The organism is Vibrio sp. CJQ_6, from assembly GCF_043106745.1.
Classification (GTDB): domain Bacteria; phylum Pseudomonadota; class Gammaproteobacteria; order Enterobacterales; family Vibrionaceae; genus Vibrio; species Vibrio furnissii.
Genome location: NZ_JBICMV010000035.1, coordinates 1 through 56751, shown reverse-complemented (window position 1 = coordinate 56751; position 56751 = coordinate 1). Strand labels below are relative to the sequence as shown.

The window sequence follows — 56751 nt, the reverse complement described above, 5'->3', positions numbered from 1 at the left end:
GTAAATGTCGCGCGGGTTGGCGCTCCAATCACTCAGGACTCTGACCAAACTGCCATCTGCGATGAATTCACGCAGCATCACATCCGGCATCAGCGTAATGCCTAAACCTTCCGAACAAGCACTTCGAACCACGTTCAGCGCATTGGCTTGAAAACGGCCTTTGTCACCGTTGATGACTGTTTCCCCTTTGGAATTGCTCAATTGCCATTTCAGCAATGGATAGCCCTTTAACAGGGAATGTTTACTCAGTTCTTCAGCGTGCGTTGGGGCTGGGTGTTTGGTGAGGTAGTCAGGGCTTGCGACAAGGATGTCTTTGACTTCACTGATTTTTCTCGCAATCAGACTGGAATCGCGTTGTGGGCCGACGCGAAAAATGACATCCCATTCGGTTGGGTCCAGTTGATCCGCGTGGTTGCTGGTGGTGAGTTCAATGTTGATTTCTGGGTATTGCTTCATAAACTCATTGAACATCGGCATCATCATGCGCTTCGTCAAATTATACGGTGACGAGATTTTGATTTTGCCAGATGCACCGCGACATTCGTCGGTAATTTCTTCGGCCATTGAAGCCAGACGTTGCAATAACGGTGAACAGTCACTAAAAAAACGTTCTCCGGCTTCAGTCAGTGATAGCTTGCGAGCGTGGCGATTCAAAAGTCGTAGATTCAGTGAATCTTCAAGCGCTTGAATGCGTCGGGTGATGGTCGCTACAGGAATCATCGTCTTGCGGGAAGTGGCGGTGTAGCTTCCATTTTCGACAACCAGTCGAAAGAGGTTTAGGTCATCTAATTTCATTGTTCCTGACACATTATTTTACGAATTTGAGTAATTTATACGGATATCAGCTGTCAAAGATTGAGTCACGTCAACTTGTTGGCCGATTCGTGATATTCCATACATATAGTATGCAACTGCGGTGCAAAGTGGAATATTTGTATAAATCTTATTTCATGACTACTTTTTAAGTAACGTATGAAACCATCTTATAACAATAAAATAGATTGTGAACAGGAAGAGCATAGTGAGGTAGAAGCTATGTATAAAACTCACATCAGGGCTAAAGAATTCTCGGCTCCAGAATCCCTGCCTGAAAAGCTGATTATGTTGGTGGATGATGATCCGATCTTCAGGCGGATCACCAGCGGCTACTTGTCAGCGCAAGGCTACAAGGTGATGGAGGCGGAAGACGGTCTGGATGGGCTGAGAAAGTTGAGACACGCAGCGCCCGATTTGGTGTTGTGCGATCTGTCGATGCCGGTGCTCGATGGCATTGAATTCGTAGAAGAAGTGAGTTTGGAGTACCCCTCTTTACCCATGATTGTGGTGTCTGGCACCGACGAAATGTCGGATGTCGCCAAGGCGCTGCGCTACGGCATCAAAGATTTTCTCGCCAAACCGATTGGAAATCACGAACACTTAGGTTGCGCAATTGAAAGCACGTTGGAAGATGCTTCGCATCACATCACGGATCAGCGTGACTTCTCAAGCCAATGGTTCCGAGTCGACGGGGGGGGAGACATTCCCGAAGAGCAGGAGCTGCATTGGCACTTAGAATATCTGCGGGATAATCCTAGCGCGGCGCGAGATTTGCTGCACGCATTGTTGCCGGAGAAAGACACGACACAGGGCGCGTGGAAATGCAGCTACCGTTTGCTGCAATCGACCGATGTCATGCCCTTGGTGTTTGATTATGCGTGGCTCATGAATGGGCAATTTGCATTCTACATTGTTGATTCTGCCAGTGACGACGACAAAGGCGTCGCGAGCACTCTGTTGGTGCGCGCACTGTTTCACGATTACCTGCGCAACTTGCGCAGCTTCAACGCTGATTTAAAAGATCTGGCGGAGATCGTTGAACGGGCGATTGAGTGTTCCGATTGCGCGGAGCCGGTAGCTGCGGTGTTTGGCCTCGCTAATTTGAGTGACGGGACGTTGTCGATTTTGCCGGCAGGGCTCGATAGCCAATGGTCGAATGGTTACATGACGCAGCACATCGCCGCAGGCGTAAAACTGGGTGAGAACTGCATGAAAAACTTCATCACCAAAGACTTGCTGATTCACAATGCTTGCCAGTTGTCGGTTAGCTGTTTGGGAGCAAGTAGCTTTATCCTCGATATCTATCAAGGTGCTTCCACGTAGCGCCGTATCGCTCACACTTGCCTACAGAGTGTGAGCGGTTTAACTCCCCTCGAATAACCTCATTCTTTGTCCGTATTTGTGGCAAATTGTTTAAGGTATCATCAGCGCCTCAAAACAATAATGAATCCGCGTCTCTGTATTCAGAGCCGGACTGAAAGTAAGCCTCACCTACACGAGAGAAGCGAATCATGGCAGACAAAGAGTTTAAAGAACCTTACAATGCGCTGTACTTTTTAGGTTTTATTGCAGCCCTGTTGATCCCAACCCTTCCAGCGACCCTAACGTGGATTCGCGTTGTGAATGGTTACGCAGGTTTTTAATCAAGTCACAAACCCAAGTGTCGACACGTATGCGACGTTGGGTTTGGCTTAAGTGAGGTTCACCATCAATATTCGTCACCTGTTGTTAAATATTGTTGGTGGTCTCAGTGTTGGCTTAGGCATTCTAGGCATCGTCCTTCCTCTTCTTCCCACCACCCCATTTCTGTTATTGGCCAGTGCGTGCTTTATGCGCAGCAGCCCTAAATTTCATCGTTGGCTGCATCAGCATCGCGTGTTTGGGCCCATATTAACCAACTGGCAGCAACACAAAGCCGTCTCCAAACGGGTGAAGCAACGTGGTTGCATCGTGATTTTGTTCAGTTTCGCATTTTCCATTAGTGTGGTTCCTCATTTGTGGTTGAAAGCTCTGCTGTTTGTCGGCCTTGTGGTGTTGATCACCTGCTTTCTGCGACTTCCAACTCACGAGCTGGTTGCTAACCAACAAGAAAATCACTAGCATTATGTGGAAGTGTGCCCGCTCTTCGAGTGGGCGTTTGTTTTTTCTGCAGGGTAAAAATTGACCGGCGGAACCCTTAATACCGGATTCGGTCTTAGACCGCATCGGGCCAATCGAAGTTAAATTAGTATGACAACCGAAACTCTTTCACTGATCAAATCAAGCATCAAAAGCATTCAAGACTATCCAAAACCAGGCATCCTGTTCCGTGACGTGACCAGTCTGCTTGAAGATGCCAAAGCCTATCAGGCGACGATTCAACTCTTTTTGGATCGTTACAAAGAGATGGGTTTCACGAAAGTTGTGGGGACCGAAGCTCGTGGTTTCCTATTTGGTGCACCACTGGCGCTGGAAATGGGTGTGGGTTTTGTCCCTGTGCGTAAGCCAGGCAAACTGCCACGTAAAACTATTGCGCAAACCTACGACCTAGAATACGGCACGGATACGCTAGAAATTCACGTTGATGCTATTCAACCGGGCGACAAAGTTCTCGTGGTTGATGATCTGCTGGCAACGGGTGGCACGATTGAAGCCACAACTAAACTGATCCGTCAGTTGGGCGGTGAAGTGGAGCACGCGGCATTTGTGATTAACCTGCCAGAAATTGGTGGTGACAAGCGTCTTGAAGGGTTAGGCTTGAACGTTTACAGCATCTGTGAATTTGAAGGTCACTAAGCACCCATATCGGAAGGTTTCATGAGTTATCTTGCCTTAGCGCGAAAATGGCGACCCACCAAATTTAATGAAGTGGTGGGTCAGGCACATGTATTAACGGCTTTAGAAAATGCTCTGGCGCAAAACCGATTGCACCATGCGTACCTGTTTAGCGGGACGCGCGGTGTCGGTAAAACGACCATTGGTCGCTTGTTTGCCAAAGGGCTGAACTGTGAGACCGGCATCACCGCCACACCGTGTGGTGAATGTGCGACGTGTAAAGAGATCGATCAGGGACGCTTTGTCGACCTGCTGGAGATCGATGCGGCCTCACGAACCAAAGTTGAAGATACGCGTGAACTGCTGGATAACGTTCAGTACAAACCGGCACGCGGCCGCTTCAAGGTTTATCTGATAGATGAAGTGCACATGCTGTCTCGTCACAGCTTCAATGCGCTGCTCAAAACCTTGGAAGAGCCACCGGAGTACGTGAAATTCCTGCTGGCAACGACGGATCCACAGAAACTGCCTGTGACGATTTTGTCGCGCTGTCTGCAATTCCATCTCAAACCGATTAGTGTTGAAAACATTCAGCATCAATTGGCACACATTCTGGCTGTCGAACAGGTCAACAGCGATAACAAAGCACTGGCGATGATTGCGCATGCGGCCGACGGCAGTATGCGAGATGCGCTGAGCTTAACCGACCAAGCGATTGCGCTGGGGAATGGTCAAGTGCAGCCGGATGTGGTGTCTCACATGTTGGGGACACTCGACACCGATCAGGCGCTGCACCTGCTGAAAGCGATGAGCAATAAGCAACCGCAAGCGGTGATGGATTGCATCGAAGCCTTGGCGCAAAACGGAGTGGAATGGGATGGATTGCTACAGCAATTGGCCACTCAGTTGCACCGCATTGCTATGTATCAAGCATTGCCCTCGAGCATTGATAAAGCGCAGCCTGATGCCGAAACCATTGAGTGGTTGGCCAAGGCGTTGACGCCGCAAGATGTTCAGCTTTACTACCAAATCGCATTGAAAGGGCGCGATGATCTGTCGTTGTCGCCAACGCCGCGCATCGGGATCGAAATGATTACCTTGCGAATGATGGCGTTTCGACCGTCTCAAGCATCGATCACGCATGTGATTTCGACTCAGTCGGCAGCAGTGGCACCAAGCCAGCCTCAAGTGAGTCAGCCCGTGGCGACGCCTGCTGCGCAAGCATCGCAACCCATGCCAAGCAAACCACAGCCTTCGGCGCCGGTTCATCCTGCCGCGAGTGCGCCAGAGCCGATGCAGCAGCCTGCGTCAATGCAACAGCCAGAGCCGCAGTCGCAACCAGTCAGAGCAGCGTCACACGCTGATACTCCCATGCAACCGACGCCGCAAGCAACGTCACAACCAACGCCGCAACAAACGGCGGAGCGTGACAATAAGCCATCACCGATGGTGGGATTGCGTCATCAACTGCGCTCTCAACGTCAAGGCTTGGCTCAGAAAGGTACGGATCCAAAAAAGCCTGAAGCGGCATCTGCTAAACCGGTTTCGGTTCTTGAGCGTGTAGCCCAGCGTGGTCAACATGCCGCGCAGATGTCGCCTTATTCTGCGCCGTCTGTTGACGACACACCGGATGATGAAGCGTATCAGTGGCGACCAACGCAAAACTTGCCGACTCCCACGCAGGAAAAAAGCGAGTTAACCCCAACGCAGATCAAACGCGCGTTAGAACACGAAAAAACGCCGGAAATGACCGCGAAACTGATTCATGAAGCGATTGAATTGGATGAGTGGGCGAACATTGTCCAGCGTTTGCATACGGCGAAGCTGGTGGAACAGCTCGCATTGAACTCAACGTATAAGAAGAGTGGCGCGTCGATTGAGCTGACATTGCGCCCATCGCACGCGCACCTCAATACGGATAAAGCGCAGAGTGAACTTCTGCAAGCGTTGAATGACCAATTACAAGAGGATTGCCATTTGTCCGTCACGATTGGTGACGACGGTGAAACGCCTCTTGAGCTGCGAGAGCGCCTGTACCAAGGCAAACTCTCACAAGCCATCGACCATTTGGTGGCTGATCCTACGGTACAATTTATTGAGCGACGTTTTAGCGCTGAACTTGATAAAGACAGCGTTAGACCGATTTAACGGCAACGGTGGGCTTGAGATTTACACCAATCAACCCCACAGTATGTAAAACAATCAAGACAAACCAGAGAGACAAAGATGTTTGGTAAAGGCGGTATGGGCAACCTAATGAAGCAAGCCCAACAAATGCAAGAACGCATGCAAAAGCTTCAAGAAGAAATCGCAAACATGGAAATCACCGGTGAATCTGGTGCTGGTCTGGTCAAAGTGACAATCACTGGTAGCCACAGCGTACGCCGTGTTGACATCGACGAGAGTCTGATGGAAGACGACAAAGAGATGCTGGAAGACCTGATTGCTGCTGCGTTTAACGACGCTGCGCGCCGTGTTGAAGAAGCTCAGAAAGAAAAAATGGCGGGCGTGACTGGCGGTATGCAACTACCACCAGGCATGAAAATGCCGTTCTAACGACGAGTTAATTTAATGCGTACCAGTCATATGCTGGAGCATTTGATGGAGGCCTTACGTTGTCTGCCGGGGGTAGGTCCCAAGTCAGCGCAGCGTATGGCCTTTCATTTGTTGCAACGAGACCGCAAAGGTGGCTTGCAACTGGCAGATGCTCTGAGTCAGGCGATGGTGGAAATCGGCCATTGCAGCGAATGTCGCACCTTCACTGAAGAAGAGGTGTGTCACATCTGTCAAAACCCGAAACGTCAGGAAAACGGCCAACTTTGTGTGGTGGAAAGCCCAGCGGATATCGCTGCGGTGGAAGCGACCGGCCAGTACTCCGGACGTTACTTTGTGTTGATGGGGCACCTGTCACCACTGGATGGGATTGGACCGAGTGACATTGGCTTGGATGTGCTGGATTTTCGTCTTCAACGCGGCGGAATTTCCGAAGTGATTCTGGCCACAAACCCGACGGTGGAAGGCGAAGCAACCGCACATTACATTGCAGAGTTGTGCCGCGAACATGACGTGTCAGCCAGCCGAATCGCTCACGGCGTCCCGGTTGGCGGCGAGCTGGAATTGGTGGATGGCACCACGCTGTCCCACTCATTACTCGGCCGACAAAAGTTGTAAAAAAACCGCGCTTTCAAGCGCGGTTTTTTATAAAGCAGAGTGTCATTCAATCACTTAAGCAGTGACTTTTTCTGCCAGCAGTGAACGATAAATCAATGCACCCAGAGCACCACCAACAATTGGTGCCAACCAGAATAGCCACAATTGAGAAATCGCCCAGTCACCCACAAACAATGCAACCGCAGTACTACGCGCTGGGTTCACAGATGTGTTGGTTACAGGAATGCTGATGAGGTGGATCAGTGTCAAGCACAGGCCGATTGCGATAGGCGCAAAACCTTGTGGTGCACGGCGGTCGGTAGCGCCCATGATGACCAACAGGAACATGGCTGTCATGACGACTTCACAAACCCAAGCGGCGGTCAAAGAGTAACCGCCAGGTGAGTGTTCACCAAAACCATTCGCAGCAAAACCTGACGCAGCGACATCAAAACCAGCTTGACCTGATGCAATGACATATAGAATCGCTGCCGCAATCACACCACCAATCACTTGGAATACGATGTAAGGGATCACGTCTTTTGTTGAGAAACGGCCGCCAACCCACAGGCCAACAGTCACGGCTGGGTTGAGGTGACAACCTGAGATGTGACCAATAGCGAATGCCATTGTCAAAACGGTTAAACCAAATGCGAGTGCCACACCGAGCAAGCCAATGCCGACATCCGGAAATCCTGCAGCCAATACAGCGCTACCACAACCACCGAGAACCAACCAAAAGGTGCCGAACATTTCGGCAATATACTTATTCATGAGTTTTAACCTTACAAAGTGTATGGGAAGTCCCAAAATTCGGTAGGAAAATACTGCGAATTGAATAAGCCAAAGTCAGGATATTGCAAATACTAAGGTCGTTTAGCAAAAACAAAGATTGTGAAACTGGTTGTTTATGTCAGTTGTTCCAATTCCGTGAGATTAGCCAATGCTTCTTGGTTGGTTTTGCCGCAAACCACTGGGCAGGGTTTGAAATGGTGGCACACAGCGGGGCGCTCTGGTTTGCCGAATAACTGACACAGATTATTCTCGTTGAGCTGAATACAACGTGTTCCGGCCGGTTTGCCATTGGGCATGCCCGGGATCGGGGAAGAGATGCTTGGAGCAATGCAGCAGGCGCCGCAACCTAATCGACAATCCATCATGACCTCGTATTTGTGTATCCGCTCGATAAGGCCGCCGATCCTAACAGAAATATCGGATCATCACAGCGAAATCGCAGAATATTTATCCTTGAACTTTGTGGGGGAGGAAGGTATAAATCGTCCCCCTGAAACAAGACAGGAAAACAGAAGTGATGAGTACTCCATTTTGGCAAAGTAAAACGCTGGATCAGATGACAGAAGCAGAGTGGGAATCTCTGTGTGACGGCTGTGGCAAATGCTGCCTGCACAAGCTAATGGATGAAGACTCCGACGAGGTGTATTACACCAACGTTGCCTGTAGCTGGCTGAACAGCGAAACCTGCGCTTGTAAAGATTACCCAAATCGTTTCACTTCTGGTGAAGAGTGCCTGAAACTGACTCGCGATAAAATTGATGAGTTCAACTGGTTGCCGGATACTTGCGCCTACCGCTTGTTGGCGGCAGGCGATACGTTGCCACCATGGCACCCGTTGATCACCGGTTCAAAAGAAGCGATGCACGCAGCTCAAGAAAGCGTGCGTAATAAAGTGGTGTATGAAATTGATGTTATCGACTGGGAAGACCACATTTTGAACCATCCCGGACGAGATAGCCTGTAAGCTGCTCGGATCAAAAAAGCCAACCGTCTGATGCGATACGCATGCCCGGTTGGCTTTTTGCTATGTGAGCCACGGAAAGACCATCAACGGTTAAAGCAGTAACAAAATACTGCCGACGGTTGCCGCAGCGGAAAGATATTGCCCCGCCGAATACGACGAATCATCTTCTTTCTTCACATCATCTGGATGGCCCATGCCCAAGGCGCCATAGGTAAAGGCTTCGACCTTATCCCCTAAGCTTTTATCTTGAATATTGGGGGTTTTTCCCTCTTCAATTTCCTTGAGTGCGGCCAGCAATGCTTTGCCTTCTTCAGAGAGGGTGACCTTATTTTGCTCAACCTTGAGTGGCGCCGATTCTGACTTGGCGTCATTGTTTGCCGTCGCCTGAGATCTCACCGTTTGGGGGGAATACAGCTGTGCTGATCCTACGCCTACTGGGTTCATACATCTCTCCTAAATTGTCTCTCAGTCACTATATCGACAGGGGGGTGAAAAACTTGTGCGATTTTTACACATTTTGTGTGCTAATTCGTCAAGCAAACATTGTGCCTGTTTTTAGATTTTCTGAGAGATAACCTCATTCCTGATGTGCGGTGGTGTCGCAGGTGAGATCGGCGTTGCGATGTTTCAATTGGCGAAACGCTGCCATCTGGTGCTCAGGTTGCACGTAGCGAACCGGTGGCGGCAGGACACGCAGTTGGTAATCTTGGCTTTGGGATTGCCACTCTGCCATTGGGGTGACGACCACAACGTTAAGCGCTGGGTTACGGCGCAAAATGGCGGCGGCCGTCCCGAGCCCATTTTGCGTATGGAACAAACCTGCAATGTGCATCACGCGTGCCTCAGGGTGCTTTGTGAGGTAGTTGACGATGCTTTCAGCCATGGTTTCATCCCAAGTCACTTGTGCGGCAAATTGGTTTTCCGTTTGCTCTGGTGTGCCGTGATGCATGGAGGCCATAAACTGTTGTTTGTATGGAGAGTCGTTGGTGTTGATCTGTTGGGCGACGAACGAACGGTTGGCTGCATCCAACTGAGAAAGATAACTGAGTCCTTGTCGGCCAATACAGCGCACAATCGGTTTGGGTGCGTTGGCGGCAATCACATCCAGTTGTTGTTGCTTTGCCAATTCCACCAAGGGGCGGTAGTCACTCTCGTAATTTGGCCATGCGTTTGCTTGCTGAATCAGGTACTGTTCGCCAATCGTGCCCTGTAGATAGTCATTGAGCAACGCTTGCTTGTCGCGAGAAAACTGCTCCATAGAGAGTGCAACCGGGCGCTCTTCTTGGCTGAGCGTTTGCAATAAATCGGTTTGAAAGCGATGAATACCAGTGTGAGTGTGCCATTCCCCAACCAGAATGACATCAGCATGGCGAATCGCATGACGAAATTGCGTAAGTGAGCGCACTTCGCCCGTCGGCGTCGCGAGTTGATAGTCGTAATAGGTCGAGACTGGGGGTGTTGCAGCGCAGCCCATAAGGGCAGCGGAAAGCAGTAGGGGTAGGGCAAATCGCATAAAGGCCTCCATTGAAAACCGGCTCATGGTAATGGAGTGCCTTTTGAGTTGCAAATAAAATGAGAATTATTATCGTTTATTCGTTGGCACTCAGCTTGCGATAAACACGCAACATAAAGTCAGCTTCACATTCAAACTGTTCGGATGCGCGAATCTGCGCTTTAAATGCGTCGCTGGCTCGCCATGCGAACGGAGTCATTTGTAACAGATCAAAGGCCACTTCACCGGGTAATGTCATCATATAGTTGATTTTTTGCTCGGTTTCCAGCGCAAAGCCCTCAATGTGTTCAGGCTGCTCTTCGTGCAGACGAACGTCTTGATAAATGCCTTGTTTAAACTGATAGAGGTGGCGTGCCGCAGGCGTGACCGTGATCACCACGCCATGGTCACGAACACACCGTTGCAGCTCTTCTGCTTTGCATGGTGCGTAAATCCGTAAAATGCCATCTAACGCGTGATCAGCAAACGGCAGACGATGACTTGAGGCCACAGTGAATTCGCAATTGGTGTAGCGTTTGGCCGCGTAGCGCACGGCAACCTTTGAGATGTCTAAACCGTACGTTTGGGCCTGGGTGTGTTGCGCTTGCAGTGCTTTCGCCACATAAGTGGTGTAGTAGCCTTCGCCGCAGCCAATGTCGAGTAGCTGATGTTCTGTGCCTTCTAGCGCCTCGGCGCACAGAGTGGCTACTTGATCGCGCATGGGGTCATAGTGCCCGCCTTCGAGAAAACGGCGACGCGCCTGCATCATCTCTTTATTGTCACCGGGATCTTTGGAGCGCTTGTGATGCGCAGGCATCAGGTTGACGTAGCCTTCTTTGGCGACATCAAACTGATGACGGTTTTCGCAGGCGTAAGTCTGACCGGTTAACGTTAAGGGATGCTGACATAAAGGGCACTGATAAGACATGGTGATCTCGCGTAAAAAATTAAGGCGTCAGTTTAGCGGCAAGCTCACAAAATAAAAAGGACAGCCGAAGCTGTCCTGCGCATTATTTCACGGACAAGGTGGTCGCCAGAACATGCTGTTCGCCGGGTTGTAGCGTTTTACCCGCGGCTAGACATGGGGCATGCAGGGTGGATTCCACACACAGCATGGTTTTGTAACCCTCGTCAGTCATGTCACTCAAGGATGCGGCACCTTGCGCCCAAGGGTTCCACAATACCGCAGCGTTATGGCCGCTGTTTTCAACGATGAGCGTACGTTGTAGCACGGGATCTTGCACGTGCACTTGTGCTTCGGGTTGTGTGTAAACGCGATCAATGGTGTCGGTCAGTACCAACGTCTCGCCACCGTGGCAGACTTTGGCGTCTTGCAAGCTGTCGATGTATTCGGAGCCCATCCCGGTGGTGGTCACTTGGGTGATGTCGGCCACGTTGAGGTAGGTGTGTAAGGCGCCTGAGAAGACCCAAGCTTTCTCATCGGTATTGGTGATTTCCAACGAAACGGTCAATTGCTCGGAAACCTCAACATGCAAACGCACAGAGAAGTGATAAGGCCAGATCGCCATCGTTGCATCGTTGTGCATTAAACCGAGTGTCACGATGACGCCATGCTCGTTTTCACGATGTTCAATCAATTGCCATTCGCTGGTGCGGGCAAAGCCATGCCCTGGATTGGCCAAGCGTCCGAACCAAGGCCAGCACACGGGAATACCGCCGCGTAGTGCTGCTTTGCCGTCAAACACTGCAGCGTCGCTCATCCAGATCAGGTCGGGTTGACCTGCAGGTTGAAACGACACCACATGACCGCCGTGCAGCGCGATACCCGCTGTGGCTTTGTCATGTATCACGCGAACAATTTTGACTTGGTCGTGTTCAACGACGGTCACGCAATCTGACAATACAGTCAGTGCAGGAAGAGAGTGTAAATCCATATCTAACGCTCCTGAGTAATGCGCTCCGGACCAGCATACCGAGTGGCTACCGTCTCCAAGACCTTGTCGGGCATGCCTTTCAAGGCTTCGTCCAGTCAGTGGACGAGTGGCTCAACCTATTCGCCGTGGGTAAGCGGGGAACGCTTGGGTCAATCGACGGTATCGAATCCGCCGATCAAAATTCAGATACTAAAAAGGCGACTCGAGAGCCGCCTTTTTCATTCTGCGCTTTATCTAAATGATAAGCTTCGCTGAATGCTTACATTATTTAGAGATGTGAGCGATCAGGTCTAGAACTTTGTTTGAGTAACCGATTTCGTTGTCGTACCAAGATACAACTTTAACGAATTTGTCAGTCAGTGCGATACCTGCTGCAGCATCAAAGATTGAAGTGCGAGTGTCGCCGTTGAAGTCAGTAGATACTACTGCATCTTCAGTGTAGCCTAGTACGCCAGCAAGTTCGCCTTCAGAAGCTGCTTTCATTGCTGCTTTGATGTCATCGTAAGATGCTGCTTTTTCTAGGTTAACAGTTAGGTCAACTACAGATACGTTTGCAGTTGGTACGCGGAAAGCCATACCAGTCAGTTTGCCGTTTAGTTCTGGAAGAACAACGCCTACTGCTTTAGCTGCACCAGTTGAAGATGGGATGATGTTTTGAGAAGCACCACGACCACCGCGCCAGTCTTTCGCAGAAGGACCGTCAACAGTTTTTTGAGTTGCAGTAGTTGCGTGAACTGTAGTCATCAGACCAGACTCGATGCCGAAGTTGTCGTTAAGAACTTTAGCGATAGGAGCCAGACAGTTAGTAGTACAAGAAGCGTTAGAAACGATGTCTTGACCTGCGTAAGTAGTGTGGTTAACACCCATTACGAACATTGGAGTTTTGTCTTTTGAAGGACCAGTCAGAACAACTTTTTTCGCGCCAGCTTCGATGTGTTTACGAGCAGTTTCGTCAGTCAGGAATAGACCAGTTGCTTCTGCTACAACGTCAACACCGATTTCGTTCCATTTCAGGTCCGCTGGGTTGCGTTCTGCAGTTACACGTACAGTTTTGCCGTTAACGATCAGGTTACCGCCTTCAACTTCAACAGTACCGTTGAAACGGCCGTGAGTTGAGTCGTATTTCAGCATGTATGCCATGTAATCTACGTCGATCAGGTCGTTGATACCTACAACTTCGATGTCATTGCGCTCTTGCGCTGCACGGAATACGAAACGACCGATACGGCCAAAACCGTTAATACCTACTTTGATAGTCATTATAGTTGCTCCACAACTTAATTTCTGATTAAAGATAACTGGTAGTAAAATTACAGATTCCAGTAAAAGTCTGCAACAGATAATCGGACTTAACTTGTTTAAAGTCAAAAAAAAGCGTCGCTTTTTTTAACATTCAGTTGCAAACGGTTAGTTTTTAAACTCGAGCCTGCTTATTATCTCTACCAATTGACGTAAAATACCCGAGTTATCTTAGGTAAATTAGAAAGCGAAAGTCCACCGCATCATGGTGAGAAAGTATGTGCTACAAAGCGCAAAACGCGCAAGTTTTTATACAAAAAAAGCGCATCAATACGCTGTAAAAAAGGAAATGAAGTACCGTGGTTCAGAAAGTAGATAAAGTAACGAAGCCTGATGAATACTGGCGTGGGCGACTCAGTGATGAAGCATTTCGTGTGTGTCGCGAGCAAGGTACAGAGGCACCATTCAGTGGCAAACTGCTGCACAACAAAGCGGACGGGATTTACTACTGCACTTGCTGTGAAGCGCCCCTTTTCCGTTCAGAAAACAAGTATGATTCGGGCTGTGGTTGGCCAAGTTTTGATGCCCCTGTGAGCCCAGAGGCGATTCGCTATTTAGATGATCGCAGTCACGGAATGGTGCGTACGGAGATTCGCTGCGCGGCGTGTGATTGCCACTTAGGGCACGTTTTTCCCGATGGTCCTGTGACAACCGGGGAACGCTATTGTGTCAATTCAGTGTCGTTAATTTTCAACAAAAATAACAATAAGCGCTGAAATTTTCATCGCTTATTGTTTAATCTTTACATCATTCGATAACGGTAGGCACTAAACGGCGGGAATACTGCCCTGATTTGATCGCTTTGGTGACGTCATCGGCCAAGGATTGTAAACGAGCGAACTTTTCTTGGCTGAAGCCGTAAAGGCGTTCCAGTTCGGCAGGTGTGGCTAAGGGCACGCCAAACGCTTTGCCGACCATGGCCCATACATAGGCATGTTCTTTGTCGTTGAGGACTTGATACGTACTCGCCAGCGATTTGAAAATCTCGATATTGACCGATTGAGCGTCACTCAGCTCTAACGCACGGTTCAGCAACTGAATGGTTTTTTCACGGTTGCGCGAGGTATAAAAGGTGGCGAGTGCGAATTGCATCTCGGCGGTGTCCAGTTCTGGTGTCCCTTCCATCTGCAAAAATTCACGTCGTGCTTGGTTATCGCCGGTTTGGCTCCACAGGAAATAGAGCGATTGCGGCGTGCGCATCTGATGCAGCTCTTTCACCAATCGTTCTTGTTCTTTGCCTGAGTTGATCAGCGCATCAAAGCGTTTTTGTTTGAGCGCCGTTTGATCAATCGGTTGAATTTGCGAAGCCAATTCAAGGCATTTTCGGTAGGCACTCACCAAGGTGTATTCTTGAATCTTGTTATCGACCGTCGGATTTTTGAGTACCGCATAGCGGTGCCAGATCAGATCGGTGCGTGGAATACGGCATTGGCCGTCGTCCATATTGAGCTGCTCACAGCGCAAATTTGGATTGTCTGCGCACAGCTTCTCCGTATTCTTGCGATTCTCAAAACAGCCACTGAGCAGCAGTGGCAGAGACAAAATTAGTAAAGTTTTTACGCTGTTCATCATGTTAGCTTGTGATCCGATACACTTATTTATTTAGCTGGTCTTGACTCGAAATGCCAGCCAGTTAAGGTGACGCGAACTGTTTTTATAAGCGTTTATTAGGAAACAATCATGGATGCAAATCAATTAATCGATGCTATTACACCGGAAGCGTATGATCGTTTGGTGTTCGCGGTAGAAACGGGTAAGTGGCCTGAGGGTACACTACTTTCTCAGGAGCAGCGAGATTACTGTATGCAAGCTGTGATGTTGTATCAATCCAAGCACAATCTGAACGCTGACCACATGACGGTGGGCGTTGGGGGCGATGTGGTGTTTAAGTCGAAAGCGGAGCTGAAAAAGCGTTTTCAGGCAGGGCAAGACGACATCATGCGAGTGAATCCGAACCAAGAGTAAGTGGTCGGTTTATCCTGGTCTCACATGGCATAAAAAACCCCGCATCGGCGGGGTTTTGTGTGTCTACAGAATGCGTTACAGGCTCATTTCGCCACGCAGTACTTGCTGCATGCGCACTTTCACTTCTTCGTAAGACAAATTCTGGCTCAGTAAATAGTGCAATTTTGCTAGCGCCGCTTCCGGCGTCATGTCGTAACCACTGATCACGCCAGCATCCGCCAGCGCGCAGCCTGTGGCGTAGCCACCCATGTTCACTTTACCGGCCAAACATTGCGTCAGGTTCATCACGATCACGCCACGTTCAGAGGCATCATGCAATTGGGCCAACAGTTCTGGGTTTTGCGGTGCATTGCCGACACCGAAGGTCAGCAAAATCATAGCGTTGACGGGCTGCAATAAGGTGTTACGAATTACTTCGTGTGAAATGCCCGGGTACATGGTGATCACCCCGATTGGCTGCGGTGTGATGTTTTGAACGCGGAATTCGCCTTCCGGTTGTACACCAAGCTTGACGTTGCCACTCACTTGAATGTTGATGCCCGCTTCCAGCAGAGGAGGCAGGTTGGGGGAGGTGAACGCGTTAAAGCCGTCCGCATGTGATTTGGTACTGCGGTTGCCGCGCATCAACTGATTGTTGAAGAACAAAGTCACTTCGTTGATCGGGTAATTGGCCGCAATGTGCAGGGCGTTTAACAGGTTCGCCTGACCGTCTGAACGCAGTTCAGCCAGTGGAATTTGTGAACCGGTCACAATCACAGGTTTGCCGAGATTTTCCAGCATGAAAGACAACGCCGAGGCGGTGTAGGCCATGGTGTCAGTACCATGCAGGATCACAAAGCCATCGTATTTGTCGTAATTATCGCGAATGTCATCGGCAATCTTCTGCCAATCTTCAGGCGTCATGTCTGACGAGTCGATCAGCGGCTCGTATTCGTGAATGGTGAACTGTGGCATTTCTGCACGGTGGAATTCCGGCATACTGGCCAACTGCTTTTCCATAAAGCCTTCGACAGGTACATAACCATGATCGGATTTTTTCATACCGATGGTGCCGCCGGTGTAGGCGATATAGATATGCTTTCTTGTCATGGGATAAATCACTTATTGTAGGGGAACAGAACGCGGATTATAGCGAAAACCACTGCAATAAAAAGAGGCGCTTCTAACAAAGCGCCGCTTAGGAACCTGCTGGTAAGAGCAGTGGTGATAAGGCTTGCCGCTGTTATTCCACCTGACAGGTGAGACAAAACGCGTAATACCCTTTCGGATCGTTGAAGCTGCTCAACAGGTTGGCATCAGAAACCAGCTGCTTTGTCGCCGGTTTAAGTGCGTCTGGCATCAAGCTGGAGACATCAAGTCCAAGTCCCACGCGCACCTGACCAAACAGATCTTGCAAGAATTGCTGCGCTGGGCTCAAGGGTTCCTCTACCCAATACAGGTTGTATGTGTCCAGTTTCGCGAGGCTGGCTGCCAGTGCGACGGCATCATCGAAGTCGCCGAGCTTATCGACCAACCCCAATTTTTGCGCATCTTGCGCGGTCCACACACGGCCTTGCGCCACTTTATCGACCTCTTGTTCTGACATGTGACGGTGTTCCGCCACCAGAGAAATGAAGCGGTGGTAGCCGTGTTCAATGCCCATTTGCAGCGCATCTTTGATGCCATCGCTCAGGCCGGTGGTGACCCCCACGCCGGAGAACGGTGACGTGCCCACGCCGTCGGTGTAGATCCCCAGTTTATTCAACCCTTTTTCAAACGTGGTAATGACGCTGAAGATGCCAATGGAGCCAGTCAGCGTGGTGGGCTGCGCAACGATTTGATCGCCGCTCATCGAGATCCAGTACCCGCCAGAGGCGGCTAAGCTCGACATAGAAATCACCACCGGTTTACCGGCCGCTTTGATCGCCTCGATTTCATTACGAATCACTTCAGAGGCAAACGCGCTGCCCCCTGGGCTGTCGACACGCAGCACGACGGCTTTCACTTTGTCATCGTTTCGCGCCTGACGCAGCAAGGACGCCAATGTATCGCCGCCTACGGTACCTCGAGGTTGAACTCCGTCCATGATGGCGCCGCTGGCAACCACCACCGCGATGTCGTCTGCGGCCATGTCAAAGATTGGTGACACGGTCGCGCGGTAATCGTAATAGCTCATGGCGTTGTAGCTGTCGTCGCCGTCACTGCCAAACACGTCGGTCAGCTCGGCACGCACTTGTTGTCGTGTGGCGAGTTCATCGACTAAACCGGCTTTGAGTGACAAATCCGCCAGGTTGCCTGATGACTGTTTCAGCAGTGCCAAAAATTCATCCATACTCGGTGTGAGCGTTTTCGCATCGATCTGACGGTTGGTTGCCACGTCATCCACATACGCTCCCCACAGTTGGGTCAACCAGCGAGACGCGGATTCGCGCGCGGCATCGGACATGTCGTCACGGATGAACGGCTCAATGGCTGATTTGTAAGTGCCGACACGGAACACGTGCGTGTTGACGTCAAGTTTTTCCAACAGCGTTTTGTAATACAGATTGTAGGCACTGTAGCCGCGTAGCATCACCGCACCATCAGGCGAAAGAAAAATTTTGTCGGCGTAGCTGGCAAGGTAATACTGACTTTGATTGTAGAAATCACCCACCGCATAGACCGGTTTCCCGGACGCTTTAAACTCGTTGATCGCTTTGGCGATATAACGCAGTTTGGTCAAATTGGTTTCAGGCAGATCGCGCAGCGCCAACACCAACCCCGTCACTTGCTGATCATCTTTGGCATAACGCAGCGTATCGACGATATCAAACAAGACGTTTTCTTTAGGTAAATCCTGCCCCAGGACCGAGCTGGCAAACGAGTCCATGGGGTTCACGTAGGTTCGTTGTTCGACAATCGGACCAGATAAATTCAGCACCAATGCCGAGGCTTTATCGACGGTGGGGGTAGGCGACTCAGCATGAATATAGATGAAGTAAATGATGGCGATGCTGAGCAGGAATATCAGGTTGGTGAGGGCAAGACGAATAAAAGTAATGACCTTCCAAATACCTTTAAAAATCAGCCCAATAAATCGGAATAGTTGTTTCATTGTGTCTCCAATGCAACAAGTGAGTGACTTGTTGAGGATAGCTCGGATAAGTTCCCGAGAGATATGAATGAGTTACATCCTACGTTATTCATTATACCCAAACAACTGCAAGATTGATCGGTGTTACAAAAATGTAAACGCTTGTTTGATTTTTCGTTGGGCTGAGAATATTCTGGTCAGACCAATAAGGATAACGATAAAAGTGATGTCGCCATGTACCCACATCTGCTAAAGCCTTTAGACTTAGGATTCACTCAACTGCGCAACCGCGTCTTGATGGGATCGATGCATACCGGTCTTGAAGAACACAAGGAAGGACTCCACAAACTCGCTGCCTTTTACGAAGAGCGCGCCAAAGGTGGCGTTGGGCTTATCGTGACCGGTGGTTTCTCGCCCAATTTGCGTGGGCGTCTGCACCCATTCAGTGCCGAATTTAGTAAAACCAAACATGCCAAAGCGCATAAGGTGGTGACGGAAGCGGTTCATCGTCACGGCGGTAAAATTGCGCTGCAATTGCTGCATGCAGGGCGTTACGCCATGCACCCATTTTCTCAAAGTGCGTCGTCCATCAAAGCGCCGATCGCCAAGTTTGCACCAAGTGAAATGAGCCCACGTCAGATTCGTAAAACCATCGACGCGTTTGCCAACAGCGCGGAACTGGCCCAATTGGCGGGCTACGATGGGGTCGAAGTGATGGGCTCGGAAGGGTATTTGCTCAACCAATTTATCTGTAAGCGCACCAACATGCGCTACGACGACTGGGGCGGTAGCTACGAAAACCGCATTCGATTCCCCCTCGAAGTGGTGCGCGCGATTCGCGAAGCCGTCGGCAAAGAATTCATCATTATCTTCCGCTTGTCGATGCTCGATTTGGTCGAAGAAGGCAGTACGTTTGAAGAAGTACTGATGCTGGCGAAAGCGCTGGAAGCGGCTGGCGTCACCATCATCAACACGGGCATTGGCTGGCATGAAGCGCGCATTCCGACCATCGCGACGCAAGTGCCGCGCGCCGCATTCACGTGGGTGACGGAGAAAATCAAACCGCACCTGAACGTGCCCGTCGTGACGTGTAACCGCATCAATACGCCGGAAGAAGCAGAGAAAATTGTCGCCAGCGGGCAGGCGGATCTGGTGTCGATGGCGCGTCCGTTCTTGGCAGACCCAGAATTTGTTGCGAAAGCGGAGCAGGGCAAATCGGCGCTGATCAACACGTGTATTGGCTGTAACCAAGCGTGTCTCGACAACATTTTCCGTGGTAAACGGGCAAGCTGCATGGTCAACCCGCGTGCCTGTTATGAAACTGAAATTGTGGTGCAACCGGCGAGCGTGAAGAAGAAAGTTGCGGTGATTGGCGCCGGCCCTGCCGGTCTTGCCAGTGCAACGACGCTTGCAGAGCGGGGGCATGAGGTTGATTTGTTTGAGCGCAATGACCGCATTGGCGGCCAATTCCGCTTGGCGATGCAGATCCCGGGCAAGGAAGAATTTCGTGAAACCATTCGCTATTTCGCCAACCGTTTGGATGAAACGGGTGTGCGTTTGCACCTCGACACCGAAGTGACGTATGACATGCTGGCGGGGTACGACGAGGTCGTGATGGCGTCTGGCGTGGCGCCGCGCAAAGTGAATATTGAGGGCGTGGATAACCCCGAGAAAGTGGTCGATTATCAAACGCTGATTCGCGAAAAAACACCGGTTGGCGAAAAAGTCGCTATCGTTGGTGCTGGTGGCATTGGCGTGGATGTGGCGACCATGATCACCGAACCTCAAGGGCACCATCTAGACGACTGGTTGCATGAATGGGGCATTGATACCGACATTGCGCACCCCGGCGGTTTGTATCCTCATCCGGATTCGGTCAGCGACAAAGAAGTGTGGCTGCTGCAACGCCGCAAAGGTCGCGTGGGTCGTGGCCCGGGCAAAACCACCGGTTGGATTCACAAACGGACGTTGGAAAAACGCGGCGTGCATTTAGTCGGTGGCGTGCGTTATGACAAGATTGACCCGCACGGGTTGCACATAACCATTGATGAGCAGCAACGCTTATTGGAAGTCGATACCGTGGTGATCTGTGCCGGTCAAGAGTCGGTTCGTCCATTTGAAGACCAATGGGCGCAACTGGGCGATAAACTGCATGTGATTGGGGGGGCCGAGCATGCCGGTGAGTTGGATGCGGTGCGTGCGATTCGCCAAGGGGTGACGTTAGCCATCAAACTGTAAGCTGACGAGCATAGAGCACGACTGAGCATGACAAAAAGGCGCCTTGAGCGCCTTTTTTACACCTCAACCTTGTAGTTACAGGATGACGGTCTTGTTGCCGTAGACAATCACATGGTCGTTGAGCACTTTGCCCAGCGCTTTGCTCAGTACGCTCTTTTCTACATCGCGGCCTGCTTGCGCCATGTCTTGTGCACTGAACGTGTGATCGACGGGAATCACATCTTGTTTGATGATCGGCCCTTCATCGAGATCGTTGGTCACGAAGTGGGCTGTCGCGCCGATGATCTTCACGCCGCGTTCATACGCTTGTTGGTATGGTTTCGCCCCAATAAATGCCGGCAGGAAGCTGTGGTGAATGTTGATGATTTTGTGGTGGTATTTTTCCACAAAGCCCGGCGTTAACACGCGCATGTACTTCGCCAGCACCACGTAATCCGGTTGGTACTGGTCAATCACTTCCAGCATGTTTTGCTCATGCTCTTGGCGGTTGAGCCCTTCGTGAGACACGCAGTGATACGGAATATCAAACTTCTCCGTCAGCCCTTGCAGGGTGTCGTAGTTCCCCGCGACCGCGGCGATGTCCACATCTAGACTGCCGTCAAAGTTCTTCATCAGAATGTCGCCTAGGCAATGTGCTTCTTTGGTCACCAGAATCACGATACGTTTGCGGCTAGAGTCGATAAGTTTACGCTTCGCACCTTGCGGCAGCGCTTGGTCTAAATCGGCCAGCAGCGTTTCATCGTTGAAGTAACCTTCCAGCTCAGTGCGCATGAAAAAATGGCCGCTGGTGTTATCCACATACTCGCTGTTGTGAATGATGTTGAGTTGGTGCTTGTAACAAATATTGGTGATTTTTGCGATCAAACCTGGGGCATCTGTACAATGCGTGAGGAGCGTTTTCTTTTCCATTAATACAACTTCCGTGCATTTCTTTTATTCTGAAATCCCTCGTCAACCGGACACGCTACTTCTCGTGCACTTGGGTTGGTGCGCTGAGCGCAGTAACCCCAAGTTGTCGGCGTTTATTTGTCCAGTGCGCTGGGATGCATAACAAGATGGGCGACTCAGAACGGTCGGGCAGCCCAAAATATAGCGTCTATAATTAATCTATTCTCACATCGGTTTCAACAACTATCAGGGGTGCTGCGGGTTGACGGTGGTTTAACCCCCGGCTTTTTGTGTGCTTTCAAGGTGGTGTTTATGGATAAAGAACTGCTTGCGCGTAAGTTGTATGTTGAACGCGTTTCTGAACTGATGGGCGACCAACCCATCAATCAAGCGTTGCTCGATACGTTATGGGACAACAAGGCCTCGCCCGCGGAAGCGGCACGCGTGATGTCAGAGATGGGCACCGGCTACGATGCCCCGCCGTGGATGGCGCGTTATCTGAACCGGCGTTAACTTGTCTTTGTGAACCTAGCTTTGTGAACCTAGCTCTTCATGAACCTAGCTTCGTGAATCTGGCTTCATTAACCGGGTGACGTTATCTTGGCTTCGTTCACTAGATTGGTTTTTCTTCGATGTATTCCTGCATATCGGCGCGTGCGTAATCCGATTCGCGCCTTGTGCAGAAACCTGCCATAATCGCGTCATTCTATTCTTCGTCAGCTCTTTCGATGATCGCAAAAACGTTCTCTCAGCAAGGTGCGCTTGGTAAAGCCATACCGGGCTTTCAAGCTCGTCAGGCACAAATTGACATGGCCGAAGCCGTCGCCAACGCCATCAAGCAAAGCTCTCAACTGGTGGTGGAAGCCGGAACCGGAACGGGTAAAACCTTTGCCTATCTGGTGCCTGCGCTGTTGAGCGGTAAAAAAGTGATCATCAGTACGGGTTCCAAGAACCTGCAAGAGCAGCTATTTCATCGCGATTTACCCTTGATGGTTGGTGCGCTGGGGTTTCATGGCAACGTGGCCCTACTCAAAGGGCGAGCCAACTACTTGTGCTTGGATCGCCTCAGTCGCCAAATGGTGGAAAGCCATACCAACGAAGCGGACCCGACGCTGTTGACGCAATTGGTCAAAGTGCGCAGTTGGGCGTCGGAAACCAAAACCGGCGATTTGGGTGAATGCGATGACTTGCCCGAAGACAGCTTGGTCATTCCGACCATTACCTCAACCAACGACAACTGCTTGGGCAAAGAGTGTCCGAGTTATCAGGATTGTTTCGTCTCGAAAGCGCGCCGCAAAGCGATGGATGCTGACGTCGTGGTGGTCAACCATCACCTGTTTTTGGCCGATTTAGCCATCAAAGAAACCGGTTTTGGCGAGTTAATTCCGGAAGCGGATGTGTTCATTTTCGATGAAGCGCACCAGTTGCCGGATATTGCCAGCCAATATTTTGGCCAGTCGGTGTCCAGCCGCCAGATCCAAGAACTGGCGAAAGACATCGAGATTGGTTACCGCACCGAAGCCAAAGACATGCGCCAATTGCAGAAAGTCGGCGACAAACTGGTGCAGTCGGCCATGGATCTGCGTATTGTGCTGGGGGAGCCGGGGTATCGCGGAAACTGGCGCGAAGCGCTGCAATCGCCCTCGATTTCACGCGAGATTGAACGCGTGCTGGATAGCCTCAATTTTGCCATCGAGGTGCTCAAGCTGGCGCTGGGGCGCAGCCAACTGCTCGACACTGCGTTTGAACGAGCCAATCTTATTAAAGGGCGCATCGAGCGCGTGTGCGATGTGTCGATCACCGGTTATTCCTACTGGTATGACACCACGCCGCGACATTTCAGCTTGCACATCACGCCGCTCACCGTGGCGGATAAATTCCATGAACAGATGGAAATGAAGCAGGGGGCGTGGATCTTCACCTCGGCCACGTTGGCGGTGAATGATGACTTTGGTCACTTTACCCATCGCTTGGGGCTCAAGCCCGTCGCGCAGTTTTCTCTGCCGAGCCCGTTCGATTATGAGCAGCAGGCCAAATTGTGTGTGCCGCGGTATCTTCCAGAGCCCAATAGCCCGGGGTTGGCGGACAAACTGGTGCGTATGCTGGCGCCGGTGATTGAACAAAACCAAGGGCGCTGTTTTTTTCTCTGCACCTCGCACAGCATGATGCGTGAGCTTGGCGAACGCTTTCGCGAGCAATTGACGCTGCCAGTGCTGATGCAAGGGGAAACCAGCAAACAGAAGACCTTGGCTGAGTTTATGGAGCTGGGCAACGCGCTGCTGGTGGCCACGGGCGCCTTCTGGGAAGGCATCGATGTTAGAGGCGATACGTTAAGCTGTGTTATCATCGACAAACTTCCGTTTACTGCCCCCGACGATCCGCTGCTTAAAGCACGCATCGAAGACTGTAAGTTGCGAGGTGGCGATCCGTTTGCTCAGGTGCAACTGCCTGAAGCGGTGATCACCTTGAAACAGGGTGTGGGACGACTTATTCGAGATCAGAAAGACAAAGGGGCGTTGATCATCTGCGATAACCGCTTGGTGACACGTGACTATGGCGGCATTTTCCTCGCCAGTCTACCGCCGATTCCGCGCACGCGGGATCTGACGGTGGTGAAAGACTTTCTGCAACATTTATCAGAAACTGCAATAAATTAGAGATATTCATGAGCGCAAAAATTCTTGCCTTAGATACCGCAACAGAAGTCTGTTCGGTTGCTTTAATGGTGGGCGACACACTATACAGCCGCAGTGAAGTGGCGCCACGCGACCACACCAAGAAAATTCTGCCGATGGTGGATGAGGTGTTGAAAGAAGCGGGTGTTACGCTGCAAGAATTGGATGCGTTGGCCTTTGGTCGCGGACCGGGCAGCTTCACCGGTGTGCGCATTGGCATCGGAATTGCACAAGGTTTAGCGTTTGGTGCCGATTTACCCATGATTGGTGTCTCGACATTGGCGGCAATGGCGCAAGGCGCCTACCGTGAACACGGCATGACGCGCGTCGCAACCGCAATTGATGCACGCATGAGCGAAGTGTACTGGGGCCGATTCGAGCGTCAGGCGGATGGCACTTGGTTGACCATTGATGACGAGTGTGTGATTGCGCCAGATGCGCTATGTGAAAAAATCGATGCCGACAGCACCCCGTGGGGCACGGCAGGGACTGGCTGGGATGCATACAGCGATGCGCTGGCAGCGCTGCCTTTGACGCGTCAAGACAGCGGCGTGTTGTATCCGCAAGCGCAGGATATGGTTGTCCTTGCGGCGCAAGCGTTGGCCAATGGCGAGACTTTGGCGGCGGAAAATGCCAGCCCGGTGTATTTGCGTGACACCGTGGCATGGAAAAAACTGCCGGGCCGCGAATAATCCCGGCGATCTTAGGCAAAGGCAGGCGTTAAGGTCTGCCTTCAATGAGCAGGAACAGCATGGTTTCAATTAACGGACTGCCTCCTTCGCGGATCCCCAATACCCATCGGGCTTCCAAAGCGAAGAAGAAAAATGAGGTAAGCAAGGGATCGAGTGAGGTGGCGCAAACCACCAAAGTCGCGACCGCTGTTTCCAATTCGATTCGTCACGTCGATCCGGCGGACATCAATCGAGCGCAATTGCAGTACGACCTGCCGGAAGGCCGGTCACGCAAAGCACTCGAAGAGTACATGGACGTGATGAACCGAGCGCGAAAAGAGGAACTTGCTCAGATGCTTGGGGTCGATATTTATATCTGATCGAATGGGACGTAACGATGAACACTTCTCCAATCCAACTGGTTTTTGTCGCGCTCACAGCCTTACTGCTGTCGGCCTGTGCGTCCCTGCCTGAGGAATTAACCGCCACCAGTGACGCCGTGGTGACCGACTATGCCGCCTGGACTCAACTCGACCCAGCGCAACACCATGAAGTACGTTTGGGCGGGGTGATCGCTAAGGTGACTAATCTGGCCCATCAAACCCGTGTGGAAGTGGTGAATTTACCCGTCGATAACGCAGGTCGTCCCAGCTTAAGCAGTGAGCCTCAAGGCCGCTTTGTCGCTTATGTGAAGGGCTTTCTCGATCCGGTCACTTACGGTGAAGGACGTCTGATCACGCTGGTGGGCATCACCGGCGAGCCTGAACGGGGCAAAGTGGGCGATTTCGAACAGTTATTTCCGGTGATGAATGCGCACGGCCATTATTTGTGGCGCGTGACGGAACGCGTCGTCATTGATGACACTGGCCCTTATCTTTTCCCATGCCGTAATTTCTATTGTCGCCATTTTGATGATTACCCTCGCAATGGCCGAGTGATCCAAGAAGTCAACTAATGCTTCAAGCTCGTAGTTATCGTATCGCGGAAGGCCGTCTCGCCGCCTTGGAGATGGGCAGCGCCGAAACCGCCGAGACGTCATTAATTTTTGTCCATGGTTGGCTTGATAATGCCGCGAGTTTTCAAACGGTGATGCGCGAGCTTCATCGCCTGAATCCCGATTGGCATCTGTGCGCAATCGATTTACCAGGTCATGGTCACTCCGACCACAAATCTGGCCACAGTTTTTACCCATTTCATGACTATATTGACGATATTTACCAGCTTTTGGTTAACTTTTCGTCAAACAGACGGGTGTTAGTCGGCCACTCTCTTGGTGCTTTGATCGCAAGTTGCTATAGTGCCGCCTTTCCTGACCAAGTCGCAGGATTAGTTCAGATCGAAGGCTTCGGCCCACTCGCGGAATCTCCAGCCCTCAGCGTTCAACGATTACGTCACGGCGTGATGAGTCGTCAACGCATTCGACGCAAACCCGAACGGGGTTACGCCAGCTTGGAACAAGCGCTTGAGCGCCGTGTCGCGGCCAATCAAATTGCGGCCGAACTGCTTGCTCCCATCGTCGAGCGCGGCATCGCGTTGGTGGGGGATCAATGGCGCTGGCGACACGACAGCAAACTCAAGAGTGACTCGTTATATCGCATGTCGTGGGAACACGCCCAAGCCGTGTTGGCAGAAATACGTTGCCCGCAGCGGATTATCTTGGGGGATCAAGGTTTTCAACATTTGCAGCACGATCGCCGCATTTCGCCGAACGATCGTCTAGAGATGTTTACCATTCCGGGTGGCCATCACTGCCACCTAGAACAACCTTCATGCGTCGCAGAACTAATTTTTGGCTTAGTTAACAAAATTTAAACAAGTGTTTGAGTCTTTCGTGCTCAAGCACGTCGGCTGTGCTGTAATAGCGTTCATACTCATAACGATAAAAAATACGCCAGCCAATTACGAGGAGTATTACCGTGGATAAACCTTGGCTCTCACGTTATCCAAGCGATGTACCGGAAACTATTAATCCTGACCAATACCTGTCATTGGTTGAAATGTTCGAACAGTCTGTACACAAATTTGCCGACCAACCGGCCTTCATCAATATGGGCTCGGTGATGACGTTTCGTAAACTGGAGGAGCGGAGCCGAGCGTTTGCGGCTTACCTGCAGAATGAACTGAAACTGAAAAAAGGCGATCGCGTCGCACTGATGATGCCAAACCTGCTGCAATACCCTGTGGCGCTGTTTGGTATCCTGCGTGCGGGCATGATCGCGGTCAACGTGAACCCGCTCTACACGCCTCGCGAATTGGAGCATCAGCTTAATGATGCCGACGTGCGTGCCATCGTGATTGTGTCCAACTTCGCCAACACCTTGGAACAGATTGTGGCCAATACTCAAGTGAAGCACGTGGTGCTCACCAGTTTGGGCCAAATGTTGCCACGTGCGAAAGGCACGCTGGTGGATTTCGTGGTGAAATACGTCAAAGGCATGGTGCCGAAATATGACCTGCCGGGCGCGATTTCCATGCGTAAAGCGCTACACAAAGGCCGCCGCCTGCAATACGTGAAACCGTTTATGTCGGGTGAAGACATCGCCTTCCTGCAATACACCGGCGGAACGACAGGTGTCGCGAAAGGGGCCATCCTCACGCACCGCAATATGGTTTCGAACGTACTGCAAGCCAAAGGGGCGTACGGCGCAGTTTTGCGTGAAGGCCGCGAATTGGTGGTGACTGCGTTACCGCTGTATCACGTGTTTGCACTGACCGTGAACTGCTTGCTGTTTATCGAAATGGGCGGCAGCAACCTGTTGATTACCAACCCGCGCGATATTCCAGGCTTTATCAAAGAGCTGCAAAAACATCAGTTTACCGCCATCACGGGGGTGAATACGTTGTTTAACGCGCTGGTGAACAACGAAGATTTCCACGAACTGGACTTCTCCAAAATGACATTGTCCGTGGGCGGTGGTATGGCGGTGCAGCGCGCAGTCGCGGAGAAATGGAAAAAGATCACTGGTATCCATTTGCTCGAAGGCTACGGTTTGACCGAATGTTCGCCGCTGGTGACGGGTAACCCATACGATTTGGCCGACTACTCTGGCGCGATTGGTTTGCCAGTACCATCGACTGAAGTGCGTATCGTCGATGATGAAGGCCATGTGCTGAATTTCGACCAAACGGGCGAATTGCAAGTGCGCGGTCCGCAGGTGATGCAAGGCTACTGGCAACGTCCGGAAGCGACGAAAGAAGTGATCAACGAAGACGGTTGGTTGTCGACAGGGGACATCGTGCGCTTTGACGAAGACGGTATGATCTACATCGTCGACCGTAAGAAAGACATGATTCTGGTGTCGGGCTTTAACGTGTACCCGAATGAGATTGAAGACGTGGTGGCGCTGCACGGCAAAGTGCTGGAAGTGGCCGCGATTGGTCAGTCGCATGAAGTGTCGGGCGAAGTGGTGAAAATCTACATCGTGAAACGCGACCCGAGCCTGACGAAAGAAGAAGTGATCACGCATTGTCGTAAACATCTGACCGGTTACAAAGTACCGAAACTGATTGAGTTCCGCGAAGATCTGCCAAAAACCAACGTCGGTAAAATTCTGCGTCGCGTGCTGCGCGAAGAGAATGATGCGGCTTTGGCTGAGCAGAAGAAAAGCGCGTAACGCACTTCCCTAAAAAATGATGCTACAATGCCGACCTTAACCGTCGGCATTTTTTATTCCCCCGGGCTGTTAATGCCCATCAGGGAGATACAAAGCGAGCCTTTTGTGAATTATCAGATAATTGATCAACTCAACGATTTAGAACGTGTGTGTAGCCTAGCGCGAGACGCAGACGTAGTTATGCTGGACACTGAATTTGTCCGCACCCGAACGTTTTACCCGCAGCTTGGCTTGATCCAGTTGTTTGATGGTGAAAACCTGTCCCTGATTGACCCGCTCGCCATGGACGAGATGACGCCGTTTGTCGAGCTGCTGCAAGACACCTCGGTGCTGAAAGTGTTGCACGCGTGTGGGGAAGACATTGAAGTGTTCAAAACCAGTTTTGGTTGTGTGCCATTTCCAATGGTTGACACCCAGATCATGGCGGCATTTCTGGGCTACGGCCTGTCGACTGGCTTTGCGGCATTGGCGCACGATCTGCTCAATGTAGAGCTGGACAAGAGCGAGTCGCGCACCGATTGGTTAGCGCGTCCACTATCGCAAAAGCAGCTTGAATACGCTGCCGCTGACGTGTTCTATCTGATGCCCATGTATGAGCAACTGCTGGAAAAAGTCACGCAAGCGGGCTGGTGGGAGGCGGCGCAGCAGGAATCGGAGCTGCAAGTCGAGAAACGCACGCGCACCACCGATCCGGAGATGGTTTATCTCGACATCAAAGGTGCGTGGCAACTGAAACCGAAAGAGCTTGCGATCCTCAAACCGCTGGCGACGTGGCGTTATCAAGAAGCCATGAACCGCGATTTGGCCCTCAACTTTGTGATTCGTGAAAACGATCTGCTGACCATTGCCCGTTTGGCGCTACGCAGCCCGAAACGCATGGAAGAAGAAGGCATCGACCCACATGCGATTCGCCGCCACAGCACCAAGATGATCAACATCGTCAAAGCCGCGCTGCAAACTCCGGCTGAACACTACCCCGAAAAAATTGTGCCACTGATGGATTACCCAGGGTACAAACAGCTGTTCAAAAAGCTCAAAGACGAAGTGAAGAATGTCTCGCAATCGTCAGGTTTGGCGACCGAGTTTTTGGCTTCGAAAAAGCAGCTGAACCAACTGCTGAGCTGGGTGTGGAATAAAGACAAAGACCCGGAAAAACTACCCGATGTGATGCAAAACTGGCGTTTGCCTCTGCTCGGTGAAAAGCTCGAAAAATTAGTGTAATTGCGAAACCGGCCTTGGGCCGGTTTTGTCTTTTTTCCCGCCGAAACATCACAGTACATGTGAGTTTACATCCGTGTTGAATCGGACTCGGGTTGAATATTTTTGGCCGCAAACAAGGCATGCCATACTCGTGACGGGTATGGACAACGTCACATAAGGAATCCCATGACAGCGACGCAATATCTCAACGATTTGAACCATCGTTATCTTCATCTCCATCGCGTGAAAGAAGACTTTTTCTGGGACACGTACATGGGCATCAGCGATGACCATGACGGCTCGACTCAGGCACAGACGGCGTGGACACAATTTCTCAGTGCCGGTGAACAGATTCAGGCTATTCGTGACCAAATCGATGCCGCGCAGGCCATTCCGGACGCGCAGGAAAAGCGCAGCACTCTGGCCGGATTGGAAGGTTGGCTGGCGATGTTTGAGTCGCATGCGCTGGAATCGGAAGCCGCGCAGCAACTGAAAGCCAAGCTGATTCAGTTTGAAGCGGATCTGTTTGAGAAAAAACAGAAGCACCCGTTGTATTACACCAATGAGCAAGGTGAACCGGTCGAAGCTTCGCTGGTGACGCTGGCGGCGACCATCCGCACCAGTGATGTGGAAGCGGTGCGTCAAAGCGCGCATCAAGCGCTGCTTGAACTCGAGCAATGGCTGCTGCAAAACGGCTTTATCGAATTGGTGAAAATGCGCAACGAATTTGCGCGGACGCTGGGCTACCACACATTCTTTGACTATTCAGTGGCGAAGAAAGAGAAAATGACCAGCGATGCGCTGTTTGCCATTTTGGATGACTTTGAAGTGCGCACTCGCGACAGTCATCAGCGCAGCTTGAGCGCATTGGCAGCAGAAAAAGGCGAAAGCGCGCTGACCGGATACAATTTCATCTTCTCGTTTGCGGGCGATGTGATGCGCGATTTGGACCCGTATGTGCCATTTTCTCGTTCGCTACGCCGTTGGGTCGAGTCGTTTGGCCGCTTGAATATCGACTATTCTGGCGCAGAGCTCACCTTGGATCTGCTTGATCGCAAAGGCAAATATCCGAATGGTTTCTGCCACGGCCCGATCCCGTCGTTTTACGACCAAGGTCAATGGGTGGCGGCGAAAGTCAACTTCACCAGCAACGCCAAACCGGACCAAGTCGGCAGCGGCTATGACGGCATCAATACGCTGTTTCACGAAGGGGGCCACGCGGCGCACTTTGCCAACGTGAAACTGAATGCACCGTGTTTTTCGCAGGAGTTTGCGCCGACGTCAATGGCGTATGCGGAAACGCAGTCGATGTTCTGCGACAGCTTGCTCACCGATGCGGATTGGCTGAAAACCTACGCCTTCAATGCCAAAGGCGATGTGGTGCCGGATGAGGTCATTCAAGCCATGGTTTACAGCCGTCAGCCATTTAAGGCGTACGAAGAGCGTAGCATTTTGCTGGTGCCGTACTTTGAACGCGCGCTGTATCAATTGCCGGATGAGGCGCTGACGCCAGCGCGCATTACGGCGCTGATGCGCGAGACGGAGCAACGCATTATTGGTTTAGCGTGCAGTCCGCGTCCGCTGCTGGCGATTCCCCACTTGTTGTCGGACGAATCGGCGTGTGCGTATCACGGTTACTTGTTGGCGCATATGGCGGTTTACCAGACTCGCGCGTATTTCTTGGAGCAGTTCGGTTACTTGACCGACAACCCGCATATCGGGCCGCTATTGGCGCAGCACTATTGGCATGATGGTAACCAAGTGTCGCACAACGAGACGATCATTCGTCTTACTGGGGAAGGCTTTAACGCCAAGTATCTGGCCGACATGTGTAACCAATCTGCCGAGCAAGCGTGGCAAAATCAGCTCAAGAAAATTGAAGGGTTGTCTGCGCGCCAACAGGCCCCTGTCGCGTCACTCAATGCGACAATTCGCGTCGTGGATGGCGCGCAAGAGCTGGCGAGCAACGTGGTGTCCGACGAACAGATGTGCGCGCAGTTTGAGTCATATATTGCTGAGCACTACGGCTGTTAACGAAATGACGCCGTCTCACAATGAAAAAGAGCCGACTCAGTCGGCTCTTTTTTTACTTTTCGTCATCCGGTAGCTTGACGTTCAGCTCCAGCACAGAGATGTCGTCATCTTTGTGTTCAAAGGAGAGCTCAACCATGCTCGGATCAATCGCGACATATTTGGCGATCACTTTCAGAATGTCTTCTTTCAACTGAGGCAGATACGTCGGCGCTGGATCGTTCTGGCTGCGACGTTCAGCAACAATGATTTGCAAACGCTCTTTGGCAAGACTGGCTGAAGTTTTCTTTTGTGGTCGGAAAAATTCAAGTAATGACATTGTGCTTTAGCCCCCAAAAAGTCGTTTAAAGATGCCTTTCTTCACTTCGGTCAGGAAACGAAACTCAACAGTTTGACCCAGCAAACGCTCGACCGTGTCGTCGTATGCTTGGCCTGCATCGGATTGGTCGTCAAAGATCACCGGTACGCCTTTGTTCGACGCATTCAGCACTGCTTGGCTTTCTGGAATCACACCCAGCAGCGGCACGTGCAGAATCTCTTCGACGTCTTCCACGCTCAGCATGTCACCTTGTGTCACACGCGCTGGGCTGTAACGTGTCAGCAGCAGGTGCTGTTTGACGGGCTCTAACCCTTGTTCCGCACGCAATGATTTCGAATCCAGAATGCCCAGAATGCGGTCAGAGTCACGCACAGACGAGACTTCAGGGTTGGTGGTCACAATCGCTTCATCGGCGTAGTACAGCGCCATCAGTGCACCTTGCTCGATGCCTGCGGGTGAATCGCAGATGATGAATTCAAAGTCCATCGCTTTGAGTTCATTGAGCACACGCTGCACGCCATCTTTGGTCAGCGCGTCTTTGTCGCGGGTCTGAGAGGCGGGAAGAATGAACAGGTTTTCGTTGCGTTTATCTTTGATCAGCGCTTGGTTTAAGGTGGCTTCACCGTTGATAACGTTGACGAAGTCATACACCACGCGGCGTTCACAGCCCATGATGAGATCCAAGTTACGCAGACCGATATCGAAATCGATCACCGCAGTTTTCTTGCCCTTGAGTGCTAAGCCTGACGCAATGGCTGCGCTGGAGGTCGTTTTACCGACGCCGCCTTTTCCTGACGTAACGACAATGATGCGTGTCATTTAATAATTTCCTTTCGAATTTTAAATGGTGAGTAGTTCAAAATGGAGTGACTCTTCAGTCATGCTGAGCATCACTTTCTTCTGCCAGAACTCACTTTCAATCTGTTCACTCAGCCAGTAGTTACCCGCGATGGACACCAGCTCAGCTTGTAAATCATGACAGATAATTCTTGCTTCTTTTTGACCACTGGCGCCGGCAATTGCTCGGCCGCGCAGTGTGCCATGAATATGAATCGAGCCATCGGCAATCACTTCAGCACCAGGGCTCACGTGATTGAGGATCACTAAATCGCCATCTTTGGCGTACACCTGTTGTCCGGAGCGAATGGGCGTACGGACGATGGTGGTCGGCGCCATTTTTGCCGGCGCTTTCGCTGGGTTGTTGCTGGCGGTCATCACGGCAAAACCGGCTTCCGACGCCAACGACTGACAGCGTTTATCTTTGCAGCCCGTGACACCGACCGGGATCAAACCCGCGTCGCTAATGCCATGTTTGAGGGCGAGAAAGTCGATGTCGCCATCCACTTTCGAAATATTGATCACCACCGGTGCGTTGGCGAAGAACGCCGGGGCTTGCGCCACTTTCTGTTTCAGAAATTCGACCGTGTTGGCGATTTGGTTGTCAGAAAGGTGCAAAACTGACAAAGTAAAGCTACTACCTTTTAGGTCAGGTGTATTAGACATCGTAACGTTGACCTCAATAAACTCTTGGCTACATAGGAAAGAGCGTTGCCCGAGACTAGGGAAGTCATGTTATATTCAGCGCCTAGACGCAGCAAGTCATCTTGCGGTCAAATGAGTGATTTAGACTCAATTTTATCAAAAGTTGATCATTTATAGACAAATTCAGCCGCGACGCGGGTTCAAGACAACAAAAGGCTTCTCATGCTTTGTTCTATCTACAAAAGTTCTAAGAAAGACGGTACCTATCTCTACATCCCGAAACGCGACGATTTTTCACAGGTCCCTGACACTCTGATGCAGATGTTCGGTAAACCTGTGTTCGTGATGCTGGTGAACCTCGAAAAACGTCAGCTCGCTCAGGTGAATGTGGATAAAGTGAAAGCGTCGCTGCAAGAGCAAGGCTTCTTCTTGCAACTGCCACCACCACCAGAGAATTTGTTAGAAAAATACAAAGAAGAAAAGGCTCAGCGCAAATCCTGAGCAAGGATGACTCGGGGAGGGCATCTTGAAAAAATTATTGTCAGTGATTCTGGGACTCACACTTTCCGCACCGGTATTGGCGAACGATTTAAGCTTCGAACAATACGTCGAAGGCCTCAAACAGCAAGCGCGTCAGGAAGGCATTTCTGAGCAAATATTGAGTGACGCGTTTCACGATGTGCAATTTAAACCTCGTGCGGTGGTGGCTGACCGCAATCAGCCAGAGAAAAAGCTGACCTTGGATGAATATATTCCACGTGCTGTGCCTGCGTGGAAAGTGAACCAAGCGCAAGCACTGTACGAAAAGCATTACGATGAACTGCAACGCATTGGCAAGGCGTACGGCGTGCAGCCGCGCTTTATTGTCGCGCTGTGGGGGGTAGAAAGTAACTTTGGTGCGCACATGGGGCGTTACAAGGTGATTGATGCCTTGTCGACCATGGCGTATGAAGGTCGCCGTGAAGAGTTCTTCCGCAAAGAAACCATGGCCGCTTTGCAGATCCTGCAACAAGGCCACATCAATGCCGAGGACATGAAAGGCTCATGGGCTGGCGCGATGGGGCAATGTCAATTCATGCCGAGCTCGTTTTTGGCGTTCGCCGCCGATGGTGATGGCGATGGCAAGAAAGACATCTGGGGCAGCAAAGAAGACGTTTTTGCGTCAACCGCGAACTACCTCAGCCAATCCGGCTGGGATGATAAGTACACGTGGGGGCGCCAAGTGAAGATTCCCAAAGGGTTTGATCACGCACTGGAAGGCCGTCAGGCTGAAAAAGGCAAGTACTTGCAAGAGTGGAGCAAACTGGGCATCACACGTTATGACGGTCAGCCGCTGCCGAAACTCGATGAAGACGTGAAAGCGTGGCTGATCATGCCGGATGATGAAAGTGGTCGTATTTATCTGGTGTACAACAACTACAATGTTCTGATGAAGTGGAACCGCTCGTATTACTTTGCGCTCGCGGTGAGCCATTTAGCGGACCGCATCAAATTTTAACCTCAAAGGGCTCGCAAGAGCCCTTATTGCTGATTACCGATTGCTGATTACCGATTGCTTATCGCTGATTAGTTATGACTGATTACTTATGACTGAATGCGTCTCGCTTTCAGCCCATCCCCAACATCGCGCTGTTCGATGTTGCAAGCCACAACAGGAGTTGCCGTGTTAGCCGACCGAGCCAGTCAGATGGTGATGTTCGCCGCGTTAATCAAACATCAGAGCTTTACGGCAGCGGCGCGCAATTTGGGCGTGTCGGTGTCGCACGTCAGTAAGCAACTGGCGCAACTGGAAGCGTCGGTGGGGATTAAACTGGTGCAGCGTACCACGCGCAGTTTTACCGTCACCGAAGCGGGGGAGTCTTTCTACCGCCATTGTGAGCAGTTGGTAGCGCTGGTGAGCGATGCGGACAACGAACTGGTGAACCAGCGCGAAGAAGTTTCGGGGCTGCTGCGACTGGGCTTGTCTCAATCATTTGGCTCGTTGCATGTGCTGCCTGCACTGGAAGAGCTGCGTCAGCAGTATCCGAATTTGCAGGTTGAAGTGCACCTGTTCGACTACAAGATTGACATGTTGAGCGAAGGGCTCGATTTGTGGATCACCAGCAATGAACACCTGCCGGAAGGTTATATTGCTCAGCGGCTTGCGGAGTGCAAATTTGTCGTGGCGGCGTCGCCAGATTACCTACTGCATCATTCGACGCCGCAATTACCCAACGATCTGTTGGATCACAATTGCTTGATCTATCGCAGTTGGGATCGAGACTACACACGCTGGGCATTTCGTAACCGTGAGCAGCAGTTGAGCATCAAAGTTTCCGGCAACTATTCGGTCGATTTGGCTGAAGCGGTGCGCGATGCGGCGGTGTCTGGGTGGGGGATTGCGTATTTGGCGACTTACCTCATCCGCGATGAATTTCGCACGGGTAAACTGATTCAACTGTTGCCGGACTGGCAAGCGAGTCAAAACATGCCATTTTATGCGGTGTATCCAAGTCGGCAGCATCTTCCGAAGAAAACCTCAGCGGTGATTGAATTCCTCAAGCAGAAAATTGGCGAACCGTGTTATTGGGATACGAAACTGGAACCGTATGTTCGCTTGCCGATGTTGTGAGCGATTATTTCTCGGTCTCAAAACATTTTTTCTATATGGAAAAACAAGGCAAAAGCAAACGTTTAATAAACGTAAAATCAATGAGTTAATCTTCACGCTCATTTCTCCTCTTTTCTGAACACACGCAATTAACAAACTCGAGTTGCGCACACGTTTTCCTGCTATACAATCCCACGCCTTTCCGGTTTCCCTTTTATTTGGATGGCGTTATGTCTTCTCTTATTGGTGTTGTGGCAATCTTGGTGATTGCTTGGCTACTTTCTACAGATAGAAAAAATATTAATCTGCGTACGGTTGCGGGGGCATTTGCGCTGCAAGTGATTTTTGCGCTGTTGGTGCTGTACGTGCCAGCGGGCAAAGAAGTACTGCATACCGTGACGGAAAGTGTGTCGAATCTGATCAACTACGGCCAGGAAGGCATTGCGTTTATTTTTGGTGGCCTTGCGACCGGCAGCGTCGGTTTTGTGTTCGCCGTGAACGTGCTGGGTATCATCGTGTTCTTCTCCGCCCTGATCTCGGGCTTGTACCACATTGGCTTGATGCCGAAAGTGATCAACCTGATCGGCGGTGGCATTCAAAAGCTGCTGGGCACTGGCCGTGCGGAGTCGTTGTCTGCAACTGCTAACATCTTTGTGGGCATGGTCGAAGCGCCGCTGGTGGTTAAACCGTACCTGAAGCAGATGAGTGATTCACAATTCTTCGCAGTGATGACCTGTGGTTTGGCATCGGTTGCGGGCGGTACGTTGGTGGGCTATGCCTCACTGGGTGTGGATTTGAGCTACCTGATCGCGGCGGCGTTTATGTCTGCGCCTGCGGGTTTATTGATGGCCAAGTTGCTGGTACCAGAGCAAGGCACTGTTGATGTGCACGTGGATACCAACGAGCTGGATCTGCCAAAAGCGACTAACGTGGTGGAAGCGGTGGCTGATGGCGCGATGTCGGGGGTTCGTATCGCGGTTGCCGTAGGCGGAACGCTGCTGGCGTTTGTCAGTGTGATTGCGCTGCTCAACGGTATGCTGGGTTGGGTCGGTGGCCTGTTTGGCATCGAACTGAGCTTCCAACTGATTTTAGGTTACCTGTTCGCCCCACTGGCGTGGCTGATTGGTATTCCATGGAACGAAGCCATTACCGCAGGGTCACTGATTGGCAATAAGATCGTGGTCAACGAGTTTGTGGCCTTCATCCAACTGATGGACGTGCAATCGCAATTGAGCGCTCACTCGCAAGCGATCGTCACTTTTGCCTTGTGTGGCTTTGCCAACATTTCCAGCATGGCGATTCTGATTGGTGGTCTGGGCAGCTTGGTGCCTGAGCGCCGCAGCTTTATCTCAAAATACGGTTTTCGTGCCATTGCTGCTGGCGTTTTGGCCAACCTGATGAGTGCGTCGATTGCTGGTGTGATTTTGTCGCTGTAATCGCAAGCGTTATTCGACGTCCGATAAAAAAGAACCCCAGCCTTAGCTGGGGTTTTGTGCATTTACCGCTGAAGAAACGACATCATTTTTGGGTGTGGTATTGTTCACAGGCCAACATGGTGTTTTCAATCAGGCTGGCAACGGTCATTGGGCCAACTCCGCCCGGAACTGGGGTGATGAAGCTGGCGCGCGTGCGCGCTACATCGTATTCCACGTCACCAATCAGTTTACCGGTGTCGAGGCGGTTGATGCCGACATCGATCACCACGGCGCCTTCTTTAATCCACGCGCCAGGAATGAAGTTCGGTTTACCCACTGCAACCACCAGCACATCGGCTTGACGAACGTGGTGTTCGAGATCTTTGGTGAAACGGTGACAGGTGGTGGTGGTGCAACCGGCCAGTAACAGTTCCAGTGTCATCGGGCGACCGACAATGTTGGATGCACCCACGATGACCGCGTGTTTACCGCGCAGCGGAATGTTGTAACGATCCAGCAGCGTGATGATGCCTTTCGGTGTGCAAGAGCGCAGTTTGGGAATGCGCTGCGCCAAACGACCCACGTTGTATGGGTGGAAACCGTCGACGTCTTTTTCGGGAATGATGCGCTCTAACACGTGCGTTGAATCGATACCCGCAGGTAGCGGCAACTGAACCAGAATGCCGTCGATTTCAGGATCATTGTTCAACTGTTCGACCAGCGTTAACAGTTCTTCTTCAGTTGCAGTGGCGGGTAAGTCAAACGACTTCGACACAAATCCGACTTCTTCACAAGCGCGGCGTTTGCTGCCTACATACACTTGAGACGCGGGGTCTTCACCCACTAAAACCACAGCCAGACCAGGCGCACGCAGCCCTGCTTGAGTGCGCGCCTTAACACGGGCCGCAACTTCGGAACGTACTGTCTGTGAAATGAGTGTTCCATCAATATTTTGAGCAGTCATGACTTTCCTTACACATTCGTAGTGAAAATTTTTGCGCGCATTGTCGCAGATATTTTGAAGAACATCTATAAGCAAACGTTTGCTTTGTTCTGTTTTTCAGCACATATTGATTGAGTGACAAAATTTTGCTCATTTGAAACATAATGTTAGACAAAGCCGTTGATTTCACCTTTCTAACTCGTATAATCCTGTCCCTGTAGCGCGCCCTTAGCTCAGCTGGATAGAGCACGTCCCTTCTAAGGATGTGGTCATTGGTTCGAATCCAATAGGGCGTGCCATATTCTATAAGGCCTGACAGCTTATTAAGTTGTCAGGCCTTTGTCGTTTTGGGTGTTTATAGTCGGCTAAGTAGTCGGTTAAGCTTGTAGCTTAATGTAATCATCTGTAATGAATACATAAGTTCGCTTTCTTCTCGCGGCTAGGTATTTGAGACTAAAAATGCAAATCAGCCCCACTGTGAGGCTGATTGATCTATTTAATTAGAGTTTTTCCTATAAAACACAACCATCTCACTGATTGAATTAAATTGGCTACCAACCTCTTTCCAAACACACTCTTCACAAAGAAGCCCTCGTCCATATCTTGCTGTTTTCTCACCACAGCATAGGCAGATAGGATCATTGGTCTTTATACTGTTTTCTTCAACCTCTGTATCTTCACATGGTTGTTCTATGGTTGACTGAGGCCAGCGAAGCATTTCAACTAAGTCTTCCCAATGATTTAAGAGATAGTTGAATACTTCTTCTGAGCTTAATAATTTAACTGGGCTTTTAGATGGATAAAGCTGCCGAGCCATCTTGTGTGTATCCACACTTAGGATTATGTCTATATCTTCGGGGACAGCTTCAGGTAATAAATTACGACTGCTCTCGAAAGGGATATCCATTACTACCGATATGTTAGAGGTTAAGTCTTTAGTGTATGCATCAACTTGAACCCCATATTTGGTACATTCAACCTCCCATTGCACATTATTAAAATCCCACTCATCTAAATCAAAGTTAACTAGAGTTGGGAGCTGTTGCCTTATAATCAGTGCCAATGCAGTAACGGGGGAGAATTCACACTCAGAACTTGTTGTATTTTTATCGGTACGGTGTGCAAAGTGCCATTGGTTGATATTTCCCAACCTCGCAGTAACTGGGGTTCCACATGATAAACAATGACAGTTGCAATCATCGCCACGCTCTACTTGCTCAATCCCCACTATTCGGTTTGAACTGTTACTGCGAGCGAAAGGCATAAGAACTTGAAATGAAGACATATAAAGACCTCTTATACGGCTTGCTCTAAGTCATCATTAAACTCGGTCAGTCTAATAGATGGCTCTGCGTGGGGTAAGTTAGTAATTGATACTCCCCATGGGTAAGGGATTTTGTTATCTTTTTCGTATTGGTAAATCGTAATGTGAGGAAGGTTCCGTCTGTCGTACGCTTGACCAAATTTGAATGCTACGCTGTTTTGAGAAGCTAATACGAGGTGTATATCGTTATAGCCTTCTTCCATGAGATTTTTAACTTCTTCGATCAAATCATAAGCTAAACGACTTTGCTTTTTACTTGACCAGTGATTATCAAAACGCTTTTCCCTCAGTTTCAAATGTATCTGTGGCATCTTTGGAAAACAGAGGTCAATAGCTTTCTCATCAACAGGGTAAGAGAAAGATACAGCAAGAACGATAGATTCTTTGCTATCAGCATGCTTTATTGTCTTTTCAAACTTCTCATTGTCGTCACTAATAGGATCGAGTTCTTTCCAGCTTGATAGTTGTCGATCCCAGTCGAGCACTTCAATATGAGACTCATCATCCAACAAATATCCTGATAGGAAAGCAAAAGGGACAGGAACTAAACCACCATAAACAATGTGAAAATCTTCAGCAGCAATACTATTTCTTCGCTCTTCTATAGAGTGCTCTAGATTGAGGAATTTCTTAAGAGCTAATTTGGGTTGGCTTACTGTGCCGTTAGCAAGACTGTCTCGGATATCTATTACTGTATTGGAAATATTTCGGCCTTTATATTTTTGCTGAACGTGCTCTGATAGTGGGGAGTCAGATGTGTTTACGAGTCCTCTTTGCTCAATAGAGAATACAATTTGTTTAGCCAATTGTCGGTGTTCTATAACTGAGCGGACTATCTCCCAAGCTAGCCCAATTGCCATTAGGAGTATACTGAAATAAAAACCGATAGAAACGAGTAGAGCAGGGACATCAGAACCAGCAACGTCAAGGCTAATGAGTTGGCTAGCTGTTACGTATTGAACATTGAATGCTACGCCTCCCATCAATGTTATCGGGAAGAAATAGGCTCCTGTCCTGAAAATTAACAAGGCAGGAGAGCGTTTTCTGAATAGCCAGTTGATGGTCTGAACAACGATATAAGTCAAAAGATTCATTACTTTCCCTTGTTTGCTGGTTGATGGTGAGAGTTATTGATTTGATCCATATATTGCTCAATAGTTAGTTCACCAGGGTGAACACCACCACCACGCCACTCTCCATCTGATAACCAAAGCTCCCAGTACCACAGCCATTCTTGCGTCCATGGGATGATTGATTCAGCGATTAACATACTAGGCACCCAGTCTTTGGAGCTACCGCTGTTAAACATTAGGCAGGGTTTAGTATTCTCTTTGGAGAAGAACTCATGAGGTGAGCGCTTCCCTCCTGCTAGATCTCTTAGATTCGGGGACAATACCTCGACCTCAGGAATACAACCTAACCCAGCCCATTTAACAAGAATTAGGTATTCTCGGCTAAGTCGAGAAGGTTGTAGTACTTGTCTCCATTCCAGTTTTAGACCTGTTTTACCTTTGAGTATTCTACCTTTACCACCATGGTAACGTTTTTGTAGCGCGTTAAGCTGCCTTTGAAGGTGATGGCACATCTATACATCACCGTAGAAGTTGTGTTTAGGAACGGGAGTGGCTGTGGCTGCATTGGATACTCCTAAGCCAATAGAAGAAACTACCGCACGATTTTTAGCTCGTCGTTCAGTCAGAGTGTTCGCAAGTTTGGCTTGGATGCCTCTTGCTGCTTGAGAACCAAACATTTCTCTTGAGCGCTCAATGGTTTTATCAAGCCCTTGATCTAATTCAAGTAGTTTTGCTAGATCTTCAGTAACCTGCGTATACCACGCTTTAAATGCTTGGGGTAACATCGGTTTCTCATGCCATTTATCTGCAAAATTCTCCGTAGGAAGTGCTGGGTTGCGAATAGTGTACTTTACAGTACCGTTAGACTGATATTGATGGGAAATGAAGTTTGGCATTTCTTCAAGTACATCTAACATCAGATCAAATGGGTTTTGGTACTCCTTGTTAGAGTTTGAGCACTTTTCATAAGCTAGACCTGCTAGAGTCGTAATAATTATGCTTATTGGAGCGCAATCGCCATAAACGTTCTGCTTATTTTGTTTCCACATGTCTCTATGTCGCTTGAGAAGCTGAACTACAATCTGAAGTACAGTCTTTCGACCCTGACCAGGTAACGGTTCTACTGTCCCCGCATATATATCACTATTAGATCTGTAGTTGCTTTTTCTATTCCAGCGAATCTCTTTACTACACGCGCTTCGGAACCACTTCCTATATCCGTATGGATGAGAAGGACTATTGGCATCCTTGATGTCTGCAACTCTTACTTTGCTCTTATGGTTTGGCGAGTCCATATCTTCAGGCATGCTAGGGGTTATGTCCATGTGGAACCCCTGGCCTTCGATACCTCCATATTGCAGAGTGACACATCTGCGTTTTGGCACATTCTCTATTTTGTCACCGTATCGTTGAGAGTCTTTCAGCACTCGTATCAAATTGAAGAGTAGCTCGTTGGCTTCATCAGTAGTTGTTGGATAGTGCTGACTTGGTAAGTGCAGCACGAGATCTATATCCATGTCTGAGTCTTCATCAATCGGTTTTACGGATGTGCCAATACCAACACTACCTTGAGCATAAATGTGGCATTCCGCTAGCTCGCCCCCTTGGTTTGCCAAATAGGATCCGATTGCTCGGTAAGCCGTCTTCAATTGAGACAACTGTGTTTCGGTCAAGTCTAGGTTCGATGTGATATGAGAGATCATCTCGAAACAAAATTCTTTATCGCTTGCACTTAGTTGTCTTAGTGATTTGAAACCTTGAACTTGCACAGCTATCTCCTAGTGGTTTTGGTTGGCTAATAACCGATTATGCCGATTGGGATTATTATGATAGATCGAAATGATACGTGTCAATGATCTTTTTGTGCATTTGTTGTGTATTGTAATTACACGTAATGATTTTTTTGCTACGATTTGGCTAGATTGAACAATGGATAGGCATCATGGAAAACAGTTCTCAAGCAGACATCACATCAGAGACAACCTCTATTAACGCTCGTTTAGCTTATATTGACTTTAAGTTGTTTTTTACAGGGCGTGTTAGTCGGGCTGATCTTAAAGATGCGTTTGGTATTGCAGAAGCAGCCGCTTCCCGAGTTCTTACTGAATACTCCAAACGTAGGCCAAACAACAAAACTCAAAAAACGAATACGATTATCAGGAAATCCTTCGAGCCATTGACAGATATAGATGGTGAATTGGCGCTTGGTATGCTCGCCAATGGATTTAATAGCAACAAGATCTTCGGCGTTACTGAGCTTGCCTATGAAAAGATTGGCAAGTTTCCCAACCAAATGAACACTGATGAAGTCGCTATGATTACTAGGGCGATATCGGGTAAGTATGCGATTTCCTGCAACTATCTTTCTGAAAACAGCTCTAATCATCAAATTAGAACCTTGGTTCCGTTGGCAATTATGTATGATGGAACCAGTTGGATGTTCAGAGCATTTGATCGTTCAGAAGTCAAAAAGAATAAATTTAAAAACTTCCATTTTGCTCGTGTTAGGAATGTGGTTGAAGAGCATGATTCTAAGGAGTCTAGGCAGCATGATCATGAGGCTTTAGCTCAAGATAAGCTGTGGAACTTAAGGTTACCTTTGATCTTAAAACTCCACCCCTCGTTGTCAGAGGTGGATAAGCAAAAAGTAAGAACTGATTTCGGTATACCTGAAGATAAAGATGAGGTTTATGTTACAGAGAGAGCTGCATTTAGATGGATTGTTGAGAAAAAGTGGTATATCGATGCTCGGTCAAATGAAGAAAAGCGAGAGGATAAGCAAAGTCGTTTTTATAAGTTCGAGCTAAGCAACTTGGAAATGATAAAACAAATGGAACAGGCCTAAACCACACTAATAAATCTGAATCCGATAACTTGAGATTGTTCGGTTAAAAACAACTTTTCGACCTGTTGATTGAATTTCTTTTTACTTCAATGGCTTTGGACTGGTTTGAATCTGTAAAAGCGTGATGCTGACTACTTTGTATCGGGGAATAGAGACGGTGGTATTGTTGCTAGATAGAAGTCTCTTGCAGCCGAGGGCTGCAAGAGTTGTCGATGTTAGCGTGAGAGGTTTTTATTGGCGATATTGTAAAGACTCAACTCATGGTTATACCGCTTGTTCGACAATGGTATCCGTAAGGTGGAGTTGGCTCTGATATTTTTTTCTTATACCTTGTTTTAGTTGTTCACAGATATCCATTATTTGCTCAAGCATCATATTGATCTTTTTTTGCTCATTCAGAGGCGGGATCGCTAAGGTGACGTTCCAGAGTTTCTCTGAGATAAGTTTACAAGTACCGTGCGAGCTTCTATCTACCAAGTCGGTAAACGTTGTTTTCGTTGCTTTCATAACCGTGAGAAGGTAATGAGGGTCAATATTGCTAAAAACTAAAGCTTTCATATCTTGATTAATCACGACATCTTTATTAGTTAATGCAACAGGGAAAGAGTGCGCAAGAATCATCCCTCGAACAACCATTAGCAAACTGTTTTTAGGGATTAATTTTATAGTAGTTTCTTTGATTGCTTTTTCTGTCACGGTATCGATAGCAGACTCAATAAAATCCACTTTCATATCTTTAGGAGAAACCCAAGGTATTTCACCATCCCAATATTTGCTGTTAGATTTTGATGGTGTGCCTCCACCTAAATCGTAGCCTATTTGTCCCAAGCGACACCACTCCCAGCCACTAGGAAGTTCAAACGGCTTTTCATCTTCACTAATCGGCGGTAGCACTTTTTCCTTTTTGATTTTCTTCTCTTTGACTATTTGTGCTTTTTCTTCCGTAATTCTTTTCAGTAACTCAGCCGCAGGTTCATCACTTGGATCTTGTGGAACCAACTTACCCATCACCGCCAGTTGTAGAATGGTTTGCTTGAGCTGGTCGATGCTTTCTTCAGTAGTGAATAAGGTATCGAAATGCTCACTGATTCGCGCCCAGTTTTGCATCAACTCGTCAGCATCGGCAGAGTTGGTGAGTGTGTCCAACAGCGTTGTTACCAGCACTTGATGCGCTTCGATACTGGCTTCGGTTTGTTGCTCAAGCTGATCGCAGAGTGCCATTAACTCATCGACTTTGGCGACGATGCGATGTTGCTCTTCTAGGGAAGGAATTACGAACAAATTTTCATTAAGTATTTTGAAATGTCGTCCATAACCACGGCTTTCTATATCGTAGCTTCTCAGTTGTAGATAGAAAAACTCTGGCGCGATTCCTATGGGACAGAGTATCTTTGTCCCATCAGCTCCAGGAACAAAGCTAAAGTCTACATATTTAATGTTTCGCGTGTGATCGCCAAAAATAATAATTGGTGATTCAATGTCGATTACACGTTCCTCATCATTGGAGTAGCCTGCAATAGCCTCTTGACCTTGATCTATTACAGGGTAGGTGCCATGTTCAAGTACATCTGATGATTTCAGTTTTTTCCCGCTTGGAGATATTGTGTAGTACACATCAGGGAGCCTACGAATATCCCAATTGGAGGGTAATTCAAACGAAAATTCATCATCACAAACTTCAGCTAACTTTTTTGGCTTAGTGATTTTCTTCTCTTTCACCAACTGTGCTTTTTCAGCCGAAATTCGCTCAAGCAACACTGAAGCAGGCTCATCATTAGGGTCTTGAGGCACAAGCTTTCCTCGCACAGCTAACTCTAGAATTAGCTCACGTAGCTTCTTAACGCCATACAGTTCTAGCTTCTTGCTGCTACCTCGACCAGAGGTTGATCTGGTCTTAACTGCTGAAGTCCAGATATCAATATGCTCGGTGATTAGCTTATTCATAGTTGATTGGTCGACTGCCATTATTGTTCTCCACCTTGCTTCTTACCTTGAATGGTAGAGCTAAGCGCATCACCGAGAACGCCTTTCAGTTGGTCTCGTAGTGCCTTAATTTCTTGCTGTTGTTGCTGATAGTTCGCCAGTAACTCTTCAGGGTCATGGCTGACGACTTCGTCCTGATACGGGTTTTTAATATCAAGGTTAAAGTTGCGCTCGATAATATCTTCAATCGACACTTTCCAAGCTTGCTTGGTCTCGATACGGGTAGCGAACCCATCGGCCTCGTCACCCCACCAATCGATCTCTTGCTGGAATTCCTCAAACTTCATCGGTTTGGTTTTACTGTAGTTCTTCACACCTTCTGGGTAAGGGTGCTCATAGAACCACACTTCTTTAGTAGGCTGGCCTTTGGTAAAGAACAGAATGTTGGTCTTAATGCCTGTGTATGGGTTGAATACGCCATTAGGTAAGCGAACAATCGTGTGCAGGTTACACTCTTCCGTCAGCATCTTTTTGATTTTGGTTTTTACACCTTCACCGAACAAGGTGCCATCAGGTAGCACCACACCAGCGCGACCATCTTTATCTAATACTTCGACAATAAGCTGCAAGAACAGATCGGCGGTTTCACGAGTTTGCATTTCGGCAGGGAAGTTCTTTTCAATCCCGTCCTCTTCTGTGCCGCCAAACGGTGGGTTAGTCGCAATCACATTGATATTGCTGTCCCAGTTTGAAAGCGGCTTGTTGAGTGTGTTGCCATGCTTAATCTGCACAGGGACTTCGATGCCGTGCAACATCATATTGGTGATACACAGCAAGTGTGGTAGTTGTTTCTTTTCTACACCATGGATTTGCTTTTGCAGTGTTTGGTGGTCGGCTGCGCTGGTCACGTAGTTCTCTTTGACGTGATCGAACGCGCAAGCCAGGAATCCACCCGTGCCGCAGGCGGGATCCATAATTTGATCACCCAGTTTAGGGTCAAGACGATTGACGATAAAACGAGTCACCGCGCGAGGTGTATAGAACTCACCCGCATTACCTGCACTTTGTAGGTCGCGTAGGATTTGTTCATAGATATCACCAAACAGGTGGCGTTCTTTAGAGTCAGTAAAGTCGATTTCGTTGAGCTTGTTAATTACTTGACGAAGCAGCGTGCCATTTTTCATGTAGTTGAAGGCATCACTAAAAGCTTCTTTCACCACAAAACCGCGTGGGTTGGTGTCTTTCGGTGCGGTTAGGTTTTTTAACGTCGGGAATAGGTCATCATTGATGAATTCCAGCAGTTCATCACCCGTAATGCCTTGGTTATCTGCTGCCCAGTTGCGCCATAGGTACTTGGCTGGGATGGGTTCGCGGTAATCATCTAACTCGAACTCTAGCTCTTCTTCTTGAGCATCAAACACTTTAAGGAATAAAAGCCACGACATTTGGCCTAGACGCTGCGCGTCACCATCAACACCCGCATCTTTACGCATGATGTCTTGAATAGACTTGATAACTGAACTGATTGACATGAAGTTCTACTACTAACTGACTGAAAAAATTAGGGCGGATTATAGCAGAAATGGGTCGAAGAAAATGAACTTATCGCTATGAAACTATGTTTGTAATTGTGGTTTAATAATGAATCAGTGATATAAATGAAACAATAAAAAATATAACCAGGTTGTCTAGAAAATGAAGGTTGAGTGTCCCCATTGTCACACTGACAATGTCATTGAATATGCAGAGAATATCTCGTGTGAGAAGTGTGAAAAAAGCTTCAAAGGCTTTAAATTTAGTAAACGGAAACTGGTGTCTGCCAGTACGGCATTGGTCGTGGGCGTGGTTGGTGGTTATAAGGTGAATGGTGCTTTTGATGAAGAGCGTTACCCATTAGAAGTAGAGTATGCCATCGTTGATACCTGCATAAACTCGTCAAAAAATATGGTGTCGGTGAGTTGGTATGAGAGTAAGCGAGAAACGTGTTTATGCGCTCTTTCACAAACGGAAAAGTCTGTGCCGTATTCCGATTACAAATCTGATCAAAACTTGTTTTTGAGTAACTTCAAGCTGAATGCGAGAAGTTGTTCATAATAGAAAAATGAGGCAGCTAGACTGCCTCATTTATATCTAATGTGCTTAGCGTTTAGGTGTGTTGCCTCGACCTTTGCCTGAAGGCTTGCCAGTTGTGCTTGGGTAGTTTGGATTACCTTTCGGCGCAGTCTTTGGTGCAGAACTTGGTTTTGCCATGATGGTTACTCCTATTTACCTTGTTTTTGGTTGTTGGCGGCAGCGCGTTGAGCGCGAGCCGCGAATGAATCTTTAGAGACTTGTCCGCCATTTTGTTTTGCTTGATTCGCTTGAATACGAGCAGCGGCTTTAGGAGTCATTGGTGCTTTGTTTTTAGACATAGTATTTTCCTTTTCATTAATTGAATGCTTGTCTCCGCTGAGACCATTGCATAGTAACTAGTAGGGTAGGGACAAATGGGGACAACCCAAAAACAAAAGCAAATTCGAACTATGTTGGATGCGTTAGGCTGGAGCCATAAGCAACTGGCCGATGTATTATATGAAGAGCTTTATTGCTCTGATTATGAGGAGCTTCATGATGTAGATCCCGAGGCTGTGAGCAAATTTCAACAGACGTTAAAAAAGCAACTTCAACGTCCTTCTACACCAGAAGATAGGCTACAACAGTACGTAAAAATCGTATCAGAACACCCAGAGTTTATTGCTTTGGGATTGGGAGTTGTTGTGCCTAAATACGTAGGACACACATGTTTAAATCAATGCCTTATAGATGGGCTTTCCGAGATCTCCAACACACTAGATAATGAAAATGAATGCATAGATGTTTAATATGTTAAATAATGTGCAAGTTATGAAATTGTTTTAGGTGGGGAATATTAGGGGGACGCTGTGTACAAGGGGCATTGGTACGATGTTGTGGGAAAAGAGAGAACGGATCTTAGAGCTATGAGCCTTGATTTCGACTCATTAAAGTTGGCTATAGATGAAGCAATGAGCGTTTTGCCTGATACAAAATTGATCGTAATTAATGAGAATTTAGGCTGGGGTCTTATCTCTATCGAGGAAACCAAGCGGATGCTAATTTGTAAGGACTAGAAAGTTACCTTGCTATGCAGCTAAAACGAACTTTGTTGCTTTCCTCACTGTTTGATTTATAAGCATCCCGTATCATAAAGCGTCTATGATACTTAAAGAGGTGCTTTGCATGACTTGCAGTTGTTGTAACAAACGTTTGAACGTAGGAATGATACACAAGAGAGATCCCCACACGGGCCAAAAATTTAAGTCCTGCCCCCATTGTTCTGATGCAAATGGAGGAGAGCATGTTTTTCATCCCTATCCATCGTCCTTTGGCAAAACTCCTGCTAGAGTGACGGCTAGGAACCCCGAAGGCTACCAGAGCTACTGTATCGATTGTCGCCGCCTAAATAAAGGTGAGCTATCTCATACATATATGAATGGAAAAACGTGCAGTAGTCTTGTTTAGGAATCGAATGAATTTATCCCAAGATGATGCAGTAAACTGGCTATCAATGCTCGATTCTGCGAGCGTTGATTTGCTAATAACAGATCCTCCTTATGAATCTCTAGAGAAACACCGAAAGATCGGTACGACAACAAGACTTAAAGTCAGTAAGTCCTCAAGCAATCAATGGTTTGAGATATTCCCAAATGCAAGATTTGAAGAGCTACTGCGCGAAGTTTATCGTGTGCTCAAGAAGAATGCGCATTTCTATCTTTTCTGCGATCAAGAAACGATGTTCGTCATTAAACCGATTGCGGAAAAAGTCGGTTTTAGATTCTGGAAACCAATTATTTGGGATAAGGTTAGTATTGGTATGGGTTACCATTACCGTGCTCGACACGAATACATACTGTTTTTTGAAAAGGGCAAGAGAAAGCTTAATGATTTGAGCATACCTGACATACTGACTCATAAACGGGTCTATAGAGGGTATCCAACTGAAAAGCCAGTAAGTCTCTTGGAAGTTCTGGTCGCTCAAAGTAGCAGAGAAGGCGAGCTAGTTGTTGATCCGTTTTTTGGCTCTGGCTCGACCTTGGTTGCAGCTAAGAACTTGAATCGTCAGTGCAAAGGAAACGATATTTCCTCGTCTGCCCATGAACATATTCGTCAGCGTATGAAGTTTCATAAGAGATCGCTAAGCTAAGCCATTGAAAGGTTGTATTTTGGTGTGCTCTATCTGTGTTAATAAGTGTCATAAAAGTTTCTTTTACCAATCTTCTTGAATATATCTTTGTATATTTTTTTGAAAGAAGGCTGATTGCACAGATGGCTACTACTGAAACTCTTATTGATAGCTATAACTTCAGAGTCACTTCTTTTAGATAACCATTTTATAATTTTCAATTTTTTACGGCGTAATACAAGTGTGCGTACGAGGAGTAAAGAAATGATCGCATACAGCAAAGGTAGGAAAATTATGTGGATGAATAAATCGCTAGGGTTTGTAAAATTTGAGGGGCTTAGACCACTTATATACTCTTCAATGGTCACATTTTGTTTAGTAGCTCTGGCGTATAATGTGTAAGTAATTACAGGTACAGACACTAGTGTGACGTTTCGCAAAGTTAACATTGAAGCGAAAGTCTTGAGGACAGTGTTAAGTCGTAAGTTCTCACTTGTCTGCCAAAAACTATGGAACATCTCAGAAAAGTCTTCAACAGCCCATTGTCCTCCATCAGGACTATCAATTTGCTGCTTCCATTCACCAAGATTTCGGCTGTCTTTGCTTAACATTTTCCCGCTAACAGCGCTTAAACATAAAAGTGATTCTTTACAGTAATTAAAAAGAACATTTAAGTGTTCAACTAAATCATGTTTGTATTGAGTTGATGCTATTCTCTTCTGCTCGTCAGATAACATAAAACTTAGCTTGGCATTAAGCTTGATGTCGTTATTCGTATCAAACTTTACATGTTTGCTCTCATCGATGTGAGCTTTTACGATTTCTGCAATTTTAATTAGAGGCTGGATGCAGCTAGTGTAGTCATCAAGGTTTTTTGAGTCTACTGATTGCTCAAGGGAAATCAGTATCTCACGTGAATCACTCATTGAAAGTAAAACAGGCCGAATAAAGTACAATCGATATATCATTTTCTTTCGAAACTCTTGGTATGCAGATTGTAATTTTTGCTCTTTATCTACCATTTCACTCAATGTGTTAATTAACAATTCTATTTCAATTGAGTTCATTTCGAAGATAGGCTTGTCAATGATGTTATCGACACTTTTTCTTAGAGAAGTGCTTGCTGTTGCGCAATCTACATAAAATGGCTCCAACTCCTTTATACTTTCATTAATAGTCATCAATGCGCTAGAGCGTACTTTCTCATCAACATCGCGCTTTATATTATCTTTATCTTCCTGCCGCTTTGTGTAAACCCAAGTTAGGGCAGTAGCGATGATTGTTATACTAGTTGCAACATCAAAACCAAATTGTATGCTGTCAGATATGTTTATCATAGATGTTGTTCCTTCCAGGCACTTTTCGCCAAGCAATGTAGTTAGTGTGCGTACAGCATGTCGATACTCCATCAACGTTATCAAAATGGCCTTTCGTACTCATTTGGATCAGACCGATAGTTGCACAAGTATTTCGTCTTGGATTGGATAAACACTGGATATAGAAAAATGCCTCAAACTGTATCTCATCTCGGGTCTTGGAGATTTTTTCTTCACATGCACGCTTTTTGTCTAATGTGCTGTAATTTAATGGAATTGACGTAACTTGCAAGGTGTAGATAAGCTTTAAAATTTGCACTGATTATAAATTGCTGCTCTATAACAATCGCCTGTTAATATTATGGTTTATGCCACGGAAATGTTATCTGGTATTGATAGGCTAACTGACTAACCCCAAAAGTTGGGATACCAATATCACTGCATTGTCTGTAAAGTCGTTAGGACTGGTGGTCTTATTGTGGCGGGAATGTTGATCTATCCAGTCCAATGTAGAGGTGTTAGGAGGCTTGTGAACTATAGGAATCACGTCTTTAAACATATTGTGTAGCTCTCTACAGTAGTATGTTGAAGACAGACAACTCCAACCATATGGAACCAGGTAACATCTAAAACATCTCTTGTGTATTTTTGTATTTAGCTGTGGTTCACGAGCTATGCCGATTGATAGATTTCCGACTCTAGTTCACTGATAGCTTCTAAGTACTGCTCTTTACCACCAAAGCACTTTTTGACGATTTCAGCAGGGCGTCCCATCTCGTCAAAAGGCTTAACTTTGAGTACATGAATATTCTCAATCTCTTGAACGCCTTCGTCTGCGTACTTGTCCAGTAGGTTGTTCAACACCTGCTGAGCCGTTTCACCGTACTTAGTGAAGTAGTTGCGCTTTTTGACGTTGTCTGCACGTTCTTTTCTGGTGAGTGCTGGTTGGTCATACACGACATGACAAATCATGTCGAATGGGTCGAGATCTTTGCCGACTTCCAGCTCTAATGCTTCCCAGATGATGCCTTCCTCTGCCAGTTCATCAATGATTGCTTGCTTTTTATCGGCATCTTGCCAGCGCTTAACAAAGTCATCCATTGAGGTGAACTGTTTTGCCATCGTCTTGCGGGTATAGTCTTTGAACGACTCGGTTACGAGTTTACCGTCGGAATCGTAGTATTGAACACGTTCGGCAATGGCTTTCACCGTTACACCGTTGACATGGAACTTTCTAACTCGGTTTTCATCCTGCCAATCATCATCGGAATTGCTACCGTCAGAAGGAGATGAACCTGAGTCGTATAAAGCCTCTGGTTCATGGATGCTTTCAGGGTCGATATCTTCCCCTTCAAATGGATCATCTTGTTCAAGTTCATCCTCACCATCGATGATCTCATCGAGTCCATCATCGGTATCGAAGTCTTCTGGTTTTGTCTCTTTAACTCGCTCAGGGACACCATCAAAGCGCTCATCAGCGAACAGTTCAGTCGCCTTTTTGAAGTCGAGAATGGTAAACCATAGCTTTCCGTAACGATCATCGATACGAGTACCGCGACCGATAATCTGCTTAAACTTGGTCATCGACTGAATGCCCTGGTCAAGAACAACCAGTTTGCAAGTTTTTGCATCGACACCTGTAGTCATAAGTTCTGAGGTGGTTGCGATAACAGGGTAAGCCTTTTTGGGGCTGATGAAGTTATCAAGCTGAGCTTTGCCGATTTCATCATCACCAGTGATTTTCATTACGTATTTTTCATTTTTAGCAACTTGCTCAGGGTTGCAGTTGATCAGCGCTCGTCGCATACGTTCTGCATGGTCAATGTCATTGCAGAACACAATGGTCTTCGCCATCGGGTCGGTGCGCTTGAGGTAGCTGGTGATGGTCTGTGCAACCAGTTCTGTTCGCTCATCAATGACCATAGTTCTGTCGAAGTCTTTCTGGTTATAGATCCTGTCTTCGATGACTTCACCATGTTTATCGACTTGTCCTTTGGTTGGTCGCCAACCTTGTAAATCTACATCGATATCTACACGCACAACTTTGTAAGGGGCTAAGAAACCGTCTTCAATACCTTGCTTTAGAGAGTAGGTATAAATGGCATCGCCAAAGTACTCGGTGTTAGACACGATATCGGTTTCTTTCGGTGTCGCGGTTAGCCCTATTTGAGTCGCTGAACCGAAATACTCAAGAATCTCGCGCCATGCGCTGTCCTCAGCGGCACTGCCACGATGGCACTCGTCAACGACAATAAGATCAAAGAAATCAGGATCGACCTGTTTGTATGCTTTTTGGTGATCTTCTGGGCCAGTCAGAGCTTGATACAGAGCTAAGTGGATTTCGTAAGCGGGATCGACTGTTCGACCAGTGACTTTAGTCATAGCGGGGCCAAACGGCTGGAAATCGTTCCTCTTAGTTTGATCGACCAGAACGTTTCTGTCTGCTAGAAATAGGATGCGTTTTTTGGCTCGGGACTTCCACAGTCGCCAAATAATCTGGAATGCAGTGTAAGTTTTGCCCGTACCTGTTGCCATAACCAAGAGTACACGGTTTTGTCCTGCTGCGACCGCCTCCACAGTTTTGTTTATCGCCTGTAGCTGATAGTAGCGCGGAGACTTACCGCTACCATCATCATGGTAATCTTGAGTAATAACTGGAAGGTGCTCGGTTTTGTAGCCTTTCCAAACGCAGTACTTGTCCCATAGTTGCTGAGGTGTCGGGAAGTCTTCAAGTCGAATTTCAGTTTCGAGTTGAGCTGGGTTGGTTTTGTCGTGGAAGATAAAACCGTCGCCATTTGAGGCAAAGACAAAAGGGACTTCAAGTAAGCTGGCGTAATCTAGACCTTGTTGCATACCTTTGCCGATTTCATGCTTATTCGCTTTTGCTTCGACAACGGCTAGAGGCATGCTCGGTTTATGGTAAAGGACGATGTCCGCAGACTTAACCTTTTTCCTCGCCGCTGCCTGACCACGAACAATGACCTTACCGTCACGCAGTTTAACTTCTTGACGGATTTGAGACATATCATCCCATCCTGCATCTTTGATAGCAGGAAGAATGAATTTCGTGATGATGTCGGTTTCAGATAGCTTTGATTTATTGATTGTCGATCCCATGCTACTAGCCAGCTCAGTACAAATGCATTTCATGACTATACCAAAGGATGCATAAAAGCAGAAAAGATACTGACTTATCAGTGAAGTGGATGGTGTTTTTCTAAAATAGGCAAAGGAACTACACAGGTAGAAATCTACACTGCGAGAGCAGTGTAGTTGTTCGTGAAAGCTTAAGGCTTTAAGCTTCATCTATTCTAACAAGTCTGGACGGTCTACTGGTAAAAGATCAGTTACCTCACAATCGAGAATTCGAGCTAGCTGATAAAGCTTTTCAATTGTGATTCTGACACCATCTTTCTCAACTTTACTTAGGTAGCTTCTGCTAAATCCCGCTTTTAAGCTTGCTTCAGTGCTTGATAAACCACATCTCTGTCTCTGAGCTGCAATGTTTTTTGATATTTCTTTTGCCAGATTGTTCATTTCTTATTCTTTTTCATTACTACTTTATCAAGTGTACATAACTCCATATTTATACGCTATCTAACAACTGATTGACCAAATAATCCTAGCATAATATATTATACCAATATTTAAGTGACAGCAGGTGTTTATGTATGAGAGTTGGGACAATGCAGTTATACAAAATCGGCCTCAAAAGCCTTAAGTCTTTTGAGACTGACGAATATTTTGACCTGTATAGCTACCAAGCACTGCTTAAACCGATGCTTGATGAGTATTACTGTACTGATGAACAAATTGAGAGATTTAATAATCAGTCTTATCGAATTTTGAAAATACTCGAACAAGAAGGAAAGGTTGTGCGATTAAGCCCTCCTCGAATAAATAACGCTCAATTTGTTGCCGTCGGGGGCAAAAAAGTCACACAAGAAAAGCATAGAGTCGGCCAAGGGTATTTAGAGCCAGAGCCTGTTAGCGAAGAGCGACAATACCAAGATCAGTTAAACACCAAAATCGTTGAAATTAATGTTCAAATAGTCGCACATAAAGAACTGTTGGATCTGTTTCCAGTTCATGGTGAACATTTGAACAACGAAATAGAAAAGCTAGAGAGTGAAGCATTACTTACTGAATATAAAAAAGAAATTTTGGAGAAGATTATTAGTCAAGATAGGCGCTAAGCTTGTAAAAAGGGTGGTTCTTAACTCGCGGTCTGCACTTTAGGAACCAGTTCGTAGTTGGACTCTCTTTGTCGTCATTCCCATGCGTGGGAATGAGTCAGCGGTTCGATAGTGATTTGTGAGGTGCTATGGGATCTTGCTTTAATTTGTGGGGGAATTTTCTCTGCTTTCAATGACTAAGCTTTGTTCGGCTGCAAACGCTTCGAGAATTGAGTCGACGATTTCGATGTAATGGGAATAGCGACAGAAAAACGAAACATGAGTCTTCTCGCTTTTAATGTGTGATAGCGCGAACATTGTTCATTCCAATATCCACATAAAGTTGACCTTTGCGATCGCACTGAACAGCATTCTGTTGTTTTCGCACAATATAGTTTGTACACAGCTAGGACAGTAGATCAGGCACTTACAGCAATCGGTACAATAAAGTTTGTTACTATCGCGTATTGTCTGCTTGCTGCTGCGTCTGGACCTAGCTCTGCCCTACAAAACTCATGGTCTCTAAGGTTCTGATTTAGCGAAGGTTAGAAATTAGTGTACAAACTTTATTATTCCAAACCTGCCTTTATGTACAAACTTTCTGGTCACTGTACAAACTTTATTGTTCCAGAACATCTGTGCATTAAATTTCGATTTTAGGTAGTATTTTATAGCCATTCCCACGAGTGGGAATGGTTCATCGTGATTCAGAATTAGCTTGAGGTCGCGTTTTCGTTGGTAGTGTTAGAAAACTCGCCGCGTTCTTCTAAGCGACCTTCTAAGTTAGCTTTCTTGATAAGCGTTTCTTGCAAGAGGGCGGCAGTTCGCTCAAGTTCTTTTCTCATATTCTGATTTTCAGATTTAAGCTTCGCATTGTTGTCTTCCAATACAGCATTGTCGCGTTGAAAGGCAAATGAAGAGTCTGAACTAGCTTGTAAAGTTGAGGCTTTGTTTTCAAGTCTGCTCACTTCGGTTTTTAAGCGCTCATTGTCGATCTTTAGTTCACTCAGTTGTCCTGGTAGTTCTTTCAGCTCATCAAGTTTGTCTTGAAGCTCTTCGACCAGCTCACTGGATTGTAATGCTTGTAGGCGTTTCTGTTCAGAACAGTGTTCAGCTATCTTTACTCGACTTTCTACAATACTAGCAATGTCACTTTCTACAGCTTGCCACAAAGCCGCTATGTCGAGTTTTAGTGCAGTTTCTAGCGGGCTGGAAAACCACTGGGGAACTTCTCGATTATATCGATTCGTATTAGGTTGAGCAGAAGCGAGTACTTGAAATGCTATTTGAGCTTTTACATACCTCCCACCAACCGCGGCTTGTAATTGGGCTGGGTTCTCAAAACATTTTCCTTCCGCTTTTGCAGCTTCGTAAGCGTCAAACATCACGTCGAAGGTAATGCCCTTATCTGGATCTTTATTCGCGTTATGCATTTCTTGAATAAATTGCTGCTTAAGCTTGGTACGTAAGTCTGTAATGTAAGTGCGTTCGTTAGTTTGTATGTTCATTCACTTACGCCTCTAGTACGGTAGCTCTGTTGTTTGTTCTTCGAGCCATGACTCAATAGTTTCACGCTTCCATCCGACCACTCTTGGACTGATTGCACAAGCCGCAGGGAGACGACCTTCTTTCCTCCATCTCCAGACTGTTACTTTGCTTATGTTCAA

General features: G+C 48.1%; 57 protein-coding genes and 1 tRNA gene (1 of these 58 only partly in view). 30 read left to right on the top strand and 28 right to left on the bottom strand.

The genetic code is table 11. The annotated features are described in order from the left end of the window. Positions 1-795: the 5' portion of a LysR family transcriptional regulator gene (locus tag ACF8PK_RS18260; RefSeq protein WP_392442909.1), read on the bottom strand. 81 nt of this gene lie to the left of the window's left edge; 795 of the gene's 876 nt are visible here — the first part of the coding sequence; the start codon lies at positions 793-795; its stop codon lies off the left edge, out of view. Between the two features lie 240 nt (positions 796-1035). Here ACF8PK_RS18260 and ACF8PK_RS18255 point away from each other — a divergent pair, with 240 nt between their 5' ends. The 7 genes from ACF8PK_RS18255 (at position 1036) to recR (ending at position 6741) form a co-directional block, all read left to right on the top strand. Further along, positions 1036-2139 carry a response regulator gene (locus ACF8PK_RS18255; protein WP_004726613.1) on the top strand — a complete coding sequence of 368 codons (1104 nt, stop codon included), beginning with the start codon at positions 1036-1038 and terminating at the stop codon, positions 2137-2139. A gap of 188 nt (positions 2140-2327) precedes the next feature. Then, positions 2328-2459 carry a hypothetical protein gene (locus ACF8PK_RS18250; protein WP_004726612.1) on the top strand — a complete coding sequence of 44 codons (132 nt, stop codon included), beginning with the start codon at positions 2328-2330 and terminating at the stop codon, positions 2457-2459. Positions 2460-2511: 52 nt separating this feature from the next. Then, positions 2512-2916, top strand: a complete 405-nt coding sequence (locus tag ACF8PK_RS18245; protein WP_158107153.1) for a YbaN family protein — start codon at positions 2512-2514, stop codon at positions 2914-2916. 129 nt (positions 2917-3045) lie between these two features. After that, on the top strand, positions 3046-3591 hold the full coding sequence (gene apt / locus ACF8PK_RS18240) for an adenine phosphoribosyltransferase (RefSeq protein WP_004726610.1): 546 nt from the start codon (positions 3046-3048) through the stop codon (positions 3589-3591). Positions 3592-3612: 21 nt separating this feature from the next. Then, positions 3613-5718: a DNA polymerase III subunit gamma/tau gene (gene dnaX, locus ACF8PK_RS18235; RefSeq protein WP_392442906.1), complete on the top strand. Its 2106-nt coding sequence runs from the start codon at positions 3613-3615 to the stop codon at positions 5716-5718. 78 nt (positions 5719-5796) lie between these two features. Continuing rightward, the gene (locus ACF8PK_RS18230; RefSeq protein WP_004726608.1) at positions 5797-6126 is read left to right on the top strand and encodes a YbaB/EbfC family nucleoid-associated protein; all 330 of its coding nucleotides are present in this window, start codon (positions 5797-5799) and stop codon (positions 6124-6126) included. 15 nt (positions 6127-6141) lie between these two features. After that, entirely contained in the window at positions 6142-6741 is a 600-nt protein-coding gene (recR, locus tag ACF8PK_RS18225) for a recombination mediator RecR (RefSeq protein ID WP_004726607.1), read from the top strand. A gap of 54 nt (positions 6742-6795) precedes the next feature. On the opposite strand, the gene aqpZ is transcribed toward recR, so the two are convergent. Beyond that, the gene (aqpZ, locus tag ACF8PK_RS18220; RefSeq protein ID WP_004726606.1) at positions 6796-7494 is read right to left on the bottom strand and encodes an aquaporin Z; all 699 of its coding nucleotides are present in this window, start codon (positions 7492-7494) and stop codon (positions 6796-6798) included. Positions 7495-7628: 134 nt separating this feature from the next. Then, entirely contained in the window at positions 7629-7877 is a 249-nt protein-coding gene (locus tag ACF8PK_RS18215) for a YkgJ family cysteine cluster protein (RefSeq protein ID WP_038151358.1), read from the bottom strand. Positions 7878-8032: 155 nt separating this feature from the next. Between ACF8PK_RS18215 and ACF8PK_RS18210 the strand changes: the two genes are divergently transcribed. Then, a complete protein-coding gene (locus tag ACF8PK_RS18210; RefSeq protein WP_004726604.1) occupies positions 8033-8479 on the top strand; it encodes a YcgN family cysteine cluster protein in 447 nt (148 codons plus the stop codon). Positions 8480-8569: 90 nt separating this feature from the next. Here the strand turns inward: ACF8PK_RS18210 and ACF8PK_RS18205 are convergent, their stop codons facing one another. From ACF8PK_RS18205 to gap, 5 genes are all read right to left on the bottom strand, one after another. After that, a complete protein-coding gene (locus ACF8PK_RS18205) occupies positions 8570-8923 on the bottom strand; it encodes a hypothetical protein (RefSeq protein WP_004726603.1) in 354 nt (117 codons plus the stop codon). Positions 8924-9056: 133 nt separating this feature from the next. Beyond that, a complete protein-coding gene (locus tag ACF8PK_RS18200; RefSeq protein ID WP_392442903.1) occupies positions 9057-9992 on the bottom strand; it encodes a ChaN family lipoprotein in 936 nt (311 codons plus the stop codon). A 76-nt stretch (positions 9993-10068) separates the two neighbouring features. Further along, positions 10069-10899 (bottom strand): 23S rRNA (guanine(745)-N(1))-methyltransferase, encoded by an 831-nt coding sequence (rlmA, locus tag ACF8PK_RS18195; protein WP_392442900.1) that lies wholly within the window; start codon positions 10897-10899, stop codon positions 10069-10071. An 82-nt stretch (positions 10900-10981) separates the two neighbouring features. After that, positions 10982-11866 (bottom strand): D-hexose-6-phosphate mutarotase, encoded by an 885-nt coding sequence (locus tag ACF8PK_RS18190; RefSeq protein ID WP_392442898.1) that lies wholly within the window; start codon positions 11864-11866, stop codon positions 10982-10984. Between the two features lie 264 nt (positions 11867-12130). Beyond that, complete coding sequence (gene gap / locus ACF8PK_RS18185) at positions 12131-13126, bottom strand: type I glyceraldehyde-3-phosphate dehydrogenase (RefSeq protein ID WP_143679252.1); 996 nt, start codon at positions 13124-13126, stop codon at positions 12131-12133. A gap of 338 nt (positions 13127-13464) precedes the next feature. Between gap and msrB the strand changes: the two genes are divergently transcribed. Then, a complete protein-coding gene (gene msrB / locus ACF8PK_RS18180) occupies positions 13465-13881 on the top strand; it encodes a peptide-methionine (R)-S-oxide reductase MsrB (protein WP_392442895.1) in 417 nt (138 codons plus the stop codon). 31 nt (positions 13882-13912) lie between these two features. On the opposite strand, the gene ACF8PK_RS18175 is transcribed toward msrB, so the two are convergent. Further along, positions 13913-14734, bottom strand: coding sequence for a DUF2989 domain-containing protein (locus ACF8PK_RS18175; RefSeq protein ID WP_038151480.1), 822 nt, complete (start codon positions 14732-14734; stop codon positions 13913-13915). 111 nt (positions 14735-14845) lie between these two features. On the opposite strand from ACF8PK_RS18175, the gene ACF8PK_RS18170 reads away from it, so the two are divergent. Continuing rightward, complete coding sequence (locus tag ACF8PK_RS18170; RefSeq protein WP_004726596.1) at positions 14846-15130, top strand: YeaC family protein; 285 nt, start codon at positions 14846-14848, stop codon at positions 15128-15130. A gap of 75 nt (positions 15131-15205) precedes the next feature. Here ACF8PK_RS18170 and ansA read toward each other — a convergent pair whose 3' ends face one another. After that, the gene (gene ansA, locus ACF8PK_RS18165; RefSeq protein WP_004726595.1) at positions 15206-16219 is read right to left on the bottom strand and encodes an asparaginase; all 1014 of its coding nucleotides are present in this window, start codon (positions 16217-16219) and stop codon (positions 15206-15208) included. A gap of 133 nt (positions 16220-16352) precedes the next feature. Next, positions 16353-18203, bottom strand: a complete 1851-nt coding sequence (sppA, locus tag ACF8PK_RS18160) for a signal peptide peptidase SppA (protein ID WP_392442892.1) — start codon at positions 18201-18203, stop codon at positions 16353-16355. A gap of 213 nt (positions 18204-18416) precedes the next feature. Here sppA and ACF8PK_RS18155 point away from each other — a divergent pair, with 213 nt between their 5' ends. Further along, complete coding sequence (locus ACF8PK_RS18155; RefSeq protein WP_392442889.1) at positions 18417-20420, top strand: FAD-dependent oxidoreductase; 2004 nt, start codon at positions 18417-18419, stop codon at positions 20418-20420. A gap of 75 nt (positions 20421-20495) precedes the next feature. Here the strand turns inward: ACF8PK_RS18155 and purU are convergent, their stop codons facing one another. Further along, entirely contained in the window at positions 20496-21329 is an 834-nt protein-coding gene (gene purU / locus ACF8PK_RS18150) for a formyltetrahydrofolate deformylase (RefSeq protein WP_004726591.1), read from the bottom strand. A gap of 291 nt (positions 21330-21620) precedes the next feature. On the opposite strand from purU, the gene ACF8PK_RS18145 reads away from it, so the two are divergent. The 9 genes from ACF8PK_RS18145 to ACF8PK_RS18105 all read left to right on the top strand — a co-directional run bounded on the left by ACF8PK_RS18145 (position 21621) and on the right by ACF8PK_RS18105 (position 31502). Further along, positions 21621-21821, top strand: coding sequence for a hypothetical protein (locus ACF8PK_RS18145; RefSeq protein ID WP_158140963.1), 201 nt, complete (start codon positions 21621-21623; stop codon positions 21819-21821). A 215-nt stretch (positions 21822-22036) separates the two neighbouring features. Next, positions 22037-23965, top strand: coding sequence for an ATP-dependent DNA helicase (locus ACF8PK_RS18140; protein WP_014205446.1), 1929 nt, complete (start codon positions 22037-22039; stop codon positions 23963-23965). Positions 23966-23973: 8 nt separating this feature from the next. After that, on the top strand, positions 23974-24675 hold the full coding sequence (gene tsaB, locus ACF8PK_RS18135; RefSeq protein ID WP_014205445.1) for a tRNA (adenosine(37)-N6)-threonylcarbamoyltransferase complex dimerization subunit type 1 TsaB: 702 nt from the start codon (positions 23974-23976) through the stop codon (positions 24673-24675). 59 nt (positions 24676-24734) lie between these two features. Next, positions 24735-25034 carry a hypothetical protein gene (locus tag ACF8PK_RS18130; RefSeq protein ID WP_038151352.1) on the top strand — a complete coding sequence of 100 codons (300 nt, stop codon included), beginning with the start codon at positions 24735-24737 and terminating at the stop codon, positions 25032-25034. A 17-nt stretch (positions 25035-25051) separates the two neighbouring features. Next, positions 25052-25609, top strand: coding sequence for a Slp family lipoprotein (locus tag ACF8PK_RS18125; RefSeq protein WP_014205444.1), 558 nt, complete (start codon positions 25052-25054; stop codon positions 25607-25609). After that, positions 25609-26466 (top strand): alpha/beta fold hydrolase, encoded by an 858-nt coding sequence (locus ACF8PK_RS18120; protein WP_055466288.1) that lies wholly within the window; start codon positions 25609-25611, stop codon positions 26464-26466. The genes ACF8PK_RS18125 and ACF8PK_RS18120 overlap by 1 nt, the downstream gene beginning before the upstream one ends. Positions 26467-26570: 104 nt before the next feature. After that, positions 26571-28268, top strand: a complete 1698-nt coding sequence (gene fadD, locus ACF8PK_RS18115; protein ID WP_004726584.1) for a long-chain-fatty-acid--CoA ligase FadD — start codon at positions 26571-26573, stop codon at positions 28266-28268. A gap of 105 nt (positions 28269-28373) precedes the next feature. Next, positions 28374-29489 carry a ribonuclease D gene (rnd, locus tag ACF8PK_RS18110; RefSeq protein ID WP_014205442.1) on the top strand — a complete coding sequence of 372 codons (1116 nt, stop codon included), beginning with the start codon at positions 28374-28376 and terminating at the stop codon, positions 29487-29489. 165 nt (positions 29490-29654) lie between these two features. Continuing rightward, the gene (locus tag ACF8PK_RS18105; RefSeq protein ID WP_392442882.1) at positions 29655-31502 is read left to right on the top strand and encodes a M3 family metallopeptidase; all 1848 of its coding nucleotides are present in this window, start codon (positions 29655-29657) and stop codon (positions 31500-31502) included. Between the two features lie 52 nt (positions 31503-31554). Here the strand turns inward: ACF8PK_RS18105 and minE are convergent, their stop codons facing one another. From minE to minC, 3 genes are read right to left on the bottom strand one after another with little or no spacing between them, the layout of a single operon-like run. After that, positions 31555-31818: a cell division topological specificity factor MinE gene (minE, locus tag ACF8PK_RS18100; RefSeq protein WP_004726580.1), complete on the bottom strand. Its 264-nt coding sequence runs from the start codon at positions 31816-31818 to the stop codon at positions 31555-31557. Between the two features lie 6 nt (positions 31819-31824). Continuing rightward, positions 31825-32637: a septum site-determining protein MinD gene (gene minD, locus ACF8PK_RS18095; RefSeq protein ID WP_004726579.1), complete on the bottom strand. Its 813-nt coding sequence runs from the start codon at positions 32635-32637 to the stop codon at positions 31825-31827. 21 nt (positions 32638-32658) lie between these two features. After that, positions 32659-33321, bottom strand: coding sequence for a septum site-determining protein MinC (gene minC / locus ACF8PK_RS18090; RefSeq protein WP_038151349.1), 663 nt, complete (start codon positions 33319-33321; stop codon positions 32659-32661). 201 nt (positions 33322-33522) lie between these two features. Between minC and ACF8PK_RS18085 the strand changes: the two genes are divergently transcribed. From ACF8PK_RS18085 to ACF8PK_RS18070, 4 genes are all read left to right on the top strand, one after another. Further along, the gene (locus ACF8PK_RS18085) at positions 33523-33801 is read left to right on the top strand and encodes a YcgL domain-containing protein (RefSeq protein WP_004726577.1); all 279 of its coding nucleotides are present in this window, start codon (positions 33523-33525) and stop codon (positions 33799-33801) included. Between the two features lie 25 nt (positions 33802-33826). Continuing rightward, positions 33827-34798: a lytic transglycosylase domain-containing protein gene (locus tag ACF8PK_RS18080; RefSeq protein WP_238819527.1), complete on the top strand. Its 972-nt coding sequence runs from the start codon at positions 33827-33829 to the stop codon at positions 34796-34798. A gap of 165 nt (positions 34799-34963) precedes the next feature. Then, positions 34964-35911: a LysR family transcriptional regulator gene (locus ACF8PK_RS18075; protein ID WP_014205439.1), complete on the top strand. Its 948-nt coding sequence runs from the start codon at positions 34964-34966 to the stop codon at positions 35909-35911. Positions 35912-36120: 209 nt separating this feature from the next. Then, positions 36121-37326 carry a NupC/NupG family nucleoside CNT transporter gene (locus ACF8PK_RS18070; RefSeq protein WP_014205438.1) on the top strand — a complete coding sequence of 402 codons (1206 nt, stop codon included), beginning with the start codon at positions 36121-36123 and terminating at the stop codon, positions 37324-37326. Between the two features lie 82 nt (positions 37327-37408). On the opposite strand, the gene folD is transcribed toward ACF8PK_RS18070, so the two are convergent. After that, the gene (folD, locus tag ACF8PK_RS18065; RefSeq protein ID WP_055466290.1) at positions 37409-38269 is read right to left on the bottom strand and encodes a bifunctional methylenetetrahydrofolate dehydrogenase/methenyltetrahydrofolate cyclohydrolase FolD; all 861 of its coding nucleotides are present in this window, start codon (positions 38267-38269) and stop codon (positions 37409-37411) included. A 201-nt stretch (positions 38270-38470) separates the two neighbouring features. On the opposite strand from folD, the gene ACF8PK_RS18060 reads away from it, so the two are divergent. Continuing rightward, positions 38471-38547 (top strand) — tRNA-Arg (locus tag ACF8PK_RS18060). 197 nt (positions 38548-38744) lie between these two features. Here ACF8PK_RS18060 and ACF8PK_RS18055 read toward each other — a convergent pair. The 4 genes from ACF8PK_RS18055 to ACF8PK_RS18040 form a co-directional block, all read right to left on the bottom strand. Then, complete coding sequence (locus ACF8PK_RS18055) at positions 38745-39533, bottom strand: competence protein CoiA family protein (protein ID WP_392442875.1); 789 nt, start codon at positions 39531-39533, stop codon at positions 38745-38747. Between the two features lie 11 nt (positions 39534-39544). Further along, the gene (locus tag ACF8PK_RS18050) at positions 39545-40666 is read right to left on the bottom strand and encodes an SAVED domain-containing protein (protein WP_140087453.1); all 1122 of its coding nucleotides are present in this window, start codon (positions 40664-40666) and stop codon (positions 39545-39547) included. Then, a complete protein-coding gene (locus ACF8PK_RS18045; RefSeq protein ID WP_013571341.1) occupies positions 40666-40842 on the bottom strand; it encodes a hypothetical protein in 177 nt (58 codons plus the stop codon). The genes ACF8PK_RS18050 and ACF8PK_RS18045 overlap by 1 nt, the downstream gene beginning before the upstream one ends. A gap of 315 nt (positions 40843-41157) precedes the next feature. Further along, complete coding sequence (locus ACF8PK_RS18040) at positions 41158-42414, bottom strand: nucleotidyltransferase (protein WP_140087454.1); 1257 nt, start codon at positions 42412-42414, stop codon at positions 41158-41160. Between the two features lie 173 nt (positions 42415-42587). On the opposite strand from ACF8PK_RS18040, the gene ACF8PK_RS18035 reads away from it, so the two are divergent. Beyond that, the gene (locus tag ACF8PK_RS18035; protein WP_140087455.1) at positions 42588-43490 is read left to right on the top strand and encodes a WYL domain-containing protein; all 903 of its coding nucleotides are present in this window, start codon (positions 42588-42590) and stop codon (positions 43488-43490) included. Between the two features lie 264 nt (positions 43491-43754). On the opposite strand, the gene ACF8PK_RS18030 is transcribed toward ACF8PK_RS18035, so the two are convergent. Further along, the gene (locus ACF8PK_RS18030; protein ID WP_140087456.1) at positions 43755-45455 is read right to left on the bottom strand and encodes a restriction endonuclease subunit S; all 1701 of its coding nucleotides are present in this window, start codon (positions 45453-45455) and stop codon (positions 43755-43757) included. Further along, positions 45455-46945, bottom strand: coding sequence for an N-6 DNA methylase (locus ACF8PK_RS18025; RefSeq protein ID WP_140087457.1), 1491 nt, complete (start codon positions 46943-46945; stop codon positions 45455-45457). The genes ACF8PK_RS18030 and ACF8PK_RS18025 overlap by 1 nt, the downstream gene beginning before the upstream one ends. 163 nt (positions 46946-47108) lie before the next feature. On the opposite strand from ACF8PK_RS18025, the gene ACF8PK_RS18020 reads away from it, so the two are divergent. Beyond that, positions 47109-47507, top strand: a complete 399-nt coding sequence (locus ACF8PK_RS18020) for a hypothetical protein (RefSeq protein WP_011079925.1) — start codon at positions 47109-47111, stop codon at positions 47505-47507. A 167-nt stretch (positions 47508-47674) separates the two neighbouring features. Here ACF8PK_RS18020 and ACF8PK_RS18015 read toward each other — a convergent pair whose 3' ends face one another. Next, positions 47675-47824: a hypothetical protein gene (locus ACF8PK_RS18015; RefSeq protein WP_180771571.1), complete on the bottom strand. Its 150-nt coding sequence runs from the start codon at positions 47822-47824 to the stop codon at positions 47675-47677. Positions 47825-47899: 75 nt separating this feature from the next. On the opposite strand from ACF8PK_RS18015, the gene ACF8PK_RS18010 reads away from it, so the two are divergent. Continuing rightward, positions 47900-48274, top strand: coding sequence for an elongation factor Ts (locus ACF8PK_RS18010; RefSeq protein WP_114322581.1), 375 nt, complete (start codon positions 47900-47902; stop codon positions 48272-48274). Positions 48275-48939: 665 nt separating this feature from the next. Beyond that, positions 48940-49614 carry a site-specific DNA-methyltransferase gene (locus ACF8PK_RS18005; protein WP_114322580.1) on the top strand — a complete coding sequence of 225 codons (675 nt, stop codon included), beginning with the start codon at positions 48940-48942 and terminating at the stop codon, positions 49612-49614. Between the two features lie 38 nt (positions 49615-49652). Here the strand turns inward: ACF8PK_RS18005 and ACF8PK_RS18000 are convergent, their stop codons facing one another. The 3 genes from ACF8PK_RS18000 to ACF8PK_RS17990 all read right to left on the bottom strand — a co-directional run bounded on the left by ACF8PK_RS18000 (position 49653) and on the right by ACF8PK_RS17990 (position 54446). After that, positions 49653-51002, bottom strand: a complete 1350-nt coding sequence (locus ACF8PK_RS18000; protein WP_129171553.1) for a hypothetical protein — start codon at positions 51000-51002, stop codon at positions 49653-49655. 579 nt (positions 51003-51581) lie between these two features. Then, positions 51582-54026, bottom strand: coding sequence for an EcoAI/FtnUII family type I restriction enzme subunit R (hsdR, locus tag ACF8PK_RS17995; protein ID WP_140087483.1), 2445 nt, complete (start codon positions 54024-54026; stop codon positions 51582-51584). Positions 54027-54215: 189 nt separating this feature from the next. After that, the gene (locus ACF8PK_RS17990; protein WP_074544459.1) at positions 54216-54446 is read right to left on the bottom strand and encodes a helix-turn-helix domain-containing protein; all 231 of its coding nucleotides are present in this window, start codon (positions 54444-54446) and stop codon (positions 54216-54218) included. A gap of 149 nt (positions 54447-54595) precedes the next feature. Between ACF8PK_RS17990 and ACF8PK_RS17985 the strand changes: the two genes are divergently transcribed. Further along, positions 54596-55105, top strand: a complete 510-nt coding sequence (locus ACF8PK_RS17985) for a DNA repair protein (RefSeq protein WP_229652707.1) — start codon at positions 54596-54598, stop codon at positions 55103-55105. A gap of 692 nt (positions 55106-55797) precedes the next feature. Here the strand turns inward: ACF8PK_RS17985 and ACF8PK_RS17980 are convergent. Both ACF8PK_RS17980 and ACF8PK_RS17975 read right to left on the bottom strand, forming a co-directional pair. Beyond that, positions 55798-56592: a DNA repair protein gene (locus ACF8PK_RS17980; protein ID WP_140087458.1), complete on the bottom strand. Its 795-nt coding sequence runs from the start codon at positions 56590-56592 to the stop codon at positions 55798-55800. Between the two features lie 12 nt (positions 56593-56604). Continuing rightward, on the bottom strand, positions 56605-56751 hold the full coding sequence (locus tag ACF8PK_RS17975) for a helix-turn-helix transcriptional regulator (RefSeq protein ID WP_392443292.1): 147 nt from the start codon (positions 56749-56751) through the stop codon (positions 56605-56607).

Excerpts from the sequence above, each read along its gene's own strand:
- ACF8PK_RS18255 (WP_004726613.1), top strand. The coding sequence starts at position 1,036 with ATGTATAAAACTCACATCAGGGCTAAAGAATTCTCGGCTCCAGAATCC.
- hsdR (WP_140087483.1), bottom strand. The coding sequence starts at position 54,026 with ATGGGATCGACAATCAATAAATCAAAGCTATCTGAAACCGACATCATC.
- gap (WP_143679252.1), bottom strand. The coding sequence starts at position 13,126 with ATGACTATCAAAGTAGGTATTAACGGTTTTGGCCGTATCGGTCGTTTC.
- ACF8PK_RS18020 (WP_011079925.1), top strand. The coding sequence starts at position 47,109 with ATGAAGGTTGAGTGTCCCCATTGTCACACTGACAATGTCATTGAATAT.
- ACF8PK_RS17990 (WP_074544459.1), bottom strand. The coding sequence starts at position 54,446 with ATGAACAATCTGGCAAAAGAAATATCAAAAAACATTGCAGCTCAGAGA.
- ACF8PK_RS18050 (WP_140087453.1), bottom strand. The coding sequence starts at position 40,666 with ATGAATCTTTTGACTTATATCGTTGTTCAGACCATCAACTGGCTATTC.
- ACF8PK_RS18205 (WP_004726603.1), bottom strand. The coding sequence starts at position 8,923 with ATGAACCCAGTAGGCGTAGGATCAGCACAGCTGTATTCCCCCCAAACG.
- ACF8PK_RS18140 (WP_014205446.1), top strand. The coding sequence starts at position 22,037 with ATGATCGCAAAAACGTTCTCTCAGCAAGGTGCGCTTGGTAAAGCCATA.
- ACF8PK_RS18105 (WP_392442882.1), top strand. The coding sequence starts at position 29,655 with ATGACAGCGACGCAATATCTCAACGATTTGAACCATCGTTATCTTCAT.
- ACF8PK_RS17980 (WP_140087458.1), bottom strand. The coding sequence starts at position 56,592 with ATGAACATACAAACTAACGAACGCACTTACATTACAGACTTACGTACC.
- tsaB (WP_014205445.1), top strand. The coding sequence starts at position 23,974 with ATGAGCGCAAAAATTCTTGCCTTAGATACCGCAACAGAAGTCTGTTCG.
- ACF8PK_RS18010 (WP_114322581.1), top strand. The coding sequence starts at position 47,900 with ATGGGGACAACCCAAAAACAAAAGCAAATTCGAACTATGTTGGATGCG.
- ACF8PK_RS18215 (WP_038151358.1), bottom strand. The coding sequence starts at position 7,877 with ATGGATTGTCGATTAGGTTGCGGCGCCTGCTGCATTGCTCCAAGCATC.
- ACF8PK_RS18120 (WP_055466288.1), top strand. The coding sequence starts at position 25,609 with ATGCTTCAAGCTCGTAGTTATCGTATCGCGGAAGGCCGTCTCGCCGCC.
- ACF8PK_RS18175 (WP_038151480.1), bottom strand. The coding sequence starts at position 14,734 with ATGAACAGCGTAAAAACTTTACTAATTTTGTCTCTGCCACTGCTGCTC.
- ACF8PK_RS18025 (WP_140087457.1), bottom strand. The coding sequence starts at position 46,945 with ATGTCAATCAGTTCAGTTATCAAGTCTATTCAAGACATCATGCGTAAA.
- minC (WP_038151349.1), bottom strand. The coding sequence starts at position 33,321 with ATGTCTAATACACCTGACCTAAAAGGTAGTAGCTTTACTTTGTCAGTT.
- ACF8PK_RS18085 (WP_004726577.1), top strand. The coding sequence starts at position 33,523 with ATGCTTTGTTCTATCTACAAAAGTTCTAAGAAAGACGGTACCTATCTC.
- ACF8PK_RS18035 (WP_140087455.1), top strand. The coding sequence starts at position 42,588 with ATGGAAAACAGTTCTCAAGCAGACATCACATCAGAGACAACCTCTATT.
- minD (WP_004726579.1), bottom strand. The coding sequence starts at position 32,637 with ATGACACGCATCATTGTCGTTACGTCAGGAAAAGGCGGCGTCGGTAAA.
- ACF8PK_RS18045 (WP_013571341.1), bottom strand. The coding sequence starts at position 40,842 with ATGTTAATCGCTGAATCAATCATCCCATGGACGCAAGAATGGCTGTGG.
- ACF8PK_RS18055 (WP_392442875.1), bottom strand. The coding sequence starts at position 39,533 with ATGTCTTCATTTCAAGTTCTTATGCCTTTCGCTCGCAGTAACAGTTCA.
- dnaX (WP_392442906.1), top strand. The coding sequence starts at position 3,613 with ATGAGTTATCTTGCCTTAGCGCGAAAATGGCGACCCACCAAATTTAAT.
- minE (WP_004726580.1), bottom strand. The coding sequence starts at position 31,818 with ATGTCATTACTTGAATTTTTCCGACCACAAAAGAAAACTTCAGCCAGT.
- aqpZ (WP_004726606.1), bottom strand. The coding sequence starts at position 7,494 with ATGAATAAGTATATTGCCGAAATGTTCGGCACCTTTTGGTTGGTTCTC.
- ACF8PK_RS18000 (WP_129171553.1), bottom strand. The coding sequence starts at position 51,002 with ATGGAGTATCGACATGCTGTACGCACACTAACTACATTGCTTGGCGAA.
- rlmA (WP_392442900.1), bottom strand. The coding sequence starts at position 10,899 with ATGTCTTATCAGTGCCCTTTATGTCAGCATCCCTTAACGTTAACCGGT.
- ACF8PK_RS18070 (WP_014205438.1), top strand. The coding sequence starts at position 36,121 with ATGTCTTCTCTTATTGGTGTTGTGGCAATCTTGGTGATTGCTTGGCTA.
- ansA (WP_004726595.1), bottom strand. The coding sequence starts at position 16,219 with ATGACAAGAAAGCATATCTATATCGCCTACACCGGCGGCACCATCGGT.
- ACF8PK_RS18030 (WP_140087456.1), bottom strand. The coding sequence starts at position 45,455 with ATGGCAGTCGACCAATCAACTATGAATAAGCTAATCACCGAGCATATT.
- purU (WP_004726591.1), bottom strand. The coding sequence starts at position 21,329 with ATGGAAAAGAAAACGCTCCTCACGCATTGTACAGATGCCCCAGGTTTG.
- folD (WP_055466290.1), bottom strand. The coding sequence starts at position 38,269 with ATGACTGCTCAAAATATTGATGGAACACTCATTTCACAGACAGTACGT.
- ACF8PK_RS18125 (WP_014205444.1), top strand. The coding sequence starts at position 25,052 with ATGAACACTTCTCCAATCCAACTGGTTTTTGTCGCGCTCACAGCCTTA.
- ACF8PK_RS18015 (WP_180771571.1), bottom strand. The coding sequence starts at position 47,824 with ATGTCTAAAAACAAAGCACCAATGACTCCTAAAGCCGCTGCTCGTATT.
- ACF8PK_RS18200 (WP_392442903.1), bottom strand. The coding sequence starts at position 9,992 with ATGCGATTTGCCCTACCCCTACTGCTTTCCGCTGCCCTTATGGGCTGC.
- ACF8PK_RS18190 (WP_392442898.1), bottom strand. The coding sequence starts at position 11,866 with ATGGATTTACACTCTCTTCCTGCACTGACTGTATTGTCAGATTGCGTG.
- sppA (WP_392442892.1), bottom strand. The coding sequence starts at position 18,203 with ATGAAACAACTATTCCGATTTATTGGGCTGATTTTTAAAGGTATTTGG.
- recR (WP_004726607.1), top strand. The coding sequence starts at position 6,142 with ATGCGTACCAGTCATATGCTGGAGCATTTGATGGAGGCCTTACGTTGT.
- ACF8PK_RS17985 (WP_229652707.1), top strand. The coding sequence starts at position 54,596 with ATGCAGTTATACAAAATCGGCCTCAAAAGCCTTAAGTCTTTTGAGACT.
- ACF8PK_RS18250 (WP_004726612.1), top strand. The coding sequence starts at position 2,328 with ATGGCAGACAAAGAGTTTAAAGAACCTTACAATGCGCTGTACTTTTTA.
- apt (WP_004726610.1), top strand. The coding sequence starts at position 3,046 with ATGACAACCGAAACTCTTTCACTGATCAAATCAAGCATCAAAAGCATT.
- ACF8PK_RS18170 (WP_004726596.1), top strand. The coding sequence starts at position 14,846 with ATGGATGCAAATCAATTAATCGATGCTATTACACCGGAAGCGTATGAT.
- ACF8PK_RS18210 (WP_004726604.1), top strand. The coding sequence starts at position 8,033 with ATGAGTACTCCATTTTGGCAAAGTAAAACGCTGGATCAGATGACAGAA.
- ACF8PK_RS18145 (WP_158140963.1), top strand. The coding sequence starts at position 21,621 with ATGGATAAAGAACTGCTTGCGCGTAAGTTGTATGTTGAACGCGTTTCT.
- ACF8PK_RS18230 (WP_004726608.1), top strand. The coding sequence starts at position 5,797 with ATGTTTGGTAAAGGCGGTATGGGCAACCTAATGAAGCAAGCCCAACAA.
- ACF8PK_RS18155 (WP_392442889.1), top strand. The coding sequence starts at position 18,417 with ATGTACCCACATCTGCTAAAGCCTTTAGACTTAGGATTCACTCAACTG.
- ACF8PK_RS18005 (WP_114322580.1), top strand. The coding sequence starts at position 48,940 with ATGAATTTATCCCAAGATGATGCAGTAAACTGGCTATCAATGCTCGAT.
- ACF8PK_RS18130 (WP_038151352.1), top strand. The coding sequence starts at position 24,735 with ATGGTTTCAATTAACGGACTGCCTCCTTCGCGGATCCCCAATACCCAT.